Genomic DNA, 57,671 nt, shown 5'->3' on the forward strand with positions numbered 1-57,671 from the left:
GAAGCCGCCGACGAATCAGCGATCAAAACCATCACCTGGCAGGACGACACGCACGACGTCGCCCTGTTCACCACCCTTCCCTTCGCTCGCGGTCTCGCCGTGACGCGCCACACCAAGTAGCCCAGGAGATTTCGATGCCGCAACACACCACCCGTCGCCCCTCCACCCGACCCGCCGCGACCGAGCAACCGGTACGCCCGCGGTTGCTCGGCGGCGATCGCGAACGGCTCGGCGACGGCGGTGCCGTCCTCGAGGCCGCGCAGGCGCTCCCGAAGCGGATTGCCCGCCGCAAGCCACCTCGGCGGTTCGCGCTCCTCGACCGTTACGGATGGTACGAACCCCGCTCCGAAGGTGCGTGGAGTACGACCAGGCAGTCCGAAGCGCTGAACTTGGCCATCAGTCGCCGCAGTGCCCGCCACCAGGGAGCGGTGACGGGCCTGAACCGGATCTCCCAGGACCTGGTGATCACCGACCCGTTCGAGCTCTACGGCACCGACATCTCCAACATCAACGTCTGCGTCGTCGGGGACATCGGCAAGGGCAAGTCCTCGATGATCAAGACCGCGTTTTTGTGGCGGCAGATCATCTTCGGCCGACAGGTGGTGGTCATCGACAAGAAACGCCAGGGCATCGAAGGCGAGTACTCCATCTTCGCCCGCACCCTCGACGTGGAATCGGTCCGGTTCAAAACCGGTGGCGGCGGCGCCAGGCTGAACCTGCTCGATCCGGCGATCACCACCGGCGGTGAACACGCCGGCGGTCTCGACGGTGTCACCCCGGCCGGTCAGGAAGCCCTCGTGCTCGCCGTCCTCGCCGACACGATGGAACGCCCGCTGACCACACCGGAGAAGAGCGCCGTCGGCCGAGCGTTGGAGCTGGTCAACGCCGACGCCGCAGCCACCGGTCGTGCACCGGTGCTCGAGGATCTCGCGCGCCGCCTCGTCGAGCCGTCCACCCACGACGGCTCTTACTTCGGTGACCGCTGGTCCGAGCGCTCGCTCGAATGGGGCTACGAGCCAGGCTTGGCCCTGCTGCGTCTGGTCGACCGGGACCTCAAAGGCCTCGTCGACGCAGAAACCTCCCCGGAGGTCCGGGAGGCGCTCGAGCACCCCTTCGCACACTTCGACGTCTCCGCGCTGCCGACCGAAGGGCCTGCGCTACGGGTGGTGATGACCGTGATCAACACCTGGCTGGCGAACCTGCTCGCGGCACGCTCGTCGGTGTCCAAGCAGACCATCCTCATCGTCGAGGAAGGCTGGCACGTCGCCGAAGGATCGACCGGCACGGTGTTCCGGTCGAACATGAAACTCTCACGCGGACTGGGCCTGTCGACCGTCTCGGCCTTCCATCACCCCTCCGACATGTCCCACGATTCCCCCGCTCGGGCGCTCATGCAGGAGGCGGGAATCGTGTTCCTGTTCGCGCAGGAACGCTTCGACGATGCCCGCGAGACCGCGGAGATGTATCACCTTCCGCCCGGGTCCATCGACATCATCATGGGCCTGGGACAGGGCGAATGCCTGGTCAAGATCGGCTCGTCCGATCCGATCCTGATGGAACACGTCCGCTCCCCGCAGGAGATCGCCCTCACCGACACCGACGCCGCCGTGAAAGGAGTCAAGCCCGCATGAGCACCTCATCGCCCTCCTCGTCAGCGGCCCGGTGTTCCCGCCCCATCGACGTGCGCGTGAGCTCGCGGGCCCCGATCGGGTACGACGACACCTGCGCGAGCGGGGAGAGGCGGTTCCTATCCCCCTCCGCCGCAGCACGATTCGCCGTCAGCCATGCCGCCGCCCTCGACGCCGGTGTCCCCGGGATCACCGTCACCATCGCTGTCGAGGGACACGACGAGGTCTGTGTGTCCGGCACCGCCGGCGAGATCGCCTGCGCCCTCGCCGCCATGGCGATCTACAGCGCCGGCGTCCGCACAGCGCGGATACCGGCACCGGACTACCTGCGTGCCGCCGTCGATGAGGTCACCCTGCCGATCCAGTGGCAGGGCAGCGCCGGGGTGGAGGCCGGGGTCGATATGCGTGTGCTCTCGACTCGGCCCGACCCGCTGCCGTACTCGACGCTGCTGCTCGGACACTGGGCACCGGACCTCGCGCACCGCCTCGCGCACGACCTCGCCCGCTCGATCACCGAGCGCAGTGGTCGACGCAGCCCGGTCACCGTGACCTATCTCCCCGACCAGGGGCGGTACGAGATCACCCATCCCGACCCGATTTCCGATGCCGACGCCGACGCGGTGGCCCGGTACATCCGGATCACCCGACTACGAGCCAACCTCGGCGCCCTCGACCCGGTGGCCGACGCGGACTGCGCTGTCGGTCTCGCCGCCGAGCTGCATGTGCTCGAAAGCTATTCCCGCCGTGTCCCTTCCACCGACGACAGGACAGTTCGATGAGTGCGATGCAATCCCCTCCCCGCCGGCCCAGCGATCCGTTCGTTCCGTCCGAGGTCTGGGTCGGTGCCGCTCTGATCGTGGGTCTGGTGTTCGCTGTCGCCGGCGGCGGCATGGTCTCCTCGCTGGTSTCGGGCAAGGTGATCGCGATGCCCACCAGCCTCGGTGAGCTGTTCTCGATCTTCCGCGGGTTGGTCACCAACCCGTCGGACCCCGCGGCCGCGTGGCCGGCGACCGCGCAGCCGGGCCCGGCGTGGGTGACCTGGGTGTGCATCCTGGTGCTCGGTGCGCTGTATACCGCTGTGGCGCTGTGGATCAGCTCCGAGATCGACGACTGGCAGCACCACCGCGGTCAGGCGCAACGTGGTTTCGCCGGCCGACGTGAGCTCGCCCGGGCAGGTATCGACGAGAAGAGTGTCCGCACCGCTGCCGTTGCCACGCGTTCGTCGTTGAAGGGCACGCGGGCCTCGAGGCTGGACGCGGGCGAGGTCGCGATCGCGTTGGGCCGCAACATGGTCGACCCCGACAGGGTCGTCTACATCAAGCAGAACGACTGCATGCTCGTCGAGGGCGTCACCGGGTCGGGTAAGACCTGGCGTGTGGCGTATCGGCGCTGCATGGACGCACCGGGGGCCTTGCTGGTGACGTCGACGAAAGTGGATCTGATCTCGGCGACGTACGAGCACCGCGCCGCGCTCGGGCGGGTGTCGATCTTCGATCCGGACAACATCACCGGATGGCCCGACCCGATCCGCTGGTCGATCCTCTCCGGTTGTCAGGATCCGGACGTGGCGATCCGACGCGCACAGAGCTTGGTGTCGGCAATGCCGATGGGAGACACCAAGAACGGCGGCTACTGGGAGGACAAAGCAGTGGTGCTGCTGCGCTGCTACCTGCACGCGGCCGCGATCAGTGGTGTCGGCAATGCCGATGGGAGACACCAAGAACGGCGGCTACTGGGAGGACAAAGCAGTGGTGCTGCTGCGCTGCTACCTGCACGCGGCCGCGATCAGCGGCGCGGACCTGGCCACGCTGCGCGTATGGGTGAACTCCCGCAAAGGCCGCGAACCACGCGAAATCCTGATGCGGACGATGCCCGGCTGGGAAGCCGAACTCGGCCAGATCCTCGACTCCGGATCGGACTCCTCCGACGACATGATCGGCGCGGCCAGCAGACTCCTCGCCCCGCTCGCCTCCCCCGCACTGCTCAAGGCGGTCGATGTGCCGATGCACGAGTCGTTCGACATCGACGAGTTCATTCGATCCGGCACGGACACGCTGTATCTGGTGTCGAAGGGCAAGGACAATTCTGCGGCCCCCTTCATCGCGGCCCTGGCCAGCGAAGTGCACTACCTCGCCGATCGCCACTCGCAATCCCTGCCCGGTGGCCGATTCGATCCCCCGATCCGGTTCGAGCTCGACGAAGTCAACAACGTCGCCCCGATCCCGGGCCTGCCGGATCTGATGTCGGACTCGGGCGGCCGAGGCATCACCATCCACGCCTACGCCCACAACGAAGAGCAGAACAAGCTCCGCTGGGGCGCGGTCNGGCCTGCCGGATCTGATGTCGGACTCGGGCGGCCGAGGCATCACCATCCACGCCTACGCCCACAACGAAGAGCAGAACAAGCTCCGCTGGGGCGCGGTCGCCTGCAAGATGTTCGCCGACAACTCCCCCGCCCGCCTGATCCTGCCCGGCCTCAAAGGCGACGAGCTGCAAGCGATCTCGAAGATGCTCGGCGACCGGTACGAGTGGCAGCCCTCCGGCAACGCCCAGTCCGGCCCGACGCTACGAGAGGTACCGGTGATGTCGCCGGCGCAGATCCGTCAGATGGACCCCGATCAAGGCCTGCTGATTTACCGGACCGCGCCGCCGATCCTGGTGCACCTGCCGACGGTGTGGGACGAGAAGGAATCACGTGCCGCGGTGCTGCGCTCGCAGCAGGTGTTCGACGAGATCGTGGCGTCGGGCACCGCGCCACGTACCGAGGTCCGGTCCGGCGCGGTAATGCTCGACAAGGTCAGTGACGGGACGACACTGTCGTGACCGCCCCCGGCGGCGAGCAGGAAGAGTTGGTGCCTTCGCGGTTCACCTGGCGCTACCTCGACGCCGAGCAGGCTCGGGCCCTGTGGTCGGAGCTGATCGACTGGACCACCTGGCTGCGCGAGCGCTACGAGCTCGGCACCAAGATCCCGCCGTGCTGGTACCGCCACGATCCCGTCGTCGAGGAACTGAGCGCCCTGATGGCGGCGTGGACCGATGCNCGAGCGCTACGAGCTCGGCACCAAGATCCCGCCGTGCTGGTACCGCCACGATCCCGTCGTCGAGGAACTGAGCGCCCTGATGGCGGCGTGGACCGATGCCTACTACCGCGGAGACGAGTACCGAGACGACCTCACCGCCTGGCACACCCAGTGGTTCCGGCCGCTCATGGCGCGCATCCGTGACATCTCGGACTTCGACAGCTGCACCCACGATCGGTGCGCTCACCGCCCGCTGCCGCCGGCCACACTCGCCGGGATCGAGGAGTTCGCCGACGCCGACGTCGACGCCCGCCCCGAACCACTCCCGGACCCTCCTGCACAGGTCGTCGCCGTCACCGCGGCCGAGGAAATGCGCACCATCCCGGCCGACGACATGGACATGGCCATCGACTCCGGCCTCGCCGAACCGGTTGATCCTGCCGACTCCGACAGCCCCGTGAGATTCGAGGGCATCGAATGGACCTTCAACGCCCGCATGGGTGCCTGGCTTCCCTCCACCTATCCCGAAACCCACCCCTAAGCTGCGTGCACGGATCCATTCCTGGCGACCATGCCGCCCGTCGCTGCACCGACCATGCCCGTCCTCCGAACCGTAAGACACCGGGTCGTGCGCCATTACCGACAACCAGTAACGGCTCACGTACGGTCGAAAAAAGGTTCTGGCTCCGAGGGATTGGACTTCAAATGGAGTCAGTATGAATCGGCCATCAGCACCGCGATGTACAACAGCACCGCATCCCCATTTGGCCCAGTCGTGTAGCCGGTTAGCTTTTCAATTTTTGTCAACCTGTAGGTGAGCGTATTTCGATGTAGATGCAGCTTCTCAGCGGTTTTCGAGGCGTTGAACCCACACTCCCCCCACACCATCAAAGTCGTTCTCAATACTGTCCAGTCAGGTGTTCGCACCGTCTCCCCCAAGACTGTGTGTACGAGCCTCCGCCGTGCACTGTCAGGAATCGCTCGGACTGCTTGGTGGAGTCGTAAACGCTCGATGTCGTAGATGTGCCGACTCGGAGTTACACGCCTGCCAATCTCCAGGGCATCCCGGGCATCTTGAGCAGAGATGTTCAGTTGTACGACACCCGAAGCTACCGGACCCATCGCAGCGAATAGAGTCAATCCGTGCGCCCTGCCTCGCTCTATCAGCTTTCCCCAGCGTTGGGCACGGTCCGACACTCCATCGACCAGAGGGATTGCCGCAACGACGTTGCGCGAAAGCCGGCCGACTATCTCTTGCGACGCCTTTGAGGACTGCCTGAGCCACTCCAGAACGCTCACTGCGGGGTCGACCTCTGTGCGTTTGACATACGCCGGTGGTGCAAGGTGTTCGACCCCAATCAGAACCACTTGCCTTAGCGCATTCATGTCGTAGTCAAGTGCTGCTGCTCGATTTTCGACGCTTTGCTGCGCCATGTCACTTCTGTGCAGTTCGAAAATGTCGCGAAGGAAGTCTTCGGCGGCCCGTTGACGTGAGACCCGAACTCCGATCCGGTTGGCTTCGCTCATTAAAATTTCGGTTTGCCGCTTGACGATTTGGCCGAATTGTACGACCAGTTCGGGCGCGCCTGAGAGGCCGACTGTGCCGACCACCTCGCCGTCCAGGGCGAGCGGAAGGGTCGTGCCAGGCAGGCTGCCCTCAAGGTTTCGTACATCGGAACTTGTGTGACTGTGGGTGCTGTTTGTCCTGATCACCACCACCGAAGCTTCGTGAAACTGGCCTACTCGGTTCTGATCGCCACTGCCGAGGACTATGCCGGTCGCATCGGTGATGAGCACGTTATGGCCGATGACCTCGGTAATTTCCACAGCTATCTGCTGTGCAAGTTCCGTCCTGAGCACAAGCAACTCCTAGTTAACAGCGACGCAACACCCGATCGCACCCTTTGTGCAACATGCCCAACGATACCGTCCGTGCGCCTCAGATTGTGGGCCTTTTGATGAAGACCTGAAAGTGGCAGACGTCATACGATTTGTGCACCATCGAGCGAGGAGAAACTAATGGAAGTCCTGGATTGGATAGCAGTCGCAGCCTATTTTGCGGTGTTGATCGTAGTCGGTGTGCAGACAATGAAAAAGGTATCCAATGCAGACGATTTCGCCGTTGCAGGTAATCGGATTGTCTGGCCGGTCTTCTTCGGCAGCCTCGCCGCCGCCTTCCTGGGTGGCGGCGCGTCGCTAGGAGTAGCCGGAGCGACCATGCGCGACGGATATGTCTACATGTTTGCGTTCTGCGCCTTCGGAATTCAGACCGTTCTAGTCGGACTATTCGTGGCACCCAAATTGAAGCGATACAAAGGCGCACACACACTTGGCGATGTGATGCACGCGCACTACGGCAAACCCGCACGGGTAATCACCGGCGGCTTGTCCATCGCACTCTGCACCGGCATTCTCGGAGCACAGGCACTGGCAATCGGGACCGTCGTGAACGCGACACTCGACGTCCCGCCAACCCTGGCGATCATCCTAGGGATGGGGGTGACCGTTCTCTACTCAACCTTCGGTGGCGCATGGGCGGTGATACAGACCGACCTTCTGCAGTTCGTATTCCTCGGGATTCTCATTCCCGTCACACTGCTGATCGGTCTTCACGCTGTCGGCGGACCATCTGCGCTGGTCGACGCACTCCCAGCCGAAAATATGACCCTGATGGGCGACTACAGCGTCATGAAATTCGTCGGATTGTTCGCAGCATTGCTGCTCGGTGAGACATTGGTGCCGCCATACGCACAACGCACCTTCTCCACCCCTGACTCGTCCCACGCGCGAAAGGGCTTCGTCACCGCGGGAATTTTTTCTTTCTTCTTCTTCTTCATCTCCGCTTCCATCGGAGCTGTCGCGTACGTTTTGTATCCAGGTATCGAGCCCGACTCCGCGCTCCCCACGGTGGTCACGAACCTGATGCCTATCGGACTCCTTGGACTGCTGGTCGCAGCCCTTCTCGCAGTGGTGATGTCCACAGCTTCCAGCTACATCAACTCCTCCGCGGTGGTCTTCACTGACGATCTGTACCGGCCATTCGCCAAAAAATCGACGTCACAACGCAAGCGGCTCAACATCGAACGAGTTCTGAGCGTCGCAGTCGGCGCGGGTGCCACCATCTTTGCACTCACAGTCCCCTCGATCGTCGACGCGCTGCTGTACAGCTACACACTGTGGGCTCCCACCATGATCGTGCCATTGTTCGGTGCCGTGCTGTTCGGTGTTCGTTCCGCACCCGCCGCATTGTCCGGTATTGCAGCAGGCGCTGCAGTCACTGTTGTCTGGCAGTGGGTTTTGACGAGCCCGTTCGGACTCGACGGATTGCTGCCCGGCGTCGCTGCGAACCTGATTGCCTACACCGTCGTGGCCGTTGCTACAAGCAAGAAGTATCCCCGCCGCGCCGAAACGCTTACACAACCATCACTCGACAACACCGGAGCGCACTGACATGGTCGAGCTACTTTTCTATGGAGCGCCCGCCGTCGCAATAGCTGTCACCGCATGGTGTGGGTTTCTCGGCTGGCGGTTTTATTTCCAAGAAGTTCTGAAAAAGGAAGAATGACATGAGCATTACAGCAGCAAACGTCAACGGCATCGCAGATGCACAATCGCCCTATCCCGCGTATGTGCAAGATCAACAAAATATCTATGTTTCCGGGCAGGTAGCTTTCGATGACGACGGCAACATCGTGGGCGAGGGCGATCCGGCGAAACAGACCGAGGTTGCGATCGACCGCCTTGCGCGGGTCCTGGCTGCGGCAGGCTCCGATCTCGACCATGTTGTTTCCACCACCGTTTACCTGACGTCAGCAGATTTTGGTAGCGAGATGAACCGAGTATGGCGTAAGAAGTTCGGTCAGCACAGGCCAGCACGCGCAACAGTGATCGCCGGCCTCCTCGACGACCGCCTAATGGTCGAGATCACCGCGATCGCAGTCGCATTCACAAAGGACAGCGAATGAGAATTGCGGTGCTAGGCGGCGGTGTGATCGGTGTGACGAGCGCGTTCTACCTGGCGCGGGATGGTCACGAGGTAACGGTGTACGACGAACGTGACTCGGTCGCCGATGACACCACCGCTAGCACGGCGGGACTAATCGCACCGGGTCACTCATACGCGTGGGCCTCACCCCAGGCACCCCGGATGTTACTGCGTTCACTGGTGGGTGGTCAGACCTCCATTCGGGTAAAACCTCGGTTCGACCCCGCACTGATCCGGTGGGGTTTGTCGTTCATCCGCGAATGCACTCCGGCCCGCAGCCTGCGCAACACCCTCGCAAAGTACGAACTGGCCTGCTTCAGCCAAAACCTGCTCAAGCAGCTGACAGCCGACGAATCGCTCGAGTACCGCCAGACGAACGGCGGGATCCTGTACTTGTACCGTGACGCAGGTGCCCTTGAGGAGGCGAGCCGCAAAGCCGACTTGATGCGGGAACACGGTAGGTCCCAGCGCTTGCTCACCAGAGAGGAGACGCTGAAGGTCGATCCGGCTCTCGCAAACAGCACAATCGAGTTCGTGGGAGCTATCCACGACGAAGAGGACGGCACGGGGGACCCAGCTCAATTCACCCGAGAGTTGGCCGCCGCAGCCGCGCGCCTGGGTGTTCGGTTCGAGTTGAACACTCGTATCAAGTCTCTCCAGACGGACGGGACCAACGTTCGCCGGGCCATGACCGACACAGGCGTCGAAATTAATGCTGGTTGCTACGTCCTCGCGTTGGGCAGCGCATCGAGCCGACTGGCTCGGACGGCAGGACTGCACGTTCCTGTGTACCCAGCCAAGGGTTACAGCGTGTCGGTCGCCATCCGTGATCAGTCTCTCGCACCCCGCACCGGTGGAATCGACGAGCGCTCGCTGGTCGCATGGTCGCCGTTCGGTGACACTCTGCGGATGTCGGCGGTTGCCGAGTTCGCTGGCTACGACAAGGCGCATACACCCTCAAACTTCGCCGAGATCCGTGCAGCGGGGAACGAGCTATTTCCAGGCGCCCTGGATTGGAACTCGGTCGAATATCGCTCCGGGCTGCGACCGATGACTCCCGATGGGCCGCCGATCATCGGACCGACAAGGCTGAACAACCTTTACATCAACACTGGGCACGGCCATGTGGGATGGACAATGGCCTGCGGTTCCGCCTCGCTCCTCGCTGCAGAACTGGCCGGAAGCTCGTCGCCGATTGACCCCACTCCCTACCGCTTCGATCGCTTCTCCAGACGGGCCGCGAGGCGGTCCTCAGATCAACGGGCTCGAACCGGCTCGTAGCCCTCGACCCAGTAGCCGCTCTGGTCGACACCTCGGCCGTCGGCCAGAGCGACCGCATTCTCTGTTGTGGCCGGTCACGAGAGAACGGCGCTCCGCAGAGCCCGTTCACCCGGTCTAGAAAAGGAATGACCATGCCCTTCTGCCAGCAAATCTCGGGAACTAACTACACGTTCAACTCACTGATCGAAGTAATGGCAAAGGCCTCACCCCTACGATCGGGAGACGAACTTGCCGGATGCGCAGCACACTCCGACGCCGAGCGAGCCGCGGCCTGTTGGATACTCGCAGATCTACCGCTGACAACATTCCTCGAGGACCCATTGGTTCCGTACGAGACCGATGACGTCACCCGTCTGATTATCGACTCCCACGACCAAATCGCGTTCGCACCGATCTCGCACCTCACAGTCGGGGGGCTTCGTAACTGGCTGCTAGCAACGGCGGCCACCAACGACTGCAGCACAGTTCTGTCGGCAGTGGCACCCGGTATAACACCCGAAATGGCAGCAGCAGTCTCGAAGATCATGCGAAATCAGGACCTGATTGCGGTCGCTAGGGCAATAACGGTTACAACGGCATTCCGAACCACCATTGGACTACCCGGCCGCATTGCGACTCGACTGCAGCCCAATCATCCCACCGACGACCCCCGTGGTATCGCGGCCGCAACGCTGGACGGACTGCTACTGGGATGCGGCGACGCAGTGATAGGCATCAACCCCGCCACCGATTCGCCACGGGCGACCGCCGCACTTCTTCATCTACTCGATGACATACGTTTACGATTCGATATCCCGATGCAGTCCTGTGTGCTGTCCCACGTGACAACAACATTGGGCCTCATGGAAAACAACGTTCCAGTCGACCTGATCTTCCAGTCCATCGCCGGCACCCAAGGAACCAACACGAGCTTCGGTGTCACGATCCCGATGCTGCTCGAAGCTGCGGAAGCAGGGCGCTCACTCGCACGAGGCACTGTGGGAAACAACGTCATGTATCTCGAGACGGGGCAGGGATCCGCCCTGTTTGCGAACGCCCATCTAGGTACCGGTGGAATCGCCGTCGACCAGCAAACTCTCGAGGCTCGCGCTTACGCAGTCGCCCGCGTCCTTGATCCGCTTTTGGTCAACACCGTAGTGGGCTTCATCGGACCCGAATACCTTTACAACGGCAAACAGATAATCAGAGCTGGTCTCGAAGACCACTTCTGCGGCAAGCTCCTCGGCCTCCCGATGGGCGTCGACGTTTGCTACACCAATCATGCCGAAGCAGATCAAGACGACATGGATGTTCTCCTTACGCTACTAGGAACGGCAGGTGCCGCGTTCGTCATCGCAGTTCCAGGTGCAGACGATGTGATGCTCGGCTACCAAAGCCTGTCGTTTCATGACATTCTTTACGTCCGGGACATCATTGGCCTACGCCCCGCACCGGAATTCGAGCTTTGGTTGAGAACCCTTGGCATGGCTGACGTGAACGGTCGAATTACGCCCATAGACCTCGCTGCATCACCACTTCTCGGCTTGGCAGGCAGTCGGTGACTGATCACTCGCCGTTGGTTGAATCCTCCGACGACATCTGGAAAGAACTACGAACCGCTACGCAGGCGCGCATCGGTCTAGGCCGAACGGGCAACGCCCTGCCTACAGTGCGCGTACTTGACCTCAAGACTGCGCACTCCTCAGCCCGCGATGCGGTACACATCCCACTGGACGCCGCCGAATTCGCCTCGACCATCGAAAACGCGGGAATTGGAACACCCCAATTCGTTCAATCCGAGGCCCAAAATAGAAGTGTCTACCTTCGACGCCCCGATCTAGGTCGAACACCGAGTTCGCTCAGTCACCTCACTGCCGACCACAGCGACCTTGGCTTCGTTCTCGCTGATGGTCTATCACCCCGTGGATTGCTCAGTCACGGGGCAGGACTACTCCACGCCCTCATTGCCGAGCTGTCGACCAGCTACACCATTGCCCCGCCTGTCATTGCGACCCAAGCGCGGGTCGCGATAGGCGACCATATCGGTGCCGCGCTCGGTGTTCGCACCGTAGTAGTGATCATCGGAGAACGTCCGGGTCTGTCGGTAGCGGACAGCCTCGGTATCTACCTCACACACTTGCCTGGGCCCGGTTGCACCGACGCTGATCGAAACTGCATCTCGAACATCCATCCCCCCGACGGTCAGAGCTACATTCGGGCAGCCAGGACCGTGGAAACCCTCCTGGCCGGTGCACTCAAACTTGGACGATCCGGCGTCGAGTTGAAAGACGAAACCGGCATGGATCTTGCCGGAACGGAAACCCTCACAATCGCACGGCCCTCCTCACAAGAGGAACCATACGAATTGAACGGCAGCACCAATGACTGATCTGCCACCGCCACAAACCGAACATTGGGACTGGCAGCTAAATGCAAGGTGCAGATCCATGCCGAGCGCCGTCTTTTTCGCACCTGAGGGGCTCCGCGGACACACTCTTCGCTACCTCGAACAAGAAGCAAAAGCCATCTGTCGCCTGTGCTCTGTAGTACAGACATGCCGCAACTACGCACTCAAAGATGAGCAATCTCAGGGCATTTGGGGAGGCACGACCGCCGCAGAGCGGACTAAGCACCGCAGCTCGCGGTGTTCGAAGGGCGGTGAGCAGCGTCCACTAGCCTAACCAATTGCGTCGTTGCTCCTACTGGATTCTCAGATGCGTCGTGCTCGAAAATGTCCAGCCCGTCGGGCTTGCTGTTGGCGGAGTTGTTCGCGGCGTTCGGCTTTACGTTGCTCGGCGAGGCGGCGTTGTTCTGTCGCGCGCTGCTCGGCGGCCTCTCGTCGCGCCCGGTCGGTGTCGACGATCGGATCGGGCGTCGCAGGTTGCTGAGTCGGCACCGACTGCTGTCCGGGGCCTGCGTGTGCGGGAACCTGAGCGGGTGCGGTGACTGTCTTGATGCGGGCGTTGACCTGGTCCCACGCTCGGGCCGCTTCACCGTATTCGGGTCGGTCGCCGATGAGCGTGCGGTCGGTGTCGATGCCGAATTGTTCTCGGTAGGCCCCGACTTGCCCGGCGGTGATCTGCCAGCGCAGTCGAGCACCACTGGAGTCGGGAACCTCGCCAAGGTGGCGGGTCCAGGCGGGTTGCTCGTCGACGGCGTTCTGTCCGAGCTCGCGGGTGCGTTCGGCGATCTCGGTGTATCTCCGCCGGCTCCAGGCGACGAGTTCGGGGTCGATTCCTTCCCGGTCCTGCATCGGCGGCAGCACCCAACTCGGAGCACTGTGGTCGCGTGCTTCTCGGCCGAGGGGCCAGCGTCGTTCGGCGTCGTCGAGCAGATCCGCTGCACTCGGGTCGGGGTCGGTGAGACCACGGCGCAGTTCCACGATCGCCGCGTGCGGGTCTTTGCCGGCGCGTTCGGCACTGCGTAGGTGCGCGGCGAGGTCTGGCCACGCCCCGTCGTCGCCGAGGATGGTCTCGGCGTGCTCACCGAACTGGGTCCGCAGCGTCGGTTCGATGTTCTGCGCCCAGGCGTGCATCTCGTCTGCGCCGTTCGCGATGTGCTTTTCGAGTCGCCAGTGCATCACGGCGGAGACGGAGTCGGCGCTGGCGAGTTCGCGCTCCGAGCGGGCGGCGGCGAGGGTGGGGGCGGCGTCGAGGCCGAGCTGCTCGGCGCGGCGGTACTGGTGGACGAAGGTGTCCCATTCGGCTTCGGCGATCATCGTGTTCGCCAATTCCGGCCCCATGTTCTCGCGCACGATAGCCTCGATGCGGTGCGCGTCGATGAGTTCGCCCGCGTACTCGTATCCGCCGACGTTGTAGTCGAGCTTGCGGTGTGCGACGGCTGCGTCGCGTTGCTGTTCGGTCGCCGAGACGTCCGAGCCGTCGCGGCCGATGATGGTCCGCACGACTTCGTCGGCGATCTTCTTGTCCGGATGCACGTGGATCAGGTGCGGGTCGACGATCCGGTCGATCGGCACGTACAGCTGGCTCCTGTCGCGGCCGCGCGTGAGGGCGACGTAGAGGGCTTGCCGGTTCATGGTGTCGTCGACGAGGACGTGAACCTGGTCGACGGTCATGCCTTGCGACCGGTGGATGGTAGCGGCATAACCGAGCTCGCAATACTCCTTGACGTAGTGGGCCGGCAGGCGGATGCGCCCGCCGTGCTCGGGGTGGCGCACGGTCAACGATCCGTCGCGGTGCGCAGTTTTGACCGTCCACAGGTCACCGTTGCAGACTCGTTCGCCGCGGGTACCGGTGACGCGCAGGCTCGTGTCGTTGTGGCGGGTGACGATGAGATCTCCTGCGCTGGCGCGCAGTCCGTCGGACAGGTCGTTGCCGCCTTTCTTGACCAGTCCCTTGGCAAGGCGATCGGTGCGGGCCCGGTCGTTGAGGTCGCGGACGGCGTGGTTGCTGTTGGCGATCATCAGCGACGTCGTCTCGGTCTCCGAGGTCTCCGCCCAGGCGGTGAAGACTTTTTCGGCGAGGTCGTCGGCCATGCCGTGCTGCACGCGGTCTTTCGCGGCGTACCAGGCGGCGACGGAGGTGTCGCCGTCGCGCAGCCGCAAGGAGATCTCGGCCTCTTCCTTGTCGCGGAAACGGTGAACGTCGACCAGTTCCGGTGCCGCGCTCGATCGGGCGACCAGTCGCAGTGCACCGCCCGTATCGACTGCGGCGAGCTGCTGCGGGTCGCCGAGTAGGCGGACCACTGCGCCGTGCTCGGCTGCGATGTGAGTCAGCCGGTCCAGATTGTGTGTCGAGGCCATGCCTGCTTCGTCGACGAGGATCATTGCGCCCGGGGCGATGCCGGTGTCGAGTTCGTTCTCGTAGCGGGTGAGGACGTCGTCTATCGTGCGGCCGGTGACACCCAGTTCGGTGCCCAGGACGTCGGCGGCTTTCGCGGACGGTCCCAGGGCGATCACGTCGTATCCGGTACTGCGCCAGGCGTCGACGACGACGCGCATGGCGGTGGTCTTGCCGGTTCCGGCCGGACCGACACCGGCGGCCAGGAGGGCACCGGAGAATAGGAAGTGCTCGACGAGCGCTTTCTTGTCCGCGCCGAGGTCCCAGCCTTTGCGTTGGGTGTGCGCGGCCAGGGCGGCGGTGTAGGCGTGGGCAGGTGCCATCACCGCGGTCGGGGTGTGGGCGGCACCGACGAGGCGGTGTTCGGCGGCGAGGATCGCTGCGCTGGTGTAGGTCTCGTTGCCGTGCACGGTCAGGATCGACGCACCGTCGCTGCGCTGCAGCGCTGCCGGTGTCGCGTCGACCTGACGAGTCAGCCGAATCGACTCCGCGCCGAGCGCGGCTTCGGTGACCTTCTCGGTGACCGCATCCCGCTCGGCCACGCACGCGAACACCAGTGGCCGTAGTTGTCGCTGGACCTCGGCCTGGATGTGCCAGCGGTTCCAACTCGAGCGTTGCTGTGCGATGCGTGCGACTGCGGTGCGGGCGATCTCGCTGTGGTCGATCGAGGCGGCATCGGTGACGGTGATCGTGTTCCCGGTGCTCGTCTTTAAGGCTGAGTTCAGGGCTCGTCGGCCGACGACGTCGAGCGCGCGTTCGCGCCATTCCGCGCGCTGGGCATCGAGCGATTTCGGGGGTGCTTTCTCGTTGCGGGTCTCCAGGGTCGCTTGGTCGGCGAGGCGCATCTGCATCGCGGTCGAGGGATCTTTGCCGTGGGTCTTGCGGTAGTCCGACACGAGCTTTTCCAGCCGTGACTCGATGGCGTCGCGGCGGGAGAACTCGCGGAGCAGTGCGGTGGGGATACCCTCGATTTCGCGGACGGCGCGTTTGTTGAGTCCGGTCCCGGGTCGGTCGGCGAACACGGTGCCCAGCTCACGGGTGACGTACTCCTCGATGAGGGTGTTGTAGCGCTCGGATGCGGCGACGGCGAGCTTGTGCAGCACGCGGCCATCTAGGCTGCGCCATTTGCCGTCGACGCCTTGCACTTTGGTGGAGATCGCGACGTGGGTGTGCAGGTTCGGGTCACCGTTGCGGTTGTCGCGGTGATCGAACCGGGTGTACATCAGGCCGGTCGATTCGATCTGTCCGATTCCTGCACAAGCGATGTTGGTGTTGGCCACCGAGTCNATTTGCCGTCGACGCCTTGCACTTTGGTGGAGATCGCGACGTGGGTGTGCAGGTTCGGGTCACCGTTGCGGTTGTCGCGGTGATCGAACCGGGTGTACATCAGGCCGGTCGATTCGATCTGTCCGACACCGGCTTTGCCGACCCGGGTGTAGGAGGCGTTGTCCTCGACCCAGCCGATGGCATCGCTCACCGCGGCGCTGTGTGCGCGCTCGATCGCGACACGGGTGTCATCGTCGCCCAGCCCCCAGAGAACGGACACCGACTTCTGTGGAGTGAACACGCAGTCGTAGCCGGCGACGGGTTGGCGTTCGCGGCGTTGCTGCGAGGCGATGTAGCGGACGAGCTCTGCCTCGCTGGCCGGTGATCGGCCCACTTCACGGTGGAACTCGTCGGCTCCGACGCGGTAACGGATCTGCTGGCACTGCTCGGCAGTGAGCGGTTTTCCGCCGGCGGCGCGGTCGTTGTCGATCTCGGCGCGGATGCGTTTCATCAGCGGCACCTCGTTGCGGAAGCTCGCGAACTTGCGGCCGAGCCGCACGCTCTCGATCGCGGCGGTCGCTTTCGTACCGTCGAGGACGGCGGCCTCGATCAACGCTTGGGCTTCGGGGTGCAGGCCCTCTCCGAACAGTGCCTTCATCTGGTCCTCGCGGACGTAACCGAACACGCCGAGTTCGGCCGAGGCCCGCCCTCCCCAGATGCCCGGTTCGGTACCTTCGGCGGAATAGTAGTCGGAAAGGTCTTGGCCGCGCTCGAGACGAATGTCCGCGCTGGCGACCTCGCGGATCAAGTAGGTGTAGCCGTCCCCTGCGTGCAGCGCGTGGACGGTCATCATCGCGGGCACCGCCGCCGACGAGCTGGTGTGCGACGAGATCTCACGGGACGATCTCGCTCGCATTCTGCTCTTGAATCACGCGGCACAGTCGCGATAGTACGCAGATTCCTCCCATGGACACTAATAGTGCAAGAGGTGTGTGGCGTTTGTTTTTTCATTTTGCGAAGAGATGCAGGGAATCTGAAGTCGATAGTATCTAGATTTCGGACGAATTAGAACTTGCATGGACGGTGAGGGACGAAAGTTGTAGCAGGACAGATTAATCAGGGCGACCGTGGGTGCGTATGACCCTTTCGCCGGCCAGCATTTTGGCGGTAGCCTATCCAGCATGACTCCCTCGAACGGTGGACCGGTCAGCGCTCGGGAACGGGCTCGGAGAGCGAATGCGCAGAGGTTGTCGGACGCACAGTTGCGTTTGAAGAATCAGGAGCAGGATCTGATTTCATATTTCGATGCCACCCGCGACGAACAAAAAATCAATGACGATGTGACCTCGAGGATCGAGCGGTTGCGACGGGACGCGGAAACCAAACTTGACGCGACGCGCGAGCGGCGCGCAAGAGCACTTGCTGAGCTGAAGAAACGCGGTGAGACATACGCGAGCATTGCGGCCTTGGTGGATCTTTCAGTGCCAGAAGCGACGCGCTTGGTCAAATCGACGATGGCGGCACGTGCGACAGTCCGATCCAACGTCGATCCGGCTGCAGAGAATGACGCGGGTGGCACGAGTAGCACGGAAGAGAGTGTCGAGAGCCCTGGAGATTCCGCATCGATCACCGCTGCCGAGCCCTCGAGAGATGAAGACTCGTGGGCAGATGGCCAGGGCGGACGCAGCATCGCGGTAGGAGGTGAACGACCGTGATCGCACTTGTTGCAATCGGATTGATCGTCGCAGGAGCGCTGTGGCGCGCTGGCAAGTCAGAGACTGGTTGGCGGTTCGCTCCTCTGCGGGCAACGGGAGTCATCGCCGCGGGCATGTTCCGCATCAGCGTGATTGTTGCGTCGATCTTGTTTGCATTTTTCGTCGCCGCCACTATCGGCGCATTGCGCAGCACCCTTCCATAACGAAGCGAGGCTTCGTCACGTGGCGATTGTCCGGCGTAGTCCGGATATTGCCCTATGCGGGTTCACGGGTACGCACCACTTCGCCTTCGCAGCGCTCGTGCTCGTGTGCGTTTGGTGTTCCACGATCGTGCTATTGCATGCGTATCAGGTCAGCAGGTCACGTGCCTACTAGTGCAACCCGCAAGGAAGCACAGTTGCATCCAACGGTGCGGCAACAGAATTCGGTGTGCTGCAAGCGGCGCACTCGGGAATTGCGTCGACACCGCAGGAGCCGAACGGGTCGAGCGTGAGGACTCATTGTCGGGAGCGATGCGGCATTGTCGATTCGTGACTGTGAAACTCGACGGCGGCAGCCGACATCAAGGTCGACGCCGAAGTAACATCTGCGATGTCCAATGAATGTGTAAAGGCACCGAACAGGGAGAGGCGCGCCTGTGACACTGACCCAACCCAGCAAGCACAGGGCGCGGGTGCCGGCCGAACACCGGGTGCTCGGCCTCGACATACGATCACTTCCACCCGCACTGTTTGTCATCGCGGTCTTCGTGGTCCTGACCATCGTCGTACCGAGAATCGACTCCTCTCTAGCCTGGGACGATCCGACCGAGGCAGGCGAGCAACTCGCCCTCACCGACGCCATCGAATTCACCCCCACCGCAGGCTGGGACGTTGAGAGCGGTTTTCGAGTCGACCCAGGCGAATCGGTGCAGAAGTCCGGCGACGTCATTCTCGCCGGCGACGGTGTGACGTTTCAGATCTCGTCGGACTCCTTCGACGGCACTCCGTCCCAACTACTGGACCAGACAGCGAAGGTCACCTCTCGTACCAGCGATCCGTCCTTTCAGGTCGAGGGCGATCGAACCAACCTCACGACGGTGACCGGAGAACCCGGCGTCCTTGCGCCCTACAGCAGCATCCGAGGCGACGGTCTGGCGGCGACCTTCGTCATCGACGGGACCGGCCTGCAGATCACGGCATACGGCCCACCCGCCCAGATGACAGCGGCCGCCGAGGACATCCGAGACATGATCACCAGCATCCGCAGCACGGACGGGAACAACCGATGAGCGACAACGCAATCGAGACGTCGACGAATCCATCGGCTATCGATGCGCAGCGACGCCAGGACGACGCTGTGAAGATCTCCGGCTGGGGCGAACGATTCGAGTTCTTCCAACCTCACAATTTCTCGTTCTGGGTGTACACCGCTCTCACCGCCCTCGGTGCTGTACAAGCCTGGTCATTCTTCGCTCCGAAGGCCGGGTTCTACGCCGACGGGTTCGCGATAGCGGCCGTCCTCTGCGGCCTGTGCGGTCTCGCCTGGTTCGCGTGGTTCCGCCACATCGACCGGTGGGAACGTCAGCCCGGCACGCTCATTGCAGCTGCGCTGCTGTGGGGCGCAATTCCCGCGACGTTCGCCTTCGCCATGACCGTGAACACCGCGATGCTCGGCATCTACCCCAAGCTCTTCGGCCAAGTCTGGAGTGCCAACTGGGCCGCAGGTGCGACGGCACCGATCACCGAGGAAGCAGCCAAGCTCTGCGGATTCGTGCTTCTGATGGGCCTCGCTCCGCGCTTGGTCCGAACCGCAAATGACGGCTTGATCATCGGAGCCTTCATCGGACTCGGATTCGCCGTCTTCGAGGACTTTCTCTACTCCGCGACAGCGTCTGCCGGGTCGTTCGGGACCGACCCGTTCGGCAATGCCGTGCAGATGTCCTTCACCCGGATCGCGGTCAGCTTCATATCCCACCCCCTGTTCAGCGCATTGGTCTGCGGTGGAGTTCTCTACCTGATCGGGACCGAAGCTCAGCCCCGCAGAATCGGACGGGGTCTCGCGTTCGTGGCAACCGGAATGGTTTTGCACTTCATGTGGGACGACGCGGGTGGCCTCAGCGGCGGCAACGGCTTGGCCGTCTTCGGCGTCTGGTTCGTCTCGATCGTTATCGGATTCGCGGTACTGACCATCGCGTTCCGTCGCGCAGCGCCGCGCGAGTACCAATTCGTCCGCGACATCCTCGCCCCCGAGGTCGAGGCCGGACATCTCACCGACACCGAGGTCGAGGGCGTGCTGGAGAAGAAGGCACGCAAGGCATTCGAGAAAGCCGCTCCGAATCGGCGATCCCGCAAGGCGCGAAAGCACCTCCGACGAGCAATCCTCGACCTTGCACACGACGTCGCACGCGACAATAGCTCAGACACAGAGGCCGTCCGACACTCCCGCGCCGAGGTGGACCGCCTCCGAGCTGATTCAGAACTAACCCGAGCCGTCTGACCGCGCAAGCTCATTCCTGGCAGCAAGCGCGGTTCCTCGCACCCGGGCGATCCGGTATTGCTTGGCCGGTCAAGGTTTGCGGCCCCCCGGCATGTCGGACACGGGCAACTCGCCTGTCCGAAAATGGTGCCCCGGGGGTGGGTGGATCCGGACGGAACGTTCGCGGGCATCAACGTGTCCAATACTGTTGCGCTGCAGCGTTCGCAATTGCTGACGGGCATCATCCGCGAGCCAGCGGTAGGGCTTTCTCGGTGTCTAGACGCCCTAGTACAGGAAATCGAAGACAACTCGCTAGCTGCTCGCTTGATTGTGTCGATGACGAAGGCAAGCATCGGTGCCGGTTATCCTGCATGAAGACGAATGCAGTGACGCTTCGTAACGTGTACTGGAAAGGTTCTACTGCTGTGGCCAGACGAATTACAACCCAATTGGTGGACGATATCGATGGCTCGGCCATCGACGACGAGTCCGGTGAGACGATCGAGTTCGCGGTAAACGGTGTCGAGTACTCGATCGACCTGAAAGCGAAGAATGCGCACGAGTTTCACAAGAAGCTCGACCTCTACATCGAGCATGCGACGCGGGTCGGTGGCCGCAAGCGTAAGCCCTCCCCCGCTGCCGCGTCGACCTCGGCAGCGGCTGGCGGTTCGGGCAAGCGTGATCCAGAGCAGACCCGGGCAATCCGGCAGTGGGCGTTCGACCAGGGCTACGAGATCAGTGAACGTGGCCGCATCCCGGCCGATATCGAAGAGGCGTACAACGCTGCGCACTGACAGGCGGTGAGCCGCCTGCGTCTACGCGGGCGGGCTGCTTCCTGTTCGCTGTGCTCCCGGGGGTGTGGCAGGACAAACGGAGCTGGATCGGGGCTGCTGCGCGACCGTCCGGCGTTGCTCAGGGTCGAGGCCCCGCGTGGCTCGGTTGCAATGATCGGCGCTCTTCGCGTCTGCTTCTGCGTCCGTCGTCGATTCCCAGCTGCAGCGCTTGTGCTGATTCGCATCTCGCAATCAACGGTTGAGCTGCAGCGTGCGAGTCAGACCAGCAGGTCATACGCCCACTCGTACACCCAGCGAGGCAACGCAGGTGCATCGAACGGTGCGGTAGCAAAGTTCGATCCGCTGCGAGCTGCGCACTCGGGGATCGCGTCGACAGTGCGAGGGCCGAAGGATCTAGCTGCGACGATCCACTGTCCGCGGTGAGGCACTCGGATGGCAGTCGACACTGTGCACCGCCCACCGAAGTATCCGGCGGTGAGCTTGTGGCAGTCCCATTCGACGTGCTGGTTTTGTCCGAAGAAGTGTGTCAGCGTCTCGGCGAAGGTTGGCCCGTAGAGGGTGCCTCGGTCGGTGTCGATGCGGATGAAGTTCATGGCGTCGGCCTATTCGAGTTGTAGCGGCAATGCGAGGTGTGCGTTGAATGTTGCTCAGAACAGAGGAATTTGGCTGCGCGCCGCGAGACTCTCGCGGAGCTCTCGGAACTTGCCCAGAAGGTCTGAGGCGACGGCCTCGGTGTACCCGATGGACCGCGCAACCTCACTGAGTGTGCTGCCCGCGGCGAGCGCTTCATCTATCTCACGCCCGGCAGCGAGGTCCTCGACTTCCTCTGTATCGAGATGCGCGACATCTGCGGTGGCCAACCGGACAGAAGCGAGGGCAGCTCGACGCCGCTCATCGCCCGACTCTGTCCCTCCCCGCGCCGTCATAATGCGTTGCCGCTGCGGAAGGCGTTCAGACGGTTCGTCGCTTCACGTTGCGCCCTTCCGATTTCGACAAGCTGGTCGAACAAGAATTCTTCCGGCGCTTCCTCGGCGATCTGCTGAATTCTGATCCCTGCCTCGAAGAAGCTGCGTCGGTAACTTTCCGACAGGACCATGCCGGCGTAGTCGGTTGCCGATGCTCCGCATGCGTTCGCTGCGGTGACGTCGGTCAGTGTTCGACGCAGCCGTGCACCGCGGTGTCCACTGGCACCTGACCGGACAAGAACGCCCAGAACACTCGCGGGGTCGTGTGGGAGGTTGTCGATGATCAGCCCCTGCACGATGCCATACAGCTCGCGATAAACGGGATCGTGGAAATCGTTGGCCTGCAATGACCCTGCAATGCGGGCGGCCTCGTCGGTGTCCTTCAACCACATCAGTGCGCAGATGACCAGTGCTTCCGGTGCCGTCTCCGGATGGTCCGTCAGATCAGCGTGATCGTCGTCGTTGGTGGGTTCGATTGCTCTCAACGGGGTCATCTGTTCGCCTCGTTTCTATGTGCGGGTCTGTTGCGGGAGAACTGGCTTCGGTACTCCGGTGGCGCTTTGCTTGGTTATGCCGCGTTCGTCTTCATTGCGGAGGTGTGGGTCAGATGTAGAGAAGGTTCGGTGGTGCGGTGCCGTCGAACTGCTCGAGGCTGTCGAGGACGGCGTTGTAGTTCTCGGGCCTGCAGCTTCCGAGTCCGATGATGAGGGCACAGGTTCCNCCGACCCTCGACGGCCTCGGCAAGTATCAGATGTAGAGAAGGTTCGGTGGTGCGGTGCCGTCGAACTGCTCGAGGCTGTCGAGGACGGCGTTGTAGTTCTCGGGCCTGCAGCTTCCGAGTCCGATGATGAGGGCACAGGTTCCGTCGAGTGTGACGAGGTAGGACGGCGGCGTTCCGTTGTCGGACGATGCGTGCTCGCGTGCGTCGAGGAGGGCGATACGGACGGCATCGGCGGCGGCCAGNCACGCTCGTGCTGCGGACCGACGTGCAGCCGAGCAGCCAGTTCGAGTGTGACGAGGTAGGACGGCGGCGTTCCGTTGTCGGACGATGCGTGCTCGCGTGCGTCGAGGAGGGCGATACGGACGGCATCGGCGGCGGCCAGATTCGCGCATTCGAGATTGGGTTCTGCTCCGGTTGCGGTCAGAATTTCGGGGTTGTCCTCGGGGCGTGTGGTGACGGTCCAGGTGATCATCGTTTGGTTCCTTGTCGCTCGTGCCGACCAGCTGCTTCTAATCGAGCGTCACACGAGGTCCGTAACAAAGCGTTCGGTGCGGAGGCAGATCAGGCGAGGGTGTGGATAACTGTGGTGCCGAGTCAGCCTGTGGATAAACGACGTTCGGCCCCGGGGTTAGGGCCGAACGTGTGGTACTAGACGTCGTCGAAGACATCGAGGAGTTTCGCGGGGTCGCGGCGGTAGCGGCTGCCGTCGAGAAATACTCCGACGGCAGCGCGGTGAACGCGGCGGAGTTCGGCCATCAGGGTGTCGTACCCGATGCGGTCGGTGATGCGCCAGGTGACAGGTCCCATGCGCAGGTCTACCCAGTGGATGGTGCGACGTTGTTCGGAGCTGTAGCGGTGGTGCGGCACTGCTGTGTGTTCGGGGCTGTCGAGCCACAGGACGGAGATCGCGGCGGCCCCGAATTCTGCGCCTGGTTGCGCGGGATGGGGTGCTTGTCCATCGGCTCCGGCAAGTGCGGCCCGAACGGTGGCAAATCCGGTGATGACTGCGGATACTGTTTCGGCGCTGCGGAAGGTCATCATGACGTGACCTAGTGCGACAATCATCTGCGCTTCGTCGGTTGCTGCGGAGGTAGCGGTGATAGTGGCCTGCTGGGGTCCGGAGACCAGGACGGTGGTGTGGGTGACGATTCCGGTGGTCCGGGCATTGTGTGCGGCGGTGGTCCGTCGTCCTGTGCTGGAAGTATTCTGCTGCGGCATGTCGGGCTCTCTTTCTGTTGCGAACCGGCTCCCCCGGCCCTTTCGCTCTGCCAATTTCTTTCGCCGTCATCTGGCTCGAAGGAGAGAAGGCGGCGCACTGGACCGGCGTCCTGGCCCTGATCCGGAAAGTTTTCAGCCGCAGGCGCTTTGAAAAGTTTTCGGAGCCCATCGGGCCGGAGCAACGCGGAGTCAGAGTTGGGTAAGACGGGTCAGGGTGTTGCATGCTCGATCGGAGCCAGATGTGCGAAGGAAATTGTTCTTTCTGCTGTGCGGAGCTCAATCCGGAGACCGCCGGAGGTGGTCCCAGGGCAACGCGCGCCTCGACGCAGACTGAGTCATCCGGGCGCGACCACCTCACAGCCACCAACAGTCTGGAGTGATTGCGCGGGAGCGACGGAAAGCAACCAGGCTCGATGCCGCGGTAGCACTTCTATCCTGCGGACATGCGGTCACGCTCGCTGGCTGGCTTGTCGTCAAACTTGGATTGCCCGTCCTGGTGGCCATAGACGATCCCTGCGGTGACTTCTTCCCACTTCCGATATCGGCGCATCGCGGTCGATGCAACGGAGCCGTCCGTTTCTCTACCGATTCGTGCCCACGACCATTCTTCCCACTTCCGATATCGGCGCATCGCGGTCGATGCAACGGAGCCGTCCGTTTCTCTACCGATTCGTGCCCACGACCATTCGCGGTGGGCGTGTCGAAGCCGCGCTGTTTCCGCAACTTCCGGTGTGAGAGCGTCTACCTGTCGTCGTTCCAAGCCCGCCGCGTCGACCTGTTCTACCCACAAGCCGTCCTCGCCCTCCGGATCATCCCCGCCCAGGCTGTGGTCGTCTCGGCTAAACTCGCCAGGTGGACGATCTGGCTCTTCCATTGCAGCACTCGGTGCCAACCCTGCCCCCACGATCCCGCGGGGCGCACGAAGGATGACAGCCAGCACTTCGGTCATCGCTAGGAGCGCAATAGGTGCAATGGTGACAATACCCGCCGAGACTACGGCCGGAAGCAAGGTCGCACTCAACACTGCGTGGTACGAGTTACCCACAATCGACGCCGATGCGGCTACACGCAAGATCGTGACGACGAAGCGACGACCTTTGATCGTGCCGTTGTCCGTGTGATTCGACAGCGCTATGGCTGTCACGGTTGTCGAGACGATTGCGCCGTCCAACACGATTGGAATCACCCACGCCTCGCCGGGACCTATCCCAGCCATCACCGCGAGATCACGCAACACAGCGAAACTGAGCCAGAAGGACGCCCCGGCAATGCCTACTGTCAGCGCAACGGCCGTTGCGAGGGCCCACTGCAAGATCGCTGGATGGAGCGCAACGACGTCTGACGGCTTCGTNGAAGGACGCCCCGGCAATGCCTACTGTCAGCGCAACGGCCGTTGCGAGGGCCCACTGCAAGATCGCTGGATGGAGCGCAACGACGTCTGACGGCTTCGTCGTAAACGGGTTTGCCGCGGGGTGTGATCGGCTCATCGGATTCTCGGCCCTCGTGCGAGGGGGCCCGTTCGTTGCGGGAACGGCGCACCGTCGTTGAATCTGTTGCGCAACAACTCCAAGTAATCTTCGATTGCCGCATTGACGAGGTCCGACGGGCCTCGCGGCGCGCCGGGCGTTGCGGACAACGCTTCGGCTGCGTTGAGAAGATCGTCGACGGTGGACTGGTAGAGGTAGTACGAACGCTTCTGTTTTGCGTTGTCCGGTGACGGTTGCGTACCGGTCTCGGCCGACGAAACAGTGTCGTGGGTCTGCCGCGAGTTCTCCGGCGGATCGACCGGGCTCGATCCGGCGAGTGCGCTCTTCATACGTTCGGGGCGGGCCATCACAGGTGTCCCCTCGTGAGCTGCGAAAGTGTGTCGCGGTAGATCGTCGACAGGCTGCGAGATTGTGTTGTTCCCCAGTCGACCAGGCTGGTTTGGGCTTCCATCGAGTCTTTGATGACAACCCGCTTGGGAACGGCATCGCCGAGAACGTTGATGCTTGCGGCGATCTCGATCAATTGTTCTCGGCCGCTGATCGTCCTCCATCGAGTCTTTGATGACAACCCGCTTGGGAACGGCATCGCCGAGAACGTTGATGCTTGCGGCGATCTCGATCAATTGTTCTCGGCCGCTGATCGTCGCGATCTCGTGRAGGTTGACGATCGCACCGAGCATGGCGAGGTCCGGGTTGTAGCTGCGCTTGACTGCATCGATGGTGCGCAGCAATCGCGCGAGTCCATTGGCTGAGAACAGCGCGGACTGAGTCACGACGACGGCGGCGCGCGCTGCAACAAGGGCGTTGATAGTNCGGGTTGTAGCTGCGCTTGACTGCATCGATGGTGCGCAGCAATCGCGCGAGTCCATTGGCTGAGAACAGCGCGGACTGAGTCACGACGACGGCGGCGCGCGCTGCAACAAGGGCGTTGATAGTCAGCAGATCGAGGCTAGGTGGGCAATCGATGAGGATCACGTCGTACACGCCTCGTACGGCGTCGATTGCGTCGCGAAGCCGCCGTTCTCGGCCGGCACCGGCAACGACCAATTGATCGCGGACATAGGCCAGGGACTCGTTTCCCGGCGACGTGGGTACCAGGTCTACGCCAGACCAGATGGCGGGGACGACAGCATCGGCGATGGTCGCGTTCGACGACTCGGCGAGTACGTCGGCAACACCGACATCGTCGCGCTCTAGCTCGGTTTTGGTCAGGACTGTGCTGGCGTTGCCTTGCGGATCCACGTCGATAACGAGTGCTCGCTTGCCCGCTTGGGCAACGGCGTAGGCGAGGTGAAAGACGGTGGTGGTCTTGCCCACTCCGCCCTTCTGGTTGCAGAACGCAAAGATGTCAGCGGGCATGGTGGGTCTCACTCTCCATGAATGAATGGGACGAACTGGGGGAATGGCGGGAATGGGGTGTCTTGCACGCCTTGGAACCAACGGATGAGTCGCACCCCGTAGAAGTGTTGGATGTATTGCAGGTAAGGGGCACGAGGCGCGATTCGCGTCCCAAAGGTGAAAGGCATGCCATAGCGGTATGAGAAGCGTTTACTACCAATACATCCCGGGTGTGAGTGACATCCCTTGTGTGCATGGGAGGTGTAACCACCGCAGGACGTATGACATCCGTCGCCCGCGAGTCATCTGAGGCACTCTTTGCGGGTAATTCAGGTATGGGACTGGCGGGCAACGCCGCCGTACCGCTAGCGGGAGCGGCCTGCACCGGCGGGCTGTTGCGCTCGTGTCCAAGCAAGCAAATGTGTTGCTCCGGTGGAATCTTCGGGGAATCGACATGCAGGAGAGCGGCACGGACTGAAAGATCGAGGCCTGAATGACGGCTCGCCATGCCAGGCAACTCGTTGGTGTCAGCCTTGCAGATGGGTCGAGAGCTCAACTGGTACCTCCATAGTGGTGACGTATGAAAGCCAAGGGACTTCGTTCGTTCCCTCTGGACCCCCCATGGCCCCTGAGCCAATTTCCGCACCCACGTTGTCCGCTCCACGCCCGATAGCCCCGCGCCTCGATGGGCGCGCGGCTAATCGGTATCGCCACCCGTTCGATGATCAGTCGAGCTGGTGGTGCCTCGGGGCCGGTCTCCGAGGATTTACAAAGGGTGCACAGGCCGGCGGCAGGCTGGTTGTTCGTCGGGCTCTGCCAGAAAACGACGCTGCGACAGCGACTGCGGGCGGTCTTCAGCGGCACGCGGACCCGCGCAGGAGTACGGCGTGACGCAGACAATCGCGTAAACAGTGTGTACGCAGATGGATTCACCGAGACATGGGTAAATCCAGCCTCCACTCATCCCCGCTCTACGTCGACAACATCTTGAAGCAAAGCGAGTGCATGAGCTCGGCAAAACGCCTTGTTAGGCGCGTCAGGACCGATTAGTATCCGAGAGTGAAGCTCCTTCCTGCAAGGCGGAGATTTCGAGGACGCCCTCGGCACCGGTGCTCGTAACACCGGAACTCGCCGGGGGCGTCTCTAGTTCGTACAGGTCTGCGGTGAGGGGCATGTTAGGCAACGCCCGAGCTGACGCGTGCCGCCTCCTCCAGTCCGACGATGTACTCGTCAATGGCCGTGTCGGGAATCAGTCGGCGCTTACCGACCTTGACACTGCGAATCTCACCGGCCGCAAGCTTGTTGAACAAGTTGGAGCGTCCGAGACCCGTCCGAGCCATCGCTTCCTGGACCGAATACAACCGTCGAGACATGGTGTTTCCTCTCCGACTTTTGTGTAATGAAGCCACAATCGGGTACTCGATCGAGCCTCGTCCATGTGGTTCCACCACAACGTAGCAATTCAGTAGCGTTGCCACAACACATACGCAAAATCGGCTAGACTGCGTGCTTATGACACAGTCCTGGGCTGAACAGCTAGTGGCCCGCGTCGCCGGTGAAGTCCGGCGGCTTCGAGGCAAGGACCACTCCGCAATGTCAGCGGCGAAGCTCGCGGATCGCACCGAGGAGATCGGATATGGGATCTCGCGGTCGGTGGTCGCCGATTTGGAGACAGGGCGCAAGAAGAGCATCGACGTACCCGAGCTTCTGGTTCTCGCCGCAGCCCTAGGTGTTTCGCCGGCCCAGCTGGTTTTTCCTGATCTCCCCAGAGGCAAAGTCGAGGTACTTCCCGGGCTCGACCAGGAGTCCCACGATGCACTGCGATGGTTCAGCGGTGAAGCTGGCTTGATGAGGCCTTCGACCGACTGGTCGGAACGTGGGGACGAGGAACCAGTGGACGTATGGGTCCGCGAGCAGTTCGATCCCAAGAACGATCGGGTGGGCCTTGTGCGCGAGTGGCTACAGGCGCTGCAGGCGATGCGTCGCGCACGCGTTCAGATGCGCAACGGCCTCTCCAAGCAAGACTCGGTGGAGCACGTCGAGGCAATGAAGTTCATGTATGAGGACGCGAGACGACGCTCCGAGGAACTGTTTCGTCAGATGACCGAGCTCGACATGAACGTCGGTGATGAGGTGTCCGATGGCTAGGCAACAACTACCCCCACAGATCCGCAAAATTTCCGTGCGGGACAGAAAGTCCGGGAGACAACTTACACGCTACGAAGTCACGGTGGACACCGGTAGCAAGACCACCGTCAAGGTGGATGCAGCCGGCGTACCGCAAACGGTGACTCGCCGGACGCAGAGTCGCCGTCGATACTCGACCGAGCAAGCGGCACGGAGCGCGCTCGCCGAGACCCTCAACTCTGTGAACAACGGCCTGTACGTTCACACTTCGCAGTTGACAGTCGAGATGGCAGTCAACTACTGGCTCGAATCGAAACACTCTTTGAAGCCGTCCTCCCTCCATGGCCACCGAACCAATTTGCAGCCTGTGATCTCCGAGCTCGGGCACATTCCGGTTCAGAAGCTCACGAAGCCCAACGTCGAGTCCTTGGTGAGAAACCTCCGCAACGGAGGACTTCCGACAAAGCAGGGACGACCGCGGAAACCATGGTCGGCGAGGACCGTGAACTACATGCTGGGACTGATCACTGCGATCCTCCAAGATCAGATGAAGCAGGGCAATGTAATTCGGAACGTCGGTGCGATGGTCGATCGGCTTCCCGCCGAGGCTACCGAGATGCAGACACTCTCCAAACTGGAAGTCGACAAGTTGCTCGCGCACGTGGCTCGCGAGCCGATGCAGCATGCCTGGCAGCTGGCGATGCACGGGATGCGGCGAGGCGAAATCGCCGGTCTCCGTTGGGAGGACGTCGACCTCGACAAAGCAAAACTAAAAGTCGCCAACACCCGCATCGCGGTTGGCAGCGACATCATCGAGGGTCCACCGAAGACCAAAAAGTCTCGACGAACGCTTCCGATCTCGAAGCCACTCGAGGCAGCGCTCCGGGCGGCGCGAGCGCAGCAGGCGAGGGACAAGCTGAGCCTCGGCGAGCACTACCAGGAATCTGAATATGTAGTCCGGTTGCCCAGCGGGCAGGCCGTCCACCCGAATTTGCTGACCTTCCGATGGAAGAAAATCCTCGAATCCGCGCAGCTCAGGCACGTGCGTTTGCACGACGCTCGACATACCTGCGCGACGCTCATGCACCTGCAGGGGATCCCGATCGCCGTGATTGCCGCCTGGCTGGGACACGCTTCTGCCGCGTTCACATTAAGCGTATATACGCACTCGCAAGAAGACGCATTGATAGAGGCCGCGACAAGTTTTAAATAAGACTGCAAACCGCAAAGACATACTTTCGGCGCAGCGGGCAATCGCCAAGACTAGGCGACTACTGCATCCGAATCGCACGAGCAAGAGGACGATACTGCACTAGAGGCCTTCACCTGCGAAGGTACGTACCCGATTTCACGAAGGGCTTCGCTTACTGCGCCGATACTTAGATGCAACGCACCAGTACCGACATACTTGTCCGCAAAATTTGACGAACTAGCCAAAATTATGCGATGAAAATCCGAAACTGCGCTCTGATTGACGGGGCGTAAAGCATAAACACAATCACTCAACACGACGGGATACGCTCCACGGTGAATACCAATCTTCAGCGGTACTGGATTACCGACTCGCGGGAGTAGCACAAATTCTCCCGTGGTGGCGAGTTGAGACGGCGCGAGCCGTGTCGCCCGCTGATTTCGACTGAGAATATCTGGTGTGTGCAAGAATGGTGTGTCGCATTCGCGGACAGGCCATGACTTATACGTCGGAACTCGCCCCCTTACCACCTCTACGCACCGACATACACCGGACTGATTCACCAAAAGATGCGTCTCGCCCGTAGGAGTTACACCACTCTGAGAGCCCAGAGGTGCGATCCTTGGAATAATCGACACGATTGACGTATTTGCTCTAGCTCCCACGAAAGCTGTCGAAGGCAGAACTTGCTCTATGCGAACTATATGAGTCTTCTCAACCTCCTCCCAAAACTCTCTGCAGCGACGTCCGGCCAAAATACCGTTCGGCAGCACAGCCCAAACTCCAAAAATTGGGCGGAGTTCTTGCAAAACTACTGCCACAAAAGCGGCTGCTGGGCTGAGAAGACCATCGAAACCGCGATAGCGACATGCGAGACCCGCTCCGCCACGGTAACTAAAGGGCGGGTTCAAAACAACCGCTGCAAGCGGGACGTTCTTACGGACGCTATTCCAGACAGAACTAGATCTTCTCGATCTTTCGGACAGGAAGTTTACTCGGCCCAGATTCCAATGCGGGTTGCTTTTTGATAAAATGGACGTCGCATTTTGGTCGATATCCATTCCGTACAACTCGACCCTCCGCCTGAAGCGCCGCTCGACTCCAGCCAAGAGCGCACCTTGCCCAACACTCGGATCAAGTATCGCGCCCTTCATCCCAGACGGCATCCACCCTGCGATGCAATCGGCAAGCCATTCCGGCGAATAATAACTGTCCACCATTACGAATCCTCGTGACCCGATAGTCCGTTTGTATCGTCAAACCTAAAGACGCTTGTGTTAACGAAGCCCGTTATGTCGTACACGCACAGACGAGCCTCACCTTTACTGCGTCTCTTCGACCGCACCGGATGATCATACACAATCTCTACCAAATTTCCACGAGAAATTGCGTATAAAACTGCACCTACTGCATGCGGTTTAGTCCCGATCGGAGCAACACGAATACCTTCGTGGGGATTCCATGCATGAACTTCACTAAGCGTCAAGAAGGCATCAAACGGACAATTAGCCTTCGCGAATTGAACTTGCCGGTACACGAAGTTTGCCTCGATAACGGACCGATTTCTCGAATGCGCATAGAAGGAGTACTCCGGCCTGAATCCTGGAACTCCTACAATCGGAACAATGCGATCCGGCGGAGTTTCGGTACGGGACAAGATGTGGTTTAGCCTGGTACCCTCAAACCCAATCATTGGAACAAGAATTTCATCCGTTGACCCAGGACCTAGTCGGGCAAAACCTGGGATTGGCTCGATACCGCCAATCTTTTCGGACAGGTCATAAATTCCATCTTCTGAAATTGTTCGCGAGCTAGAATAAGTCTCGGGTTCTAGATAGATTAGAGAAATCGTTATCTCACCTATCACTGCCGCCCTCAGCAGCGGTGCCCAAGTTCGATGAGCTAATGCAGTAATATCTAACGTAATCGGTCCAGGTAAACTCTGCAAATATTCAACAATGTCATCTGCATCGTGCAGGAATAGCTGTAATCCCGCACTCGCTGCATCAACTTCTGTCACCAGGACCGACTCGTTGCCCTGCGCGTCGATCGAAATAAATTTGACATCGGTGAAGTTTGTCGTCGCATGCCACTCCGAGGCGACTGACGCGCGATCTTCATCTACTCCATTGCCAAAGATGAAGGTGCCGCCTGTCTTTGCAAACTGCCGCCTGTAAATCTCGTCGGTGAAAAGCGGCTCGTCAAGCCTATCCATTGAAGAACCCGTCGTAAATCGACAATTGTTCAGGAAGAGCAGAGTCTACAACTGGAATTCGCCTAGAAAGTACTTTTTGAATGGTACGCCGTGAATTTTTCGACGTGAGAGACAAGAAATCTCCTGAACCAAGAGTCATTCGGCGTTTGCGCCGATGACTGAACTCAAAGTAAGGAGAAAAAATTGGATGCATCTGAAAGTCGACGTCTTTGGTTTCGCCAGATGACCGAGCATTCTTGTCCCCTGCGAAAGAAATTAGAGCTCCGTGCATTACCGCTGCCGAGAGAACCGAGCGCACCTCGTCCATGTCAGTATCTGAATTATAGCTTATTCGAAATTGATTGACTTCCGGCGCGTGCCCCTGCGGCTCAGCTGCCATGACTTGAAAAATTCTTCCCAGTCCCAAGTTAAGGCGAACAAGTTGCGCACCACGTTCTGAAAGCCCCTCCAACTCGCGTAATGCCATCTGACCGACGCGGGACGCTGCAGCAGTTTGATCGCCTGCCGCCACTGCCTTATCTAAAGAGTGACCTCCACTAACATGAATCAGCAAGGCCTCATAAACTAACCTTAAAACATATCGTATATTACCATCCGATATCTGAGCGAAGGTTGACCAGCCGGAGTAGTACTTCCGGGTTCCGCGCTTTCCTTTCCTTAAAGTGAATAGAAGTGAATAGGAGTGGTTCCTGGTTCGAGTCATCCATTTTCTTGGATCGCGGATTGCGTCGTCTAACACATCGATCTCCCGACTATTCTGCGCCTCCGCCCAGTAACCAATCATGCAGGCGCTGACTAGCCGCATACTGTCAAAATGCTCCAGTTGTGAGTCGGGTGCTTTCTGCTGAACGAGACGGTTTCTAACGACCTCCCTTTGCCACTCACCTCCCAACAATATAGCTTCTTGCTCTTCGAGTAATTCCGGCAATAGGTGCGTAATGGAAACTTCTGGCCTGAATCCAACCGGCAACCGACTCAGACGCCCGTCACATACTTTCTCTGCAAAGGATGCAAAAGACTGCTCTTTTAGGTGATCAACAATATCAATTGTTGTGTAATCCGCGGGGTCGTGCAATGGCTGATTTTCGGCCAATGTGGTTCGCTCACGCTCAGATACATTACGGGTGCCAATTTTGAATGTATACCCACCATCACCGACATGTTTAATTAGCGTATTGATCACCCGCTGCTGATACGGCTGCAAATTTTCGAATTCATCTAAACAGAACGTGAACGTAAAACCGTCTAAGCGCACGTCTTGACGCAGAGCCTTCACCAAGTACTCAACCGGTTTACCTAGGCTCGACAAACTGAGCTGGCCAAGCGCTCGCGATATCGAGTTTAATCCTGCTTCAAGCTTCGCCAATTCGTAGCCGACACGCTTACGCAACGACTCTAGATTCTGCGGTCCATCGATATTCAGAGAAATGGATGTGAGCGCGAGGGCATCCCCGTCAGGAAAATTGATAGGTCCTGAATTATTCTCGAACCATTTTACGAACTCGAACAGCTTAAGTACAAGCTGCAGATTGACGTAGTGGCTGAAAATATGTGTCCAAGTCTCCTCCGAGACTCGTCTGCCCCTGAAGGCGGTTACAACATTGCTTTCAAACCGCCAGTATGCACCGACCGCAGTCCATTCGTTAATGTCGGACCCTACCAGCTTGGACTGACCTTCGTAGGCAAGGCCACGTAGCGTCGTAGTCTTACCTGTCCCGCGTCCCCCGATGAGCATGCACGGTCTTTTTCCGACCAACTGTGACCAGTAGACCGGTGTTGAGAAAATCTCGAATAGTTCCTCGCTAGCTAGATGCTCGGTTCTAACCTGGCCGAAGGCAAGGCTCAGCTCCTTCTGTAGCGATTCAATTCTGGAGTCAGGCAACGCGTGATCTGTCATCTTTTCCTCCGAAGCGTCGTCCATCCCGAGTTCTCGCTGGTAAAAATTGGTAGCGTGTTATCCGGCACGCCGTGCTCAAACGCTAAGGCAAGACCCATGTCACCGAACCCGAACTTGTCCTCGATTTTGTACCCGGCAGGATGGGCATAACGCGCCAAAAAGCCCGGCAATTCGGCGCGTAGGTTGGCAGGAACCAGATTTGTCTCCGAATACTCGGGATTTGCAAAGTATTCGTCAGGTAGAAGATGTGCCGGGCGCACCATTACCGTCGGACACTGCATAGCGATTTCCCGCTTGGCGTAAGCCGTACAGATGGCCGGCGTGTAGTAGACTTCTCCGATCCGCCCATCAGCCTGCAGCAATGCGAGGCTCGTCGCCGCATCACTTTGTCCGTCGGAGATTTCTCGAAACCACACTTGTAAAAATTGGGTGCCGGTTGCTGCGAGATCGTCGACAAACACCAGGTCGATAGCTCCTTGACCTTGGTTATGCGTTACGTAGTCACCTATTGCAGCAGGGTCTCGCAATTGGCCAGGGTTCGTCACGAGGTTGCCCCTTGCGCTTCTAATGAAAATGTGACCTGAGCCGGCCGGGTCGTAGATGTCGCCAGTCGGGTATGTGACAACAACATTACGTCTGAATGTCTGCCATCGATTTACAACCGACTCGCTAGGCGGCAAGGCACTTCTGAACGTGGTCGATAGGGAATGAAACGCGGAGCTGACCATCTTTTCGACGTGGGCGCTGTTCAGATACACGAACGATTCAAGTAACGCGGCAGCTATCTCGCGGTCGCGGGCAGTACCAAAATTATCAAGCCAACCCGTAGGGTTGATGTCACCCGGTTGTCTCGGCCAGAGCCCAATATTCGAGTAGAACTGCCGCCTCGACCGCGACTCGACCTCTGACAAGGCACCTCGTCTTTCAACTCCATCGTAGCGTCGTATGTACGTAGCCATGGTAGTGCCCGGGCGCAGGCTGGCGTCGCATTTATCCACTGTGCGGCGACACACGTGAGACGAAGCGAACCCGACGACCTAGCCGAAGAGGCCATGCTTACCGGACAAGACTGGCATGAGCCGCGGACAGTTCACCGGCCTCGTAGGACGCTAGTTAACTACAGGTCCAGCAAGACGACCGCCGCCAGTTATTTTGACTTGTGACATTCTGTGACACCGAAGTGCGTGTTCGAACCATCGCTGATGCAGCGTAACGCGCTGACCTGCGCAAACATGGTGCCCCCAGTCGGACTCGAACCGACACTGTGCGGATTTTAAGTCCGCTGCCTCTGCCAATTGGGCTATAGGGGCCACCGCCGGAGACTCGCTCCGGCGGTGACGATCATATCGGGCTACTACTGGGCCGGGATGACCGGCGGCACGAAGTCGAAGGTCATGCCAAGAAGCCACACCAGCAGCAGGACCACCGGGAAGTGAAAGATGAACTGCAGGAACGTGAATCCGATCAGATCGCGCGCTCGCAGACCCAGAACCGCCAGCAAGGGCAGCATGAAGAACGGGTTGATCAGGTTCGGCAGCGCCTCAGCCACGTTGTAGATCTGGACGGTCCAGCCCAGATTCATCTGCACATCGGTGGCCGACTGCATTACGTACGGCGCTTCGACGAGCCACTTGCCGCCACCGGAGGGAACGAAGAGTCCAAGTACGACGGTGTAGATCGCGATGACCACCGCGAAGCCTCCACCGGACCCGATCTCGGTGAAGAAGGTCGCCAAATGCTCGGAGATCGTAACACCTCCCCTACCCTCTGCCTTGGTCAGCATGGCCGCCATCGCGGCGTATAGAGGAAACTGCACCAGGATGCCTGCGGTTGCGGGGACGGCCTTGCTGACCGAATCCAGAAAACGCCGCGGCGTCCCGTGCAGCACGAGCCCGAGCATCAGGAAGACCAGAAGGTACCCGTTCAGGCTGCTGACCACCGACAGCACCGGCAGCGTCAACAGTTGGGAGACAAGCCATCCCAGCGTCATCGCGCCTACGAAGAGCGGAAGAATTCTGCTGTACTCGAGCCACTCCCCTGGTCGGCTGCGTGGAGCAGGCTCGGACACGGTGTCGTCCAAACTGACGTTCATGTCCTCGGCGGTTTTGATCGCCGCGCCCTTGGGTGCCGAGAAATGCGCGATGGCCACGGTGAGGACGATGATGATCGCGCACATCAGCAACGACTGCCACGTGAAGATGGTGGTACCGAAATCGAGTTCTCCGGTGACCGAAAGCAGCGTCGCCGGAAGCGAACTCGCCGTCGCCTGTAGCTGAGCAGCCGAGGATGACATTCCGAGGGCCCACACGGCTCCGAGTCCCATGAACGCCGCCGCCCCGAGTGCCCGGTAGTCCGTCCGCAGATCGTCACGGCGCGCGATGGCACGGGCCAGCAGCCCGGCGAACACGAGACTCAGTCCCCAGTTCAGGAACGAGACCGAGCAGGACAGCAGCGCAACAAAACTGACTGCGCTGCTGGAACTCTTGGGCACCTGCGCCAATCGGGTGATCAATCTGGCGACCGGTGGAGATGTGGCCACCACGTAACCGGTGAGGACGACCATCGCCATCTGCAGCGTGAAGGCCGTCAGATCCCAGAATCCGTTGCCGAATGCATCGACCACGTTCTGCGGAGACGAGCCGTTGGCGAAGGCAGCAACAGCAACGACCACCACGCCGACAAGAGCGAAGATGTACGCGTCCGGAAACCACTTCTCGGTTCCCTTGGCGAGCGCTTGCGCTACGCGCGCCAGGCCTTTCTCAGCCGGAGCCTGTTCGGCCGGTGCCTGCTCGGCGGGTGACGTCATCGGTGGTCCTCACCTCGAAGATAGCCGTGACGTGAGCCACAGCACCTGTAAGGTTTCACCGAAAGGCGTAGCGATGCAACCTACATCGCCGCAGACCGTATCTGCAGAATTGCAGATCAGATCTTGATCGACATCGCGATGCCGTCGAGGATGTCGTGTTCGCTGACCGTCAACGAGCTCACGGCACCGCGCCGCTCGAACTCCTCGGCCAATACGCTACAGACAATCGCACCGCCGCCGATGACGTCGACCCGACCGGGATGCATGGGGCCCAACGTACTTCGCTGCGTATGCGTCATGCCGATCAGTCGCTCGCACACCTCGAAGAGCTGATCGAACGGCACCCGCGACAGGTGCACCGCATCCGCGTCGTACTCGGGTAGTTCCTTGGCGATGGCCGCGATGGTCGTCATCGTGCCGGCCACCCCCACCCAGCTCGACGCGTCGCCGATCGACACGTCCTCGAACGCCTCCGCCAACTTTTCGCGGGCGTACTCACGCGCACCGTTGATCTCGTCTGCGGTGGGCGGGTCCGAATGCAGGAACCGTTCGGTCAGACGGACGCAGCCGATGTTCGCCGAGAACGCCGCCTTCACGCCTTTGGCGTCGCCCAGTACGAGCTCGGTGGAACCGCCGCCCAAATCGACGACCAGGAAAGGTCCTGCAGCAGAGTCGAGTTCACCGACTGCACCGGCGAAAGACAACCGTGCTTCCTCGTCACCGGTGATCACTTCGGCTTCGGCACCGGGGATGACTTTGCCGAGCACCTCGCGCACCATCGAGAAGAAGTCCTCGCGGTTCGACGCATCCCGGGTGGCGGAGGTGGCGACCATCCGCACTGCGGTAGCCCCGGTTTTACGAATGATCTCCGCGTACTCGACCAACGCCACGCGAGTGCGTTCGATGGCCTCGGGGACGAATGCTCCCGTCGCGTCGACTCCCTGACCGAGTCGCACGATGCGCATCTCGCGGGCGACGTCGGCGAGGGACTTTCCGTTGTTGTCGGCGACGAGCAGGCGGATCGAGTTGGTGCCGCAATCTATCGCTGCAACCCTGGTCATTGTTTCTCCGCACGTAGTTCTTCGATGGTCGGCCAATCGGCCGGAATAGCTTTGCCACGCAACGAGTTCTCGGCGGCAAGGGCCACCGACTCGTCGCCCAGCGGATTGACGCCCGGGCCTTTGGCCAACGAATGGGCGATCAGGACGTGCAAGCATTTGACCCGATCCGGCATGCCACCACCGGTGAAATCCGTTCCGAGAGATTCGATCTCGTCACGCTCGGCCAGATAGGACTGATGGGCGCGCAAATAGGCAGCAGCCAACTTGGGATCGGTACCGAGACGTTCGGTCATCTCCCGCATCACGCCCGCCGACTCCTGACGACTCGCCTCTGCCGTCAGCCGTGGGTCTGTCAGATAGAACAGGGTGGGAAAAGGCGTGCCGTCGGGCAACTTGGGGGCGGTTTTCACCACGCCCGGCCTGCCGTCCGGAGATCGATACGCGATCTCGAGTACGCCACGCGGTTCACGTCCGAGCTGCGCTGCGACCGCATCGAGATCTTCCTGCGAGACTGCCGAGGAATTCACCCGAGCGGTCCTCCTTCTGGTTCTGGCACCGGCGGCGAGGCCGGCACGGGTTCTGGCTGTACGACGGGCATCGGTGCGGACGTCGGCTCGGCTGGCTCGTCCGAACCCTGCGGCTGAACTGCGGTGTTCCAGAGGTCGGTGTACCAGGGCCCCGTCGGCGCACTGTCGGCCGCGAGTTCCTCCGGGGTCTTGCCGTAGTCGCCGGGCAACTGCACCTGGTACGGCGTCTCCCCCGGCATCACGAACCGCAGGCGCTCACGCGCATCGGCCGCGATGCGGGACGGCTCGTCGAGCTGAGATTTCTGGGTCTGGAGCGCTTGCACGTCGTTCTCCAACGCCCGCCGCTCGGCCAAGACCGACTCGAGTTCACTGCGCTGCGAGAAGTAGGTGCGTAGCGGTACTGCCAGCGTCAACGCCAGCGCACACACCACAACGCCGAGAATGACGGCCCGCCCGGTGGACAGTCCGAAGAACGTCCGCTCGGGCATCTTGGGCCTACGTGCCCCGACGCGCCGGGGAGCGGCCTTGCCGCCGACCACCGCGTCGCGCATCTGCTCCGACGGCTCGGGCGGGGTGGCCTGCCGGCCGGAGGCGTTCTCGTCGCGAGAAACGCCTCCGGCCTTCGACCGACTCGAAGAGGAGGAGCGGCCGCGAGGCCTGGGATCACGTCCACCTGGACTGGTCCCGGACCTTCCGCGCCGTGCCATCATTCATCTCCACTTCGTGCGATACGTACCTGCGTGCTATCCCTCGTAATTGAACCGGGGGAAAGACAACTCGCCGGCGTAACGCGCCGCGTCGCCCAGAGCTTCTTCGATACGCAGCAACTGGTTGTACTTGGCGACGCGTTCGCTTCGAGCCGGGGCACCGGTCTTGATCTGGCCGCTGCCGACGGCAACTGCCAGGTCAGCGATGGTGGTGTCCTCGGTCTCGCCGGACCGGTGGCTCATCATCGTCTTGTACCCGTTGCGGTGCGCCAGATCGACGGCGTCGAGGGTCTCGGTGAGCGTGCCGATCTGGTTGACCTTGACCAGCAGCGCGTTGGCCGCACCCTTGACGATGCCGTCTTCGAGACGCTCGGGGTTGGTGACGAACAGGTCGTCGCCGACGAGCTGAACCTTGTCGCCGATCGACTCGGTGAGTGCAACCCAGCCGTCCCAGTCGTTCTCGTCGAGCGGATCCTCGATGGAGACCAGCGGGTAGGCGTCGACGAGCTCGCCGTAGAACGCCGACATCTGCTCGGCGGACTTGGTCTCACGCTCGAAGGCGTAACCGGTGCCGGCGGTGTAGAACTCGGTTGCTGCCACGTCGAGCGCGAGGGCGACGTCCTGGCCCGGCTTCAGGCCGGTCTTGCCGATGGCCTCGAGGATCAGGTCGAGAGCTGCCTTGGTGCCGGCGAGATCGGGAGCGAAGCCGCCTTCGTCACCGAGTCCGGTGGACAGGCCTTTGGCCTTGAGCACGGACTTGAGCGCGTGGTAGACCTCCGCGCCCCAGCGCAGCGACTCCTTGAACGTGGGCGCACCGATCGGCGCGATCATGAATTCCTGCACGTCGACGCCACTGTCTGCGTGTGCGCCGCCGTTGATGATGTTCATCATCGGCACGGGAAGAATGTGTGCGTTCGGGCCGCCGAGGTAGCGGAAGAGCTCCAGACCGGTGGACTCGGCCGCAGCCTTGGCGACGGCAAGCGAGACACCCAGCAGGGAGTTCGCGCCGAGGCGGGACTTGTCGGGCGTGCCGTCGAGATCCAGCAGAGCCTGGTCGACCGTGCGCTGCTCGATGGCGTCGAGGCCGATGACCGCGGGTGCGATCTCGTCGAGCACCGCGTTCACGGCCTTCTCGACGCCCTTGCCGCCGTAGCGGTCTCCGCCGTCACGAAGCTCGACGGCCTCGTGCTCACCGGTGGATGCGCCGGAGGGGACGGCTGCGCGGGTCAACGTCCCGTCGTCCAATGCGACCTCGACCTCAACCGTGGGGTTGCCACGGGAATCGAGGATCTCGCGAGCTCCGACCTGCTCAATGATGGCCACGAATGCTTCTCCTAGTAACGGGGACCGGCGGACTGTGCCGGGTGCAAGACTAGCCGCTCTCGGGTGGTGCCCGCGATGCACGGAGTTTCTACGGCCTGGTGCCCACCGAGTACGCCGCCGCCCGATCGCGCACGTCACGCAGATACTGGCCGGACAGGTTGTAGGCCATCAAGGCCGTCTCCCAGCCCTGTGCCGTCCGCAGATCGCCGCCGCGAGCGCACAGATAACGAGCCGCAGTCAGCGCCGCGTCGTCGATGTTGTCCGGATCTGCGATGCCATCGCCATTGGCGTCGACTCCCCACTTCTTCCACGTCTCGGGGATGAACTGCATGGGACCCATCGCCCGATCGAACTCGGCGTCACCGTCCATCACGCCGCCGTCGGTGTCGGGAATCTCGGCGACACCCGGTCCGCCGTCGAGCGGAATGCCGCGGATCGGCGGCGCGACCAGGCCGTCGGGCCGCACCGACGACCCCTGGAACGTGCCGTGACGGCTCTCGATGTAGCCGATGCCCGCGAGCGTCGTCCAGGCGATTCCACAGGCGGCGTCGGTCTCGGTCATGATCGCGGCCGCATGCCCATACGACGCGAGAGCGGTCACCGAAATGCCGAGCGCCTCGGTTTGAGGTTCGGCCCACGCGAGCAACAGATCGGCTGTCCGGCCGGGGGCATTGAAGTCGATCAGCGGCACCTCGGTTCCCGGACCGGGCGGAATGCCCTCGGGGATCTCACGCTTCGGCTCGCTGCTGCCGCATGCGGTGAGCGCAAGGAGGAGCGATGCGGTGGCGAGCACGCCGATTCGTGAGATCACCTCACCATCCTGCACATGCAAGGTAATAGAAAGCTAAAGCCTCATAAAACCCCAGTTCATCGTGCATTCGAATCGCGCTACAGGGTGTATGTTTCTGTCAACCTTCACGCATGAGGGTCGCCTACCCTTCGCGAGGCAAGGCGTACCAATGTTCGACGCACAACAGGAGCAACATCCGTGTCCGTATTGGCTGCCGCAGGATCTGCGCCATCGATCGCCACCCAGATGTTCGGTAGCGGTCTGATCGGTCTCCGCGAGGGTCTCGAGACCGGAATCGTCGTCATGATTCTTGTCGCGTTTCTCGTCAAGGCGAACCGGCGCGACGCACTCAAATGGGTGTGGCTGGGCGTCGGATTGGCCGTTGCCATGGTCGCTGCCATCTTCTTCGTCATCCACTACGGCACGTCGACGGTCACCGGACTGACTGCCGAGATCATCGCGGGGGCTGCCTCGCTGGTCGCCGTGGTCATCGTGACGGCAATGGTGCTGTGGATGCGGACCGCCGCCAAGAACATCTCCGGCGAACTGCGAGCGAACATGGAGAAGGCACTCACCGTCGGGCCTGCCGCAGTGCTGACACTCTCGTTCTTCGCCGTGGGCCGGGAAGGCGTCGAGACGGCCCTGCTCATGGTCGGCTACGCCGAGAACACCAACGGCAGTCTGTGGCCGCTGCTCGGTCTTCTGCTCGGCATCGTCGTCGCTGCCGTGCTGACGGTGTTCCTGTACTTCGGTGCCGTGCGCATCAACTTCGCCGTGTTCTTCAAGTACACCGGCATCTTCCTCATCGTGGTCGCCGCCGGAATCCTCGCCTACGGCATCCGCGCACTGCAGATCGGCGGAGTTCTGCCCGGTGGCAGCGCCGTCGCCTTCGACATCAGCGCTCACTTCGACGCCTCGAGCTGGTACGGCACCGTGCTCGGCGGCATCTTCAACTTCCGCCCCGAACCCACTGTCTTCCAAGCGATCGCATGGGTGCTCTACATCGTCGTCGTGTTGTTCCTCTTCCTCCGCCCGGTCCGCGTTCCCGCGGCTCCCGAGCCTGTACTTCAGAACTCCTGAAAGGCACCACCACCATGCGTCGTTCCACCTTCGCTCTGGCCGCGGTCGCGGTTCTGCCGATAGTCCTGGCCGGATGCACCGAAAAGTCCTCCACCGAAGCTGCATCGGGTGATATCGCCGTCACCGCGAACGATTCCTCCTGCGACGTGAGCGCATCCGAGGGCACCACCGGCAACTCGACCTTCCAGATCACCAACAACGGCAGCAAGGTCACCGAGTTCTACGTCTACGGCGAGGGCGACCGCGTCATGGGTGAGGTCGAAAACATCGGACCCGGCTTGACGCGTCAGCTCATCGTCGCCCTGCCGGACCCAGGCACCTACCAAACCGCCTGCAAGGCAGGGATGGTGGGCGACGGCATTCGCGCCGACTTCGTGGTCACCGGCGACTCGGTCCGCACCGCAGGCGAGGACGGGCTCCTCACCGAGGCCGCCGCCGGCTACAAGCGCTACGTCGTCAGCCAGATCGACGCACTGCAGGACACCACGGCGTCGTTCGTCACTGCCGTCAAGAGCGGCGACGTCGACGCAGCCAAGGCCGAGTTCCCCATTGCACGTAGCTATTACGAGCGTATCGAGCCCGTGGCCGAAAGCTTCCCCGACGACCTCGACCCGCGCATCGACCTTCGTGAGCCCGACGTGGAGCCCGGTGCCGAGTGGACCGGCTTCCACCGCATCGAGAAGGACCTGTGGGCGCAGGGTCTGCAGGCTGACACCAATGCGATGGCCGATCAGCTGCAGGCCGACATCACCGAACTCGCCGACAAGATCAAAGCCGACGACTTCACCATCGACCCCATTCAGGTCGCCGGTGGTGCGCAGGGACTGCTCGACGAAGTTGCCAAGACCAAGATCAGCGGTGAAGAAGACTTCTTCTCGCACACCGACCTGTGGGATTTCCAGGCCAACGTCGACGGCTCCCAGGCCGCCATTGCCGCGGTGCGCCCCATTCTCGACGAGCGCAATGCCGATCTCGGTACCGCCATCGATGCCCGCTTCGCAGAACTCGACGCCGAGCTCGCCAAGTACCGCAGCGGCGACGGCTTCGTCTTCTACGACACGGTGACCGAACCGCAGCGTCAGGAACTCTCGAACAAGATCGATGCATTGTCCGCCGAAGTAAGTCAGGTGCAGGGTGTCGTTGCCGGACAATAAGACTGGACACTTATCCCGACGGCGCCTCTTCGGTGCCGTCGGGACCGGAGCCGCGCTCGTCGGAGTGGGGGCCCTGGCGGGACACACGACTGCCTCCGGTGCCGAGGCACCCGTTTCGGACGTCGTCGACTTTCGCGGAGATCACCAGGCCGGAATCGTCACCCCGGCGCAAGATCGCATGCACTTCGTTGCGTTCGACATCACCACCGATTCTCGCGAGGACTTCGTTGCGCTGCTGAAGAAGTGGACGCTGATGGCCGAGCGGTTGGTGCGCGGTGAAGAGACCTTCGACGGCGGTGCGATCGACGGCGGCGAGTACAACGTGCCGTCCGACACCGGCGAAGCGCTCGGCCTGACGGCATCGTCGCTGACGTTGACGATCGGGTTCGGTCCGTCGATGTTCGACCGATTCGATCTGGCCTCGAAAAGACCTGCGTCGCTTGCCGATCTGCAGCATTTTCCGGCCGACAACCTCGATCCCCGACGCTCCGGCGGCGACCTTTGCATCCAGGCCTGCGCCGACGACCCCCAGGTGGCCGTCCACGCGATCCGCAACCTCGCTCGGGTCGGGTTCGGTACCGTGTCGGTGAAGTGGTCTCAACTCGGCTTCGGCCGAACCTCGTCCACCTCGACCACCCAAGCAACGCCGCGAAACCTGTTCGGCTTCAAGGACGGAACGGCGAACCTCAAGGCCGAGGACCCGTCGTTGCTGGACGAGAACGTGTGGGTTGCTTCCGATGACGATCAGGGCTGGATGGCAGGCGGCTCCTACCTCGTGGCCCGTCGTATCCGCATGCTCATCGAATCGTGGGACCGCACCACTCTGAAGGAACAAGAGCGAGTGATCGGGCGCAGCAAGGGATCCGGTGCCCCACTCGGCCAGAAGGACGAGTTCGACGCACTCGACTTCGAGTCCCAGGGACCCGAGGGCACCTTCATCGACAAGACCGCGCACGTGCGCCTGGCGTCGAAGGAGAACCTGGGCGGCGTCCAGCTCCTGCGTCGGGGATACAACTTCACCGACGGATCGGACGGCTTCGGACACCTCGACGCCGGATTGTTCTTCATCGCCTACTGCCGGGACCCGCTGACCCAATTCGTCCCGATGCAATTGGCCCTGTCCCGCAAGGACGCACTGAACGAATACATCCAACACGTGGGTTCTGCAGTGTTCGCGTGCCCTCCCGGGGTCGGAGAATCCGAATACTGGGGTTCGACGCTGTTCGAGTAGGTCAGCCCAACCACCCCCGTCCGCGCCCCACCCTGTCCGCGTCGAACGACCTCACCTGTTCGGATCAATGCGACCTTGTTGCAGTCTGAGCGACTGAAACCCGCATTGATCCCGGCCGAGGGGCCGAGGAGTCGGGGTCGGGACAGCCGAGAGCGCCACAATTTCCGGATGTCAATTTTCGACTAAAGGTCACAAATTCCGTTATTTCGCAACCCTTTTCGGAATTGTTTCGAGTTTGACAGAACTGTGCGGTCTGCTTAAGTTCTAGCGGTTCGGATTCGTCGCCGACTGCTCCTCGAAGGGATTCATGCCCCTCCCCCAGACTGCCGATACTCACGCGACCTACCTCGTCGATCGCCACATGTTTGCCCTGTGGACCTGGTCTTCCGGCACTGTCGGAGCGCCGCCGCCCGTCGGCGATGCCCAGACCGTCCCGCTGGCGGTTCCGACGCCGGACAATTCGGGTTTCGAGGTGTCCGACGTGGCCTGCACGCTGATCGAGCCGAGTCGGCTGGCCGACGTCGCCCTCGACTCTCCCGGTTCCTCGGTCGACGTGTGGCGGACGCACCTGGCAGGAGGCGATTCAGCTCTGCCTATCGCCGGGCATGCCACTCCCCATGCCACCGGCAAATTGGTGACGTCGGCAGATTACGCCGTGACCGCATTTCGTCATACGACGGCCGTTGCCGCCGAACTACGCGCAGCCCTGGACGCCGAACTGCGGCCGTACCAGGTACGCGGCGTCGCCTGGATCCGGGAAACCGTCGCAGCACACGGCGGTGCGATACTCGCCGACGAGATGGGGCTCGGCAAGACGCTGCAGGCAATCGGCTACCTCGTCGGGCGCGCCGACGAGGGACCTCAGGTGGTGGTGAGTCCCACGTCGCTGGTCGGAAACTGGGCGCACGAGATTGCTCGATTCGCGCCGGACCTGTCCGCGGTGATCTGGCACGGCGGTCCCCTGCCAGAAGTCAGCAAGAGAACGATAGTCCTCACCGGCTATCCGACGATGCGCATGCACGGTGCGCAACTCGCTGATTATCACTGGGCTACAGCAGTGTTCGACGAAGCCCAGGTGCTGAAGAATCCGCGCACCCAGATCTCGAAGGCTGCGCGCATCATCGACGCCGGTGCGACCATCGCGATGACCGGCACGCCCGTCGAGAACCATCTGGACGAGTTCTGGGCGTTACTCGATCTCGTCGCACCGCACTTGTTCGGTAACAGGACGCAGTTCCGGCGTCGATTCATCAAGCCGATAACGGACGGTTCCGAGGCGGCCGCCATTCGGCTACGGGCCGCCATCGAACCGGTTGTGCTGATGCGAAAGAAGGCTCAGGTCGCCGGATCACTTCCGCCGAAGATCCACGCCGACCTGATCTGCGATCTCACCGAAGAACAGCAGCGGCTGTACGACCTCGTCCTCGATCAGGCGATCGACGACGGCTTCGGCGATGGTGTGCAACGCCAGGCCCGAGTGCTGGCGGCGCTGACTTCCCTCAAACAAGTCTGCAACCACCCGGCACTGATTACCGGTGATGTCGGCGATCTGGCCGGGCGGTCGGGCAAACTCGACCTGTGTACCGACATCGTGGCCAATAACCTCGACACCGATTCGCCCACACTGATTTTCACCCAGTACCGAAAGACCGGTGAGCTTCTCGTGCGGCACTTCGCTGAGCAGTTCCGAAAGGCCGTGCCATTTTTCCACGGTGGTCTGAATCAGGAACAACGTGCGGATATCGTCCGACGCTTCCAGACCGACGGCGGCCCGAGTGTGCTGATACTCAGCCTGAAAGCCGGCGGCACCGGACTGACACTGACTCGCGCGGCAGACGTCATCCACTTCGACCGATGGTGGAACCCAGCCGTCGAAACGCAGGCCTCGGATCGCGTTCATCGGATCGGGCAGACCCGCACCGTCACGATCACCACGCTGACCACCGACACCACCATCGAGGAGCACATCGCCGCCATGCACTCGCGAAAATTGACGTTGACCGATGTCGCCGACATGTCAGGCGTTGCCGAACTGGCGAACATGGACGACGACCGACTCGTCGAAACCCTGCGCCGCAAGCGAAGTCGCTGACATGGCGGACGACGACTTCGGCTACACAACATGGGGGCGGGATTGGGTTCGACTCGCGCAGCCGTTGCGCGTGACCCGCCCCGACCCACGGCTGCCACGCGCCCGCGCACTGGCGAAGGGCGGGAAAGTGGAGGTGACGATCGGTGCGGGCAAGATCCGCGGGACCGTCGAACATGGGCGCACAACACCTGAGGTGTCCATCGAGGTGACACCGCTTTCCGGACCAGCTCTGAGCCTGATAGGCACCCAGGCTCGAACCGTACTCACCGACGAGATGTATCGCGCGTGCACCGAGCTGGGGCATCCACCCGTACCGAAGCTCACCCGTGTGGACTGCACGTGCCCCGACAACTCCGGTCGGTGCATCCACGTGCTCGCTGTCTTCTACGACATGGCCCAGCGCATCGACGACGACCCTCGCCTTGCCCTCGATGTCCTGACCCCGTCCGACGGCACTGACCAATCCGAGACAATCCCACAGCGGTGGACCGCATTCGACGCGCTCGATCCGGCCGAATACTTCACGGTTCGGTGATCGACGACGTGCGCTATCGGACTAGTCTGATCCGATTCCGTCCAGCGATGAGTTTGCGCGCGCAGATCGGTCTACACGTCGTATATCTTTTCCTCGACATCGGGAGCACACATGGGACAGCTGGTTCGGGTACAGAACTTCACCGTCTCGAGCGACGGGATCGCAGCGGGGCCGGACCAGAGCCTCGAGAGCCCGTTCGGCCTCGATCACCTGGCATTGATGAAGTGGTACTTCGCCACCGCCACCTTTCCTGGAAACGCCAGTTCGGGCGGTAGTCACGGACTCGACGACTACTTCGCGCGCGACTTCGCCAACAACATCGGTGCCGAAATCATGGGCCGGAACAAATTCGGACCTCAGCGCGGGCCGTGGGACGACCTCGAATGGCAGGGCTGGTGGGGCGAGGAGCCGCCGTTTCACACCCCCGTTTTCGTTCTCACCCACCACGAGCGCCCGTCGATCACACTCTCCGACACAACATTTCACTTCGTCGACGGCGAGCCGTCCGAGGTACTGAAACAGGCAAAGGAGGCGGCCGATGGTAAGGACGTGCGCCTCGGCGGTGGCGTCACCAGTATCCGGGAGTTCCTCGATGCCGATCTCGTCGACACCATCCACATCGCTGTCGAGCCCATCGAATTCGGTTCGGGCCTGAAGCTGTGGGATTCGCCCGACGAGTTGAACGACAGATTCGAGCACGAAGTCGTCCCCAGCAGCAGCGGAATCACTCATCACCTGTTCTGGCGCAAGTAACCGGAGTGAATCAATGCGCCTTTGTTGCACTCTGACCGACTGAAACCCACATTGATCCCGAAACCGAGGGACGAGGTGAGGGGTGAGCCCGGTGGGGGAAGGGTGAAGGCAGGTCAGCCCCGCAGACCCCAGTGCTCGATCCAATCCAGGGCAGACATCTCTCCCGGCGCGATACCCGCATTGCGCGCGGATGCTTCGGCGTTGCGGATGAGTGATGCGAAATCCAGTACTCGACGCCGCAGCGCGTCCTCGGCACTCTCCCCACCGTGCGAGTGATCGATCCCGATGTGCACGACGCGAAGGCCGTCGGGGACGAGTTCATCGGGTAGGCCGGCCTTGGTGGCTCGTCCGATCACCTTCTGGGCCAGGGCGAGCGAGGGCTGCGAGAGCGCGATCCCGTCGATGCAGGATCCTCGCGCCTTCTCCGAGGCCTTCTTCTCTTCCCAGGCACGCTCTTGTTCGACGATGTCGATCGGTCCGCCGTCACGGCGAGCCAGGTGCGGGCTGCGGTGGGTCAGTTTGGCAACGAGTCCCGCAGCAACGTCGTCGATATCGAAGGCATTCTCGGTGGCGTTCTGAGCGATTCTGGAGTGAAAGAGCACCTGCAGCAACAGGTCTCCAAGTTCCTCACGAAGGTCGTTCAGGTTCCCCGCGGCAATTGCGTCGAGGAGTTCGTAGGTTTCTTCCAACAGGTAGCCGCGCAGCGATTCGTGGGTCTGCTGTGCTTCCCAGCCACCGGCGGTGTGCAAGCGGTCCATCAAGTGCATCGCCGCGATGACGTCGTCACCGGGCAACTTCTCGGCGGCGATGACGCGTTCTCCACGCGCGATTCGGTCCTGGACTTCAGGGTTGGCCCGGTCGGTGCTGACCAGAACCGGGTCGACGGCATCGGGCGCAGCGGTACCGGAGAACAGCCATCGCACCCGCACCGGTACCTCTTCGGTGAATTGCACCGCGCCACCGAGAAATTCGACAGCATCGACGGGTACCTGTGCCGGACGAACGGGGTCGAGCAGAACTACCGTCACCGCTACACCCCCACTGTTTGCTCCAACAAGACCGACCGAGATGGCTTCCCGTCCAAGGATAGGATGAGATCGGCGATGAACTGCACCAATTCGACATCGCGGACGCGCGCCGCCCCCACCCCGCCGCCCTCGACGCGCGGCAGCGGCAATTGCACCACTCCGGTTGTCGCGCGGTAGGTGGCACTGGGGTAGAGCCGCTTGAGACGGATCTGCTTGGAGTCGGGCAGATCCATCGGAGCCAGTTTGACCTGAGTTCCGGCGACGTTGACGTCGGTCAGGCCGTACTCCTTGGCGATGAGCCTCAACTTCGCGATGGAGACCAGGCGGCCGACCTCCTCGGGAAGGGGTCCGTACCGGTCGACGAGTTCGTCGATGACAGCGTCGATACCTGCAGAATCGGCTGCAGCAGCAAGCTTTCGGTAGCCCTCGAGGCGCAAACGGTCGCTGGTGACGTAGTCGGGCGGAATGTTGGCGTCGACGGGAAGATCGATGCGCACTTCCTTCGGAGCCTCGTCGGTCGTGATGGGCTTTCCGTCCGCAGCGGCGCGGTAGGCCTCGACCGCCTCACCCACGAGCCGCACATAGAGGTCGAATCCGACGCCGGCAACGTGACCGGACTGCTCTGCGCCCAGAACGTTTCCGGCACCGCGTATTTCGAGGTCCTTCATCGCAACGGCCATACCGGCACCGAGGTCTGAGTTCTGCGAGATGGTCGCCAAGCGGTCGTATGCAGTTTCGGTGAGCGGCTTCTCCGGTGGATACAGGAAGTACGCGTACCCACGTTCGCGGCTACGGCCCACGCGGCCGCGCAGCTGGTGCAGCTGGGACAGGCCGAGCGAATCGGACCGTTCGACGATGAGGGTATTGGCATTGGAGATATCCAGGCCGGTCTCGATGATGGTGGTACACACCAACACGTCGGTCTCGCGTTGCCAGAACCCCTGCACGGTGCGCTCGAGTGTCTCCTCGTTCATCTGGCCGTGGGCAGTCGCGACCCTGGCCTCGGGCACCAGATCACGAATCTTCTTAGCGGCCTTGTCGATCGAGCTGACCCGGTTGTGGACGAAGAACACCTGACCGTCGCGTAGCAGTTCACGGCGAATGGCTGCCGCTACTTGCTTGTCGTTGTACGCACCGACGTACGTCAACACCGGATGCCGTTCCTCGGGCGGAGTGAGAATGGTCGACATCTCTCGGATGCCCGCCAGGCTCATCTCCAGCGTTCGCGGAATCGGGGTGGCGGACATGGTCAGGACGTCGACGTGGGTTCGGAGCGACTTGATGTGCTCCTTGTGCTCGACGCCGAATCGCTGCTCCTCGTCGACGATGACCAGTCCGAGATCCTTCCAGGCGACTCCGGTCTGCAGCAACCGGTGGGTTCCGACGACGATATCGACTGTGCCGTCCGCCAACCCGGCCATGACCTCCTTGGACTCGGACCCGTGGGTGAACCGGGAGAGCCCCTTCACCGTCACTGGGAAGGACGCCATCCGCGCGGTGAAGGTCTGCAGATGCTGTTGCGCCAGAAGCGTTGTCGGAACCAGAACCGCTACCTGCTTGCCGTCCTGAACCGCCTTGAACGCGGCGCGCACTGCGATCTCGGTCTTGCCGTAGCCGACGTCGCCCAGAATGACGCGGTCCATCGGGACCGCCTTCTCCATATCGGCCTTGACATCGGTGATGGCAGTCATCTGGTCGACCGTCTCGGTGAATCCGAACGCATCTTCCATCTCGAGTTGCCACGGGGTGTCGGGTCCGAAGGCATGTCCGGGCGCTGCTTGCCGAGCGGCGTACAGCTGCACCAGTTCGCCGGCGATCTCGCGAACTGCCTTGCGCGCCTTGCGTTTGGTGTTGGCCCAGTCGGATCCGCCGAGCTTGCTCAGTGCCGGCAGCTCGCCACCGACGTAGCGCGAGAGCTGATCGAGAGAGTCCATGGGGACGAAGAGTCGGTCGCCGGGATGGCCGCGCTTGCTCGGCGCGTATTCGACGACCAGGTACTCGCGTCGGGCACCACCGATGGTGCGTTCGACCATCTCCACGAAGCGGCCGATGCCGTGCTGATCGTGCACGACGCTGTCGCCGGCGACGAGAGCGAGCGGATCGACCTGATTGCGACGCTTCGCCGGAAGCTTGCGCCCCTCCCCTGCCGCGGCGACGCGGTTGCCGGTCAAGTCGCTTTCGGTGACGACGACGAGCTTGGCATCGGGGAACACCAGGCCGTCGTGCAGCGATCCACAGAGCACGTTGACGACGTCCGGTACCGGAACGGCACCGGAATCGAGATGCGCTGCAGGCACTTCGGCCTCGGCGAGGCGTTCGATGATGCGGGTGGCGGTGCCGGCACCGGCGACGGAGATGACGGCGCGGCCACCGGTGGCGATGTGCGCCCGCAGGGTCGCGAACAGGGCCGTCAGCGCTTCTTCGGACCCCCGTACCTCCGGGACCGAATCGACGGCGAGTTCGACCTCTTCGCCGTTGCCGGATGCCAGCGGGCTGATGGTCCACCACGGTCGACCGTGAACCTGAGCCGACTCGCGAACCTGCCGCAGCGACCGATACGCCGAGGCCCCGAGATCGAGTGACGCACCTTCGAGACTGGAGGTGTCGAGGGTCGAGGTGTCCAGTGGCGCAGCGCCACCGATCGACGCTGCCGTCCACGACGCCTCGAGAAATTCCTGCCCGGTTCGCACCAGATCTGTTGCGCGCGTACGAATTCGCTCAGGGTCACAGAGCAGTACATGCGTTCCGGCGGGAAGAGTATCGGCGAGCAGTTGCAGCTCGCCCGGCTGCAGCAGGGGAAGCAACGCCTCCATTCCCTCCACGGGAACGCCGGCGGAGATCTTGTCCAGCATCTCCACCAGCGCCGCGTCCCCCGCGTTGTCGGCCGCGAGCACCGCGGCGCGGTCACGGACCTCCTGGGTGAGGAGTAGCTCACGGCATGGCGGCGCGATGACGAGTTCGACCTCGTGATCGGGGAGCGAACGTTGATCGGAGACGGCGAACGCACGAAGTTCGGTGATCTCGTCGCCCCAGAATTCCACGCGCACCGGGTGATCTGCCGTCGGCGAGAAGAGGTCGAGGATGCCGCCGCGGACGGCGAACTCGCCGCGCTTGCCGACCATGTCCACGCGCAGGTATCCGAACTCGACGAGTCGGTGGATCAAGCCGTCGAAGTCGATGTCGAGCCCGACCTTCAAGGTCACGGGTTCGATCTCACCGAGACCCGGAGCCATCGGCTGGACCAGCGAACGCACGGTGGTGACGATGACGCGCAGAGGATCGCCGTAATCGGTGTCGCCGGGACGAGCGAGCCGGCGGAGCACGTCCAGTCGCTTACCGACGGTGTCAGCACTCGGTGAGAGCCGCTCGTGTGGAAGCGTCTCCCACGACGGGAACATCACGACACCGTCGCCGAGGATCTGGCGGAGTTCGTCGGTGAGATCGTCCGCTTCACGCCCAGTGGCGGTCACGATCAACAGCTGGGTGTGCTGCGCGATGGCAGCGGCGACGAACGGACGAACCGAGTGCGGTCCGATGAGCGTGTGTTCGGCGGTGCCGATCGCATCGGCTACGGCCACCATCGACGAATCCGTCAGCGCGACGCTGGCCAGACCCGACAGGTGCAGCGCTGCGTCGGGAACGATCGGGGCCGGCCCGGATGGAGAAATGGCTGGCAGAGAATCGGAAGACAACAGCAATGCTCCTACAAGCGATTCGAGGCGACGGCTGCGCGTGCACAGTCACCATCGAGTCTATGGGAGTACACCGACAACCCGGCAGCCGGGCGAGCGCGAGGTCAGCCGAGAGCTGCGTCGAGGATCGCTGCGAGTGACTCACCGGCAGCAGCCGAGTCGTAGTCGGGGTCGTGCAGGCGTTCGGTGACGATCGCGTCGATCGCGCCGCCGGTGATGATGGCGAGCGTTCGAGAATCGACTCCTGACGTCCCGCGTGCGCGGACGGACGCGTCGATCAGGTCTGCCAACGGTCGCCATCGCTGCTCCGGGGTGTGACCGGGCATGGAGTTGGCCAGCGCCTCGATCAGCATGCGCGTGTGCCGGGGGTGAGCGCGGAGGTGGCCGACCATGGCCCGGACGTACGCCGCAGGACCGTCCTGCGCTGGAACATCCCCCACCGCAGCAGCCACGTCCTCGACGAGCGCATCGAGAACGAATCGATACGCCGCTTCCACCACCGCATCCTTGGTTCGGAAGTGGTACAGCACAGCTGCTTTCGTGATTCCGGCATTGTCTGCGATGCGCGCGAGCGAAACGTTCGAATAACCGTGCTCGGCGACGGCAGCGATCGTGACGTCGATCAGCTGCGCGCGCCGGGTGCGTTCGATGAAGCCCGGTTCTCTCGTTGCCACAACCGCCAGCTTACCGTACGGTCAAAATACTTACCGATCGGTTAGGAGACCGGACATGAACGATCGAGTACCGAAAACACGCCGTCGATACCTGAAGATCGCCGCTGGGGCGTTGACCGTCGGCGCGCTCGCCCTCACGTTCGCACTCCGATCCCCGTCACCTGTGGGGCATTGGAACAGCGCAGCGAGCGAGGACCGATTTCTCGCCACCTACGACCGCGCGTTCGAGGATCTGCCCGATCCTGCGGAGACACTCGACATCAGAACCGACTACGGCGTCGTCCGCGTGTATCGGTTCGAGGGTGCCGGGACCTCCACGCACCCTCTGCTCTTGCTTCCCGGACGTTCCTCTGCGACCCCGGTATGGGCGGCAAATCTGCCGGGCCTACTGACCATCGGCGACGTCTACACCGTCGACCTCCTCGGTGAGCCCGGACGCAGCATCCAGGAACGGCCGATCTCCAACGACCAGGACCAAGCCTCGTGGCTCGATCAGACACTCGATGCTCTACCCGACGACCGCGTCCATCTCGTCGGACTGTCGATCGGCGGGTGGACCGCGGCGAACCTGGCGCTGCACGAGGGCACACACATAGCCACTCTCACGCTGATCGACCCGGCCCGGGTGTTCGCCGACATTCCGTGGGGCACAGCGATCCGCGCCCTCCCTGCCGCAGTGCCGTGGCTCCCGAAATCCTGGCGCGACGGCTTCAACTCCTACACTGCCGGAGGCGCTGAAGTGCAGGACGTTCCCATCGCAGACATGATCGAAGCCGGGATGCAGGGCTATTCACTGAAACTTCCGCAGCCGACACCGATGACCGAGGAGCAACTCCGGACCCTGGGTATGCCGGTACTGGCCGTCATCGCCGGCAAATCCGTGATGCATGACGCCACGGAAGCCGTCGCCACAGCAGAAAAAACGCTTCCCGACGGGACCGTACGTCTCTACCCGGACGCGTCTCACGCGATCAACGGCGAATACCCGGATCGACTCCGAGACGACATTGCCGACTTCGTTGCGAAGAACTCCTGAGCTACGGCCCGAAGCGAATGACGCGACGCGCCGCGAACTCGCGGAAGTAGTCCAGCTTGTTGGCAGGAACCAGCGCCGGCAGCAGGTAGTACCAGAGCCGCTCCATGCGCGAGGGCAATTCCTCGGTGGTGGAGGTGGCGACCGCCACCATGTGTGCGCCGGTGAGGATTTCCAGGACAAGTGAGCCGATGGTGCGCGAATCCGAGTTGGGGTCGATGTCGCCCTGCGCGATTGCCTTGGCGGCGAGCCTGTCGAACGACTCGCTCCACCCGGCCATCACGTTGCCCTCGGTCCCCCGGTAATCGCCGATCTGATGGCTCAATCGGAGCATGGCCGAAACCATGGGATCGCTGACCGAGAGGTCGACGACGATGTAGGAGATGCCGATAGCCGCCTCCAGGGCGGGAATACGGCCGTCGTTGAACTGCGAGCAGGCCGTCGTCAAACGAGTGTTGCCCTCGTCGATGACTGCACGCGCCAGTTCTTCCTTGGAACCGAAATGGAAGTACAGCGCGCCTTTGGTGACCTGAGACTGAGAAATGATTTCGCTGAGACTCGCGTTCGCGTACCCGAGACGCAGGAAAACGTTCGCTGCGCCCGCGAGCACGGTGTCGCGAGTTATTTCAGCGCGCGCCTGCCTGACCATGGGATCCGCCTTCGCAATTCTGTACTGCCACCGCGCAAATTACGCCCGAACGGTACCACTGAGTGGCTTTACGTCTCATGTCAACATGCATCGGTCCGATTGAGTACAACGCCGAGAGTGACGGAGCTCTCATGACCGACAAAGAGGACGATACCCCCTCTTTCACCGCGAAGAGACGAAACCGGGTACTCATTCCTCGGTCAGTCGAGGGTCCGCTTCCAGATTCGTCAACCCGTTCCAACACAGGTTCACCACGTGTGCCGCCACCACTTCTTTGGACGGAGTGCGCACGTCCAGCCACCACTGGGCCGTCATCGACACCATTCCGACCAAAGCCTGGGCGTACATCGGGGCGAACTCGGGATCGAGGCCGCGGCGCGAGAAATCTCCGGCCAGCATGTGTCCGACGCGTCCGATGGCTTCGTTGAGCAGGGACGAGTACTTGCCGTCCTCGGCAGAGGCAGGGGAATCGCGAACGAGGATGCGGAAACCGTCGGTCCGATCCTCGATGTAGGTGAGCAGTGCGAGCGCGACCCGTTCCACGCGAATTCGCGACCGATTGAGATCGAGAGACTTGGTGATCATCCCCAGCAACGTGGACATCTCACGGTCGACGATGACGGCGTAGAGGCCCTCTTTGCCGCCGAAATGTTCGTAGACGACCGGCTTGGACACGTTGGCGCGTCCGGCGATCTCCTCCACCGACGCGGCCTCGTAGCCACGTTCGGCGAAGAGCGTTCGTCCCACCTCGATCAACTGCTCGCGTCGTTGCGTCCCGGTCATCCGAACCCGAGGTGAGCGCTCTTGCTCCGAGGCTGACATGGAAACCGCTTCCGTTGACCGACCGTGCGCGTCCTGCCGCCGATATCGGCGACTACCTCACCCTAGCGATGTCCGAAGTATCCGATTGCCGGGCGTGTGGGAACCGACCTGGCCGGTCTGTTATGAGTCGCGGTTCGACTCACCGCTACCTCTCATGCGAGGATCGTTGCGCTCGGTGGGAGCGCAACGGCTTGACGAATGCGTCGTTCGATTCGTCGGCCACTGTCTGTACCACCGGTCGTTTATCCGCCGTGGTGTAATGGCAGCACCTCTGATTTTGGTTCAGATAGTTCAGGTTCGAGTCCTGGCGGCGGAGCGAGCAACATCATTCACGCATGCCCGTCTTTCGCGTTACCGCCTGAGGAGCTCAATGCCTGTGCAGACCGCCGTGGTCGTTCTTGCTGCGGGTGCAGGTACCCGAATGCGCTCGAAGACCCCGAAAGTTCTGCACCCTCTGGCCGGACGCACGATGCTCGCGCACGCCCTACACGCGGCCGCCGACCTCGGACCCGACCATCTGGTGACCGTCGTCGGACATGATCGCGAACGTGTCTCTTCCGCAGTGCACGATCTCGCCGCAACCCTGGGCCGCACCATCCATACCGCTGTGCAGGATCGACAGTTGGGTACCGGACATGCCGTGCAGTGCGGCCTCGCTGCGCTCCCGGACGACTTCGAGGGCACGATCCTCGTCACTGCGGCCGACGTCCCTCTGCTCGACGGCCACACCCTCAAAGCGTTGCTCGACGAGCATCTGAGCGCTCCTCGCCCCGCAGCCGCGACGGTGCTGACCTTCGTCCCGGACGATGCCAACGGCTACGGCCGCATCGTGCGCACCGACGACGGCGAGGTGGCCGAGATCGTCGAACACGCCGATGCCACCCCCGCTCAGGTACTGATCGGCGAGGTCAACTCCGGCGTCTACGCGTTCGACGCGGTAGCGCTGCGCACCGCACTGGGAAAGCTCAGCACCGCCAATGCTCAGCACGAGCTGTATCTGACCGACGTCGTCAAGATCAGCAAGGCCGACGGCAAAGCCGTCTACGGCACCCAACTCGCCGATCCCGACCTGGTGGTGGGCGTCAACGACCGGGTTCAGCTGTCGCATGTCACGTCGGTGCTCAATCGCCACATCATCGAGCGGCACATGCGCGCAGGCGTCACCGTGGTGGACCCGTCGACCACGTGGATCGACATCGACGTCACCCTCGGCGCGGACGTTCGCCTCGAGCCCGGCGTTCAACTGCACGGCAAGACCCATATCGCCGACGACGCGGTCGTCGGGCCGGATTCGACCCTGCGTGACGTCGAGATCGGTGAGCGCGCGTCGGTGGTACGCACCCACGCCGAGCAGGCCGTGATCGGACCGGACGCCACGGTGGGACCGTTCACCTACCTGCGTCCCGGGACCGTCCTCGGCGAGGGGGGCAAGCTCGGCGCATACGTCGAGACGAAGAACTCGACGATCGGCAGACACACCAAGGTCCCCCATCTCACCTACGTCGGCGACGCCACGATCGGCGAGTACAGCAACATCGGCTGTTCCAATGTCTTCGCCAACTACGACGGTGTCAACAAGAGCCGCACGGAAATCGGATCCCACGTGCGGACCGGTTCCGACTCGACGTTC

General features: G+C 62.1%; 52 protein-coding genes, 2 tRNA genes and 2 pseudogenes (1 of these 56 running past the window's edge). 28 read left to right on the top strand and 28 right to left on the bottom strand.

Going from position 1 to position 57,671, the window contains the following annotated elements; all coding sequences use genetic code 11:
* Positions 1–134: 134 nt before the first annotated feature.
* Positions 135–1,631 carry an ATP/GTP-binding protein gene (locus ASG84_RS21765; protein ID WP_057479092.1) on the top strand — a complete coding sequence of 499 codons (1,497 nt, stop codon included), beginning with the start codon at positions 135–137 and terminating at the stop codon, positions 1,629–1,631.
* Positions 1,628–2,407, top strand: coding sequence for a methyltransferase (locus ASG84_RS21770; RefSeq protein ID WP_156399657.1), 780 nt, complete (start codon positions 1,628–1,630; stop codon positions 2,405–2,407). The genes ASG84_RS21765 and ASG84_RS21770 overlap by 4 nt, the downstream gene beginning before the upstream one ends.
* 532 nt (positions 2,408–2,939) lie before the next feature.
* Here the strand turns inward: ASG84_RS21770 and ASG84_RS28355 are convergent.
* Complete coding sequence (locus ASG84_RS28355; protein ID WP_235581777.1) at positions 2,940–3,134, bottom strand: hypothetical protein; 195 nt, start codon at positions 3,132–3,134, stop codon at positions 2,940–2,942.
* A 200-nt stretch (positions 3,135–3,334) separates the two neighbouring features.
* Between ASG84_RS28355 and ASG84_RS28360 the strand changes: the two genes are divergently transcribed.
* From ASG84_RS28360 to ASG84_RS28370, 3 genes are all read left to right on the top strand, one after another.
* On the top strand, positions 3,335–3,952 hold a 618-nt coding region (locus ASG84_RS28360), incomplete at its 3' end, for a TraM recognition domain-containing protein (RefSeq protein WP_235581778.1).
* Positions 3,953–3,968: 16 nt separating this feature from the next.
* The gene (locus tag ASG84_RS28365; protein WP_057479095.1) at positions 3,969–4,451 is read left to right on the top strand and encodes a TraM recognition domain-containing protein; all 483 of its coding nucleotides are present in this window, start codon (positions 3,969–3,971) and stop codon (positions 4,449–4,451) included.
* A 297-nt stretch (positions 4,452–4,748) separates the two neighbouring features.
* Positions 4,749–5,189, top strand: coding sequence for a hypothetical protein (locus ASG84_RS28370; protein ID WP_235581800.1), 441 nt, complete (start codon positions 4,749–4,751; stop codon positions 5,187–5,189).
* A gap of 170 nt (positions 5,190–5,359) precedes the next feature.
* Here ASG84_RS28370 and ASG84_RS21790 read toward each other — a convergent pair whose 3' ends face one another.
* Positions 5,360–6,508 carry a CdaR family transcriptional regulator gene (locus ASG84_RS21790; protein WP_057479097.1) on the bottom strand — a complete coding sequence of 383 codons (1,149 nt, stop codon included), beginning with the start codon at positions 6,506–6,508 and terminating at the stop codon, positions 5,360–5,362.
* A gap of 228 nt (positions 6,509–6,736) precedes the next feature.
* Between ASG84_RS21790 and ASG84_RS21795 the strand changes: the two genes are divergently transcribed.
* The 6 genes from ASG84_RS21795 to ASG84_RS27190 all read left to right on the top strand — a co-directional run bounded on the left by ASG84_RS21795 (position 6,737) and on the right by ASG84_RS27190 (position 12,574).
* Positions 6,737–8,098, top strand: a complete 1,362-nt coding sequence (locus ASG84_RS21795) for a sodium:solute symporter family protein (protein WP_235581779.1) — start codon at positions 6,737–6,739, stop codon at positions 8,096–8,098.
* 116 nt (positions 8,099–8,214) lie between these two features.
* Positions 8,215–8,613, top strand: a complete 399-nt coding sequence (locus ASG84_RS21800; RefSeq protein ID WP_057479099.1) for a RidA family protein — start codon at positions 8,215–8,217, stop codon at positions 8,611–8,613.
* Positions 8,610–9,914, top strand: a complete 1,305-nt coding sequence (locus ASG84_RS21805; RefSeq protein WP_082521147.1) for a D-amino acid dehydrogenase — start codon at positions 8,610–8,612, stop codon at positions 9,912–9,914. The genes ASG84_RS21800 and ASG84_RS21805 overlap by 4 nt, the downstream gene beginning before the upstream one ends.
* 131 nt (positions 9,915–10,045) lie before the next feature.
* Positions 10,046–11,455: an ethanolamine ammonia-lyase subunit EutB gene (locus tag ASG84_RS21810; RefSeq protein WP_057479305.1), complete on the top strand. Its 1,410-nt coding sequence runs from the start codon at positions 10,046–10,048 to the stop codon at positions 11,453–11,455.
* On the top strand, positions 11,452–12,282 hold the full coding sequence (eutC, locus tag ASG84_RS21815) for an ethanolamine ammonia-lyase subunit EutC (RefSeq protein ID WP_057479100.1): 831 nt from the start codon (positions 11,452–11,454) through the stop codon (positions 12,280–12,282). The genes ASG84_RS21810 and eutC overlap by 4 nt, the downstream gene beginning before the upstream one ends.
* Positions 12,275–12,574, top strand: a complete 300-nt coding sequence (locus tag ASG84_RS27190) for a WhiB family transcriptional regulator (RefSeq protein ID WP_082521148.1) — start codon at positions 12,275–12,277, stop codon at positions 12,572–12,574. The genes eutC and ASG84_RS27190 overlap by 8 nt, the downstream gene beginning before the upstream one ends.
* A gap of 29 nt (positions 12,575–12,603) precedes the next feature.
* Here ASG84_RS27190 and mobF (ASG84_RS21820) read toward each other — a convergent pair.
* Positions 12,604–15,978 (bottom strand): MobF family relaxase (gene mobF / locus ASG84_RS21820; protein ID WP_057479306.1); only part of this gene is annotated, 3,375 nt, incomplete at its 5' end.
* Position 15,979: 1 nt separating this feature from the next.
* Positions 15,980–16,874 (bottom strand): annotated as a pseudogene (gene mobF, locus ASG84_RS21825) (MobF family relaxase); the annotation flags it as partial.
* A 265-nt stretch (positions 16,875–17,139) separates the two neighbouring features.
* Between mobF (ASG84_RS21825) and ASG84_RS21830 the strand changes: the two are divergent.
* The 6 genes from ASG84_RS21830 to ASG84_RS21855 all read left to right on the top strand — a co-directional run bounded on the left by ASG84_RS21830 (position 17,140) and on the right by ASG84_RS21855 (position 20,924).
* Positions 17,140–17,673, top strand: a complete 534-nt coding sequence (locus ASG84_RS21830) for a hypothetical protein (RefSeq protein WP_057479102.1) — start codon at positions 17,140–17,142, stop codon at positions 17,671–17,673.
* Entirely contained in the window at positions 17,670–17,876 is a 207-nt protein-coding gene (locus tag ASG84_RS21835) for a hypothetical protein (protein ID WP_057479103.1), read from the top strand. Before ASG84_RS21830 ends, ASG84_RS21835 begins: the two co-directional genes overlap by 4 nt.
* Before the next feature lie 434 nt (positions 17,877–18,310).
* The gene (locus ASG84_RS21840) at positions 18,311–18,943 is read left to right on the top strand and encodes a hypothetical protein (RefSeq protein WP_057479104.1); all 633 of its coding nucleotides are present in this window, start codon (positions 18,311–18,313) and stop codon (positions 18,941–18,943) included.
* A complete protein-coding gene (locus ASG84_RS21845; RefSeq protein WP_057479105.1) occupies positions 18,940–20,151 on the top strand; it encodes a PrsW family intramembrane metalloprotease in 1,212 nt (403 codons plus the stop codon). Before ASG84_RS21840 ends, ASG84_RS21845 begins: the two co-directional genes overlap by 4 nt.
* A 141-nt stretch (positions 20,152–20,292) precedes the next feature.
* Complete coding sequence (locus ASG84_RS28375) at positions 20,293–20,505, top strand: hypothetical protein (RefSeq protein WP_057479106.1); 213 nt, start codon at positions 20,293–20,295, stop codon at positions 20,503–20,505.
* Between the two features lie 50 nt (positions 20,506–20,555).
* On the top strand, positions 20,556–20,924 hold the full coding sequence (locus ASG84_RS21855; RefSeq protein WP_057479307.1) for a histone-like nucleoid-structuring protein Lsr2: 369 nt from the start codon (positions 20,556–20,558) through the stop codon (positions 20,922–20,924).
* Between the two features lie 257 nt (positions 20,925–21,181).
* Here the strand turns inward: ASG84_RS21855 and ASG84_RS21860 are convergent, their stop codons facing one another.
* From ASG84_RS21860 to ASG84_RS21900, 9 genes and pseudogenes are all read right to left on the bottom strand, one after another.
* Positions 21,182–21,517 carry a hypothetical protein gene (locus ASG84_RS21860; protein WP_057479107.1) on the bottom strand — a complete coding sequence of 112 codons (336 nt, stop codon included), beginning with the start codon at positions 21,515–21,517 and terminating at the stop codon, positions 21,182–21,184.
* 54 nt (positions 21,518–21,571) lie between these two features.
* On the bottom strand, positions 21,572–21,784 hold the full coding sequence (locus ASG84_RS21865; protein WP_235581781.1) for an urea amidohydrolase: 213 nt from the start codon (positions 21,782–21,784) through the stop codon (positions 21,572–21,574).
* 62 nt (positions 21,785–21,846) lie between these two features.
* Positions 21,847–22,383: a DnaB-like helicase N-terminal domain-containing protein gene (locus ASG84_RS21870; protein WP_057479109.1), complete on the bottom strand. Its 537-nt coding sequence runs from the start codon at positions 22,381–22,383 to the stop codon at positions 21,847–21,849.
* A gap of 253 nt (positions 22,384–22,636) precedes the next feature.
* The coding region (locus tag ASG84_RS21875) for a hypothetical protein (protein ID WP_156399676.1) at positions 22,637–22,852 on the bottom strand (216 nt) is incomplete at its 5' end.
* A 406-nt stretch (positions 22,853–23,258) separates the two neighbouring features.
* A complete protein-coding gene (locus ASG84_RS21880; RefSeq protein WP_057479110.1) occupies positions 23,259–23,828 on the bottom strand; it encodes a hypothetical protein in 570 nt (189 codons plus the stop codon).
* 430 nt (positions 23,829–24,258) lie between these two features.
* On the bottom strand, positions 24,259–25,179 hold a 921-nt coding region (locus ASG84_RS21885), incomplete at its 5' end, for a DUF2637 domain-containing protein (RefSeq protein WP_235581782.1).
* Between the two features lie 132 nt (positions 25,180–25,311).
* On the bottom strand, positions 25,312–26,127 hold an 816-nt coding region (locus ASG84_RS28380; protein WP_235581783.1), incomplete at its 5' end, for a ParA family protein.
* 1 nt (position 26,128) lies between these two features.
* Positions 26,129–26,674 (bottom strand): annotated as a pseudogene (locus tag ASG84_RS21895) (ParA family protein); the annotation flags it as partial.
* A gap of 1,154 nt (positions 26,675–27,828) precedes the next feature.
* Entirely contained in the window at positions 27,829–28,026 is a 198-nt protein-coding gene (locus tag ASG84_RS21900; protein ID WP_032368532.1) for an excisionase family DNA-binding protein, read from the bottom strand.
* Between the two features lie 139 nt (positions 28,027–28,165).
* Between ASG84_RS21900 and ASG84_RS21905 the strand changes: the two genes are divergently transcribed.
* Positions 28,166–28,801 (top strand): helix-turn-helix domain-containing protein, encoded by a 636-nt coding sequence (locus tag ASG84_RS21905; RefSeq protein WP_057479113.1) that lies wholly within the window; start codon positions 28,166–28,168, stop codon positions 28,799–28,801.
* Positions 28,794–29,993, top strand: a complete 1,200-nt coding sequence (locus ASG84_RS21910; protein ID WP_057479114.1) for a site-specific integrase — start codon at positions 28,794–28,796, stop codon at positions 29,991–29,993. The genes ASG84_RS21905 and ASG84_RS21910 overlap by 8 nt, the downstream gene beginning before the upstream one ends.
* Positions 29,994–31,191: 1,198 nt before the next feature.
* On the opposite strand, the gene ASG84_RS27660 is transcribed toward ASG84_RS21910, so the two are convergent.
* The 10 genes from ASG84_RS27660 to ASG84_RS21950 form a co-directional block, all read right to left on the bottom strand.
* A complete protein-coding gene (locus ASG84_RS27660; protein WP_156399659.1) occupies positions 31,192–32,187 on the bottom strand; it encodes a hypothetical protein in 996 nt (331 codons plus the stop codon).
* Complete coding sequence (locus tag ASG84_RS27665) at positions 32,180–34,108, bottom strand: ORC-CDC6 family AAA ATPase (RefSeq protein ID WP_162248368.1); 1,929 nt, start codon at positions 34,106–34,108, stop codon at positions 32,180–32,182. The genes ASG84_RS27660 and ASG84_RS27665 overlap by 8 nt, the downstream gene beginning before the upstream one ends.
* Positions 34,081–35,043: a phosphoribosyltransferase-like protein gene (locus ASG84_RS28825; protein WP_442971015.1), complete on the bottom strand. Its 963-nt coding sequence runs from the start codon at positions 35,041–35,043 to the stop codon at positions 34,081–34,083. The genes ASG84_RS27665 and ASG84_RS28825 overlap by 28 nt, the downstream gene beginning before the upstream one ends.
* A gap of 274 nt (positions 35,044–35,317) precedes the next feature.
* Positions 35,318–35,394 (bottom strand) — tRNA-Leu (locus tag ASG84_RS21920).
* 44 nt (positions 35,395–35,438) lie between these two features.
* Positions 35,439–36,890, bottom strand: a complete 1,452-nt coding sequence (locus ASG84_RS21925; RefSeq protein WP_057479116.1) for a short-chain fatty acid transporter — start codon at positions 36,888–36,890, stop codon at positions 35,439–35,441.
* Between the two features lie 116 nt (positions 36,891–37,006).
* Positions 37,007–37,951 carry a Ppx/GppA phosphatase family protein gene (locus tag ASG84_RS21930; RefSeq protein WP_057479117.1) on the bottom strand — a complete coding sequence of 315 codons (945 nt, stop codon included), beginning with the start codon at positions 37,949–37,951 and terminating at the stop codon, positions 37,007–37,009.
* Complete coding sequence (locus ASG84_RS21935) at positions 37,948–38,478, bottom strand: DUF501 domain-containing protein (RefSeq protein WP_057479118.1); 531 nt, start codon at positions 38,476–38,478, stop codon at positions 37,948–37,950. The genes ASG84_RS21930 and ASG84_RS21935 overlap by 4 nt, the downstream gene beginning before the upstream one ends.
* Positions 38,475–39,029: an FtsB family cell division protein gene (locus tag ASG84_RS21940; RefSeq protein ID WP_235581784.1), complete on the bottom strand. Its 555-nt coding sequence runs from the start codon at positions 39,027–39,029 to the stop codon at positions 38,475–38,477. The genes ASG84_RS21935 and ASG84_RS21940 overlap by 4 nt, the downstream gene beginning before the upstream one ends.
* Positions 39,030–39,221: 192 nt before the next feature.
* Positions 39,222–40,508 carry a phosphopyruvate hydratase gene (gene eno, locus ASG84_RS21945; protein WP_008718800.1) on the bottom strand — a complete coding sequence of 429 codons (1,287 nt, stop codon included), beginning with the start codon at positions 40,506–40,508 and terminating at the stop codon, positions 39,222–39,224.
* Between the two features lie 88 nt (positions 40,509–40,596).
* Positions 40,597–41,307: a lytic transglycosylase domain-containing protein gene (locus tag ASG84_RS21950; RefSeq protein WP_057479311.1), complete on the bottom strand. Its 711-nt coding sequence runs from the start codon at positions 41,305–41,307 to the stop codon at positions 40,597–40,599.
* A 189-nt stretch (positions 41,308–41,496) separates the two neighbouring features.
* Here ASG84_RS21950 and efeU point away from each other — a divergent pair, with 189 nt between their 5' ends.
* From efeU to ASG84_RS21980, 6 genes are all read left to right on the top strand, one after another.
* Positions 41,497–42,378: an iron uptake transporter permease EfeU gene (gene efeU / locus ASG84_RS21955; protein WP_057479119.1), complete on the top strand. Its 882-nt coding sequence runs from the start codon at positions 41,497–41,499 to the stop codon at positions 42,376–42,378.
* Between the two features lie 14 nt (positions 42,379–42,392).
* Positions 42,393–43,532: an iron uptake system protein EfeO gene (gene efeO, locus ASG84_RS21960; RefSeq protein WP_057479120.1), complete on the top strand. Its 1,140-nt coding sequence runs from the start codon at positions 42,393–42,395 to the stop codon at positions 43,530–43,532.
* Positions 43,513–44,763, top strand: a complete 1,251-nt coding sequence (gene efeB / locus ASG84_RS21965) for an iron uptake transporter deferrochelatase/peroxidase subunit (protein ID WP_082521149.1) — start codon at positions 43,513–43,515, stop codon at positions 44,761–44,763. The genes efeO and efeB overlap by 20 nt, the downstream gene beginning before the upstream one ends.
* A 361-nt stretch (positions 44,764–45,124) precedes the next feature.
* Complete coding sequence (locus ASG84_RS21970) at positions 45,125–46,855, top strand: DEAD/DEAH box helicase (RefSeq protein WP_057479313.1); 1,731 nt, start codon at positions 45,125–45,127, stop codon at positions 46,853–46,855.
* Position 46,856: 1 nt separating this feature from the next.
* Positions 46,857–47,390 carry an SWIM zinc finger family protein gene (locus ASG84_RS21975; protein WP_057479121.1) on the top strand — a complete coding sequence of 178 codons (534 nt, stop codon included), beginning with the start codon at positions 46,857–46,859 and terminating at the stop codon, positions 47,388–47,390.
* A gap of 111 nt (positions 47,391–47,501) precedes the next feature.
* A complete protein-coding gene (locus ASG84_RS21980; protein ID WP_057479122.1) occupies positions 47,502–48,143 on the top strand; it encodes a dihydrofolate reductase family protein in 642 nt (213 codons plus the stop codon).
* A 113-nt stretch (positions 48,144–48,256) separates the two neighbouring features.
* Here ASG84_RS21980 and ASG84_RS21985 read toward each other — a convergent pair whose 3' ends face one another.
* The 3 genes from ASG84_RS21985 to ASG84_RS21995 all read right to left on the bottom strand — a co-directional run bounded on the left by ASG84_RS21985 (position 48,257) and on the right by ASG84_RS21995 (position 53,537).
* Positions 48,257–49,171 carry a MazG family protein gene (locus ASG84_RS21985; RefSeq protein ID WP_057479123.1) on the bottom strand — a complete coding sequence of 305 codons (915 nt, stop codon included), beginning with the start codon at positions 49,169–49,171 and terminating at the stop codon, positions 48,257–48,259.
* Between the two features lie 2 nt (positions 49,172–49,173).
* Complete coding sequence (gene mfd / locus ASG84_RS21990; protein ID WP_235581801.1) at positions 49,174–52,752, bottom strand: transcription-repair coupling factor; 3,579 nt, start codon at positions 52,750–52,752, stop codon at positions 49,174–49,176.
* A 215-nt stretch (positions 52,753–52,967) separates the two neighbouring features.
* On the bottom strand, positions 52,968–53,537 hold the full coding sequence (locus ASG84_RS21995; protein WP_057479124.1) for a TetR/AcrR family transcriptional regulator: 570 nt from the start codon (positions 53,535–53,537) through the stop codon (positions 52,968–52,970).
* Between the two features lie 55 nt (positions 53,538–53,592).
* Between ASG84_RS21995 and ASG84_RS22000 the strand changes: the two genes are divergently transcribed.
* The gene (locus tag ASG84_RS22000) at positions 53,593–54,573 is read left to right on the top strand and encodes an alpha/beta fold hydrolase (protein WP_057479125.1); all 981 of its coding nucleotides are present in this window, start codon (positions 53,593–53,595) and stop codon (positions 54,571–54,573) included.
* A 1-nt stretch (position 54,574) separates the two neighbouring features.
* Here ASG84_RS22000 and ASG84_RS22005 read toward each other — a convergent pair whose 3' ends face one another.
* Positions 54,575–55,219 (bottom strand): ScbR family autoregulator-binding transcription factor, encoded by a 645-nt coding sequence (locus ASG84_RS22005; protein WP_057479126.1) that lies wholly within the window; start codon positions 55,217–55,219, stop codon positions 54,575–54,577.
* A 189-nt stretch (positions 55,220–55,408) separates the two neighbouring features.
* On the bottom strand, positions 55,409–56,041 hold the full coding sequence (locus tag ASG84_RS22010; RefSeq protein WP_080730482.1) for a TetR/AcrR family transcriptional regulator: 633 nt from the start codon (positions 56,039–56,041) through the stop codon (positions 55,409–55,411).
* 245 nt (positions 56,042–56,286) lie between these two features.
* Here ASG84_RS22010 and ASG84_RS22015 point away from each other — a divergent pair.
* Positions 56,287–56,357 (top strand) — tRNA-Gln (locus tag ASG84_RS22015).
* Between the two features lie 54 nt (positions 56,358–56,411).
* Positions 56,412–57,671: the 5' portion of a bifunctional UDP-N-acetylglucosamine diphosphorylase/glucosamine-1-phosphate N-acetyltransferase GlmU gene (glmU, locus tag ASG84_RS22020; RefSeq protein WP_057479127.1), read on the top strand. Its footprint extends 210 nt past the window's final position; the window shows 1,260 of its 1,470 coding nt (coding positions 1–1,260); it begins with the start codon at positions 56,412–56,414; its stop codon lies off the right edge, out of view.

Source organism: Rhodococcus sp. Leaf278 (genome assembly GCF_001426085.1).
Classification (GTDB): domain Bacteria; phylum Actinomycetota; class Actinomycetes; order Mycobacteriales; family Mycobacteriaceae; genus Rhodococcoides.

Coding starts and splice junctions, on each gene's coding strand:
- ASG84_RS21860 (WP_057479107.1), bottom strand. CDS start 21,517: ATGAACTTCATCCGCATCGACACCGACCGAGGCACCCTCTACGGGCCA.
- ASG84_RS21975 (WP_057479121.1), top strand. CDS start 46,857: ATGGCGGACGACGACTTCGGCTACACAACATGGGGGCGGGATTGGGTT.
- ASG84_RS21905 (WP_057479113.1), top strand. CDS start 28,166: ATGACACAGTCCTGGGCTGAACAGCTAGTGGCCCGCGTCGCCGGTGAA.
- ASG84_RS27190 (WP_082521148.1), top strand. CDS start 12,275: ATGACTGATCTGCCACCGCCACAAACCGAACATTGGGACTGGCAGCTA.
- efeO (WP_057479120.1), top strand. CDS start 42,393: ATGCGTCGTTCCACCTTCGCTCTGGCCGCGGTCGCGGTTCTGCCGATA.
- ASG84_RS21810 (WP_057479305.1), top strand. CDS start 10,046: ATGCCCTTCTGCCAGCAAATCTCGGGAACTAACTACACGTTCAACTCA.
- ASG84_RS21800 (WP_057479099.1), top strand. CDS start 8,215: ATGAGCATTACAGCAGCAAACGTCAACGGCATCGCAGATGCACAATCG.
- ASG84_RS27665 (WP_162248368.1), bottom strand. CDS start 34,108: ATGGACGACGCTTCGGAGGAAAAGATGACAGATCACGCGTTGCCTGAC.
- ASG84_RS21870 (WP_057479109.1), bottom strand. CDS start 22,383: ATGACCCCGTTGAGAGCAATCGAACCCACCAACGACGACGATCACGCT.
- ASG84_RS22010 (WP_080730482.1), bottom strand. CDS start 56,041: ATGTCAGCCTCGGAGCAAGAGCGCTCACCTCGGGTTCGGATGACCGGG.
- ASG84_RS21845 (WP_057479105.1), top strand. CDS start 18,940: ATGAGCGACAACGCAATCGAGACGTCGACGAATCCATCGGCTATCGAT.
- ASG84_RS21970 (WP_057479313.1), top strand. CDS start 45,125: ATGTTTGCCCTGTGGACCTGGTCTTCCGGCACTGTCGGAGCGCCGCCG.
- ASG84_RS21925 (WP_057479116.1), bottom strand. CDS start 36,890: ATGACGTCACCCGCCGAGCAGGCACCGGCCGAACAGGCTCCGGCTGAG.
- ASG84_RS21900 (WP_032368532.1), bottom strand. CDS start 28,026: ATGTCTCGACGGTTGTATTCGGTCCAGGAAGCGATGGCTCGGACGGGT.
- ASG84_RS28355 (WP_235581777.1), bottom strand. CDS start 3,134: ATGTTGTCCGGATCGAAGATCGACACCCGCCCGAGCGCGGCGCGGTGC.
- ASG84_RS28825 (WP_442971015.1), bottom strand. CDS start 35,043: ATGGCTACGTACATACGACGCTACGATGGAGTTGAAAGACGAGGTGCC.
- ASG84_RS21910 (WP_057479114.1), top strand. CDS start 28,794: ATGGCTAGGCAACAACTACCCCCACAGATCCGCAAAATTTCCGTGCGG.
- ASG84_RS21770 (WP_156399657.1), top strand. CDS start 1,628: ATGAGCACCTCATCGCCCTCCTCGTCAGCGGCCCGGTGTTCCCGCCCC.
- ASG84_RS21805 (WP_082521147.1), top strand. CDS start 8,610: ATGAGAATTGCGGTGCTAGGCGGCGGTGTGATCGGTGTGACGAGCGCG.
- ASG84_RS27660 (WP_156399659.1), bottom strand. CDS start 32,187: ATGGATAGGCTTGACGAGCCGCTTTTCACCGACGAGATTTACAGGCGG.
- ASG84_RS21795 (WP_235581779.1), top strand. CDS start 6,737: ATGAAAAAGGTATCCAATGCAGACGATTTCGCCGTTGCAGGTAATCGG.
- ASG84_RS28365 (WP_057479095.1), top strand. CDS start 3,969: ATGTCGGACTCGGGCGGCCGAGGCATCACCATCCACGCCTACGCCCAC.
- mfd (WP_235581801.1), bottom strand. CDS start 52,752: ATGGTGGCCGTAGCCGATGCGATCGGCACCGCCGAACACACGCTCATC.
- ASG84_RS21830 (WP_057479102.1), top strand. CDS start 17,140: ATGACTCCCTCGAACGGTGGACCGGTCAGCGCTCGGGAACGGGCTCGG.
- ASG84_RS21765 (WP_057479092.1), top strand. CDS start 135: ATGCCGCAACACACCACCCGTCGCCCCTCCACCCGACCCGCCGCGACC.
- ASG84_RS21930 (WP_057479117.1), bottom strand. CDS start 37,951: ATGACCAGGGTTGCAGCGATAGATTGCGGCACCAACTCGATCCGCCTG.
- ASG84_RS22005 (WP_057479126.1), bottom strand. CDS start 55,219: ATGGTCAGGCAGGCGCGCGCTGAAATAACTCGCGACACCGTGCTCGCG.
- ASG84_RS22000 (WP_057479125.1), top strand. CDS start 53,593: ATGAACGATCGAGTACCGAAAACACGCCGTCGATACCTGAAGATCGCC.
- ASG84_RS21980 (WP_057479122.1), top strand. CDS start 47,502: ATGGGACAGCTGGTTCGGGTACAGAACTTCACCGTCTCGAGCGACGGG.
- ASG84_RS28370 (WP_235581800.1), top strand. CDS start 4,749: ATGGCGGCGTGGACCGATGCCTACTACCGCGGAGACGAGTACCGAGAC.
- ASG84_RS21940 (WP_235581784.1), bottom strand. CDS start 39,029: ATGCGCGACGCGGTGGTCGGCGGCAAGGCCGCTCCCCGGCGCGTCGGG.
- ASG84_RS21880 (WP_057479110.1), bottom strand. CDS start 23,828: ATGCCGCAGCAGAATACTTCCAGCACAGGACGACGGACCACCGCCGCA.